The sequence below is a fragment of the Rhodopseudomonas parapalustris genome, from assembly GCF_053772255.1.
This window is the reverse complement of the sequence record NZ_JAMKBZ010000001.1, coordinates 279,798-334,277: the sequence shown is the minus strand read 5'-3', so window position 1 is coordinate 334,277 and position 54,480 is coordinate 279,798. Positions and strand designations below refer to the sequence as shown.

59 protein-coding genes (1 of these 59 cut by a window edge) are annotated in these 54,480 nt (G+C 64.8%); 29 read left to right on the top strand and 30 right to left on the bottom strand.

Annotation, left to right across the window (positions count from 1 at the left end):
- The 4 genes from gnd to pip all read right to left on the bottom strand — a co-directional run.
- Positions 1-554: the 5' portion of a phosphogluconate dehydrogenase (NAD(+)-dependent, decarboxylating) gene (gene gnd / locus M9H71_RS01650; RefSeq protein WP_455403371.1), read on the bottom strand. It extends 487 nt beyond the left edge of the window; only the first 554 of its 1,041 coding nucleotides appear in the window; its start codon is at positions 552-554; its stop codon lies off the left edge, out of view.
- A gap of 186 nt (positions 555-740) precedes the next feature.
- On the bottom strand, positions 741-3,593 hold the full coding sequence (locus M9H71_RS01645; RefSeq protein ID WP_455403370.1) for a bifunctional transaldolase/phosoglucose isomerase: 2,853 nt from the start codon (positions 3,591-3,593) through the stop codon (positions 741-743).
- Between the two features lie 449 nt (positions 3,594-4,042).
- Positions 4,043-4,747 (bottom strand): hypothetical protein, encoded by a 705-nt coding sequence (locus M9H71_RS01640; RefSeq protein WP_455403369.1) that lies wholly within the window; start codon positions 4,745-4,747, stop codon positions 4,043-4,045.
- Positions 4,748-4,757: 10 nt separating this feature from the next.
- Entirely contained in the window at positions 4,758-5,747 is a 990-nt protein-coding gene (pip, locus tag M9H71_RS01635; protein ID WP_455403368.1) for a prolyl aminopeptidase, read from the bottom strand.
- A gap of 122 nt (positions 5,748-5,869) precedes the next feature.
- On the opposite strand from pip, the gene M9H71_RS01630 reads away from it, so the two are divergent.
- The 4 genes from M9H71_RS01630 (at position 5,870) to M9H71_RS01615 (ending at position 8,342) form a co-directional block, all read left to right on the top strand.
- Positions 5,870-6,127 carry a DUF6894 family protein gene (locus tag M9H71_RS01630; RefSeq protein ID WP_455403367.1) on the top strand — a complete coding sequence of 86 codons (258 nt, stop codon included), beginning with the start codon at positions 5,870-5,872 and terminating at the stop codon, positions 6,125-6,127.
- A gap of 71 nt (positions 6,128-6,198) precedes the next feature.
- Positions 6,199-7,596, top strand: coding sequence for an amidase family protein (locus M9H71_RS01625; protein WP_455403366.1), 1,398 nt, complete (start codon positions 6,199-6,201; stop codon positions 7,594-7,596).
- Between the two features lie 18 nt (positions 7,597-7,614).
- The gene (locus M9H71_RS01620) at positions 7,615-8,091 is read left to right on the top strand and encodes a glutathione peroxidase (RefSeq protein WP_455403365.1); all 477 of its coding nucleotides are present in this window, start codon (positions 7,615-7,617) and stop codon (positions 8,089-8,091) included.
- On the top strand, positions 8,088-8,342 hold the full coding sequence (locus M9H71_RS01615; protein WP_164608045.1) for a DUF3297 family protein: 255 nt from the start codon (positions 8,088-8,090) through the stop codon (positions 8,340-8,342). Before M9H71_RS01620 ends, M9H71_RS01615 begins: the two co-directional genes overlap by 4 nt.
- Before the next feature lie 828 nt (positions 8,343-9,170).
- Here the strand turns inward: M9H71_RS01615 and M9H71_RS01610 are convergent.
- Complete coding sequence (locus M9H71_RS01610; RefSeq protein ID WP_455403364.1) at positions 9,171-9,512, bottom strand: GIY-YIG nuclease family protein; 342 nt, start codon at positions 9,510-9,512, stop codon at positions 9,171-9,173.
- A gap of 115 nt (positions 9,513-9,627) precedes the next feature.
- Between M9H71_RS01610 and M9H71_RS01605 the strand changes: the two genes are divergently transcribed.
- The 4 genes from M9H71_RS01605 to M9H71_RS01590 all read left to right on the top strand — a co-directional run bounded on the left by M9H71_RS01605 (position 9,628) and on the right by M9H71_RS01590 (position 12,243).
- Positions 9,628-9,999: a hypothetical protein gene (locus M9H71_RS01605; RefSeq protein WP_455403451.1), complete on the top strand. Its 372-nt coding sequence runs from the start codon at positions 9,628-9,630 to the stop codon at positions 9,997-9,999.
- Between the two features lie 138 nt (positions 10,000-10,137).
- A complete protein-coding gene (locus tag M9H71_RS01600; protein WP_455403363.1) occupies positions 10,138-11,067 on the top strand; it encodes an SMP-30/gluconolactonase/LRE family protein in 930 nt (309 codons plus the stop codon).
- Positions 11,068-11,219: 152 nt separating this feature from the next.
- Positions 11,220-11,816 carry a GNAT family N-acetyltransferase gene (locus M9H71_RS01595; protein WP_230757616.1) on the top strand — a complete coding sequence of 199 codons (597 nt, stop codon included), beginning with the start codon at positions 11,220-11,222 and terminating at the stop codon, positions 11,814-11,816.
- A 142-nt stretch (positions 11,817-11,958) separates the two neighbouring features.
- Entirely contained in the window at positions 11,959-12,243 is a 285-nt protein-coding gene (locus tag M9H71_RS01590) for a hypothetical protein (protein ID WP_455403362.1), read from the top strand.
- 123 nt (positions 12,244-12,366) lie between these two features.
- Here M9H71_RS01590 and M9H71_RS01585 read toward each other — a convergent pair whose 3' ends face one another.
- From M9H71_RS01585 to M9H71_RS01560, 6 genes are all read right to left on the bottom strand, one after another.
- Positions 12,367-13,356 carry a PDR/VanB family oxidoreductase gene (locus M9H71_RS01585; RefSeq protein WP_455403361.1) on the bottom strand — a complete coding sequence of 330 codons (990 nt, stop codon included), beginning with the start codon at positions 13,354-13,356 and terminating at the stop codon, positions 12,367-12,369.
- Positions 13,357-13,390: 34 nt separating this feature from the next.
- Positions 13,391-14,146 carry a GntR family transcriptional regulator gene (locus tag M9H71_RS01580; RefSeq protein ID WP_455403360.1) on the bottom strand — a complete coding sequence of 252 codons (756 nt, stop codon included), beginning with the start codon at positions 14,144-14,146 and terminating at the stop codon, positions 13,391-13,393.
- Positions 14,147-14,149: 3 nt separating this feature from the next.
- Complete coding sequence (locus tag M9H71_RS01575; protein WP_271100546.1) at positions 14,150-15,193, bottom strand: aromatic ring-hydroxylating dioxygenase subunit alpha; 1,044 nt, start codon at positions 15,191-15,193, stop codon at positions 14,150-14,152.
- Positions 15,194-15,687: 494 nt separating this feature from the next.
- On the bottom strand, positions 15,688-16,530 hold the full coding sequence (locus tag M9H71_RS01570) for an AAA family ATPase (protein ID WP_455403359.1): 843 nt from the start codon (positions 16,528-16,530) through the stop codon (positions 15,688-15,690).
- A gap of 117 nt (positions 16,531-16,647) precedes the next feature.
- Positions 16,648-16,902 carry a GlsB/YeaQ/YmgE family stress response membrane protein gene (locus M9H71_RS01565; RefSeq protein ID WP_164605826.1) on the bottom strand — a complete coding sequence of 85 codons (255 nt, stop codon included), beginning with the start codon at positions 16,900-16,902 and terminating at the stop codon, positions 16,648-16,650.
- 166 nt (positions 16,903-17,068) lie between these two features.
- Complete coding sequence (locus tag M9H71_RS01560) at positions 17,069-19,006, bottom strand: diguanylate cyclase domain-containing protein (protein ID WP_455403450.1); 1,938 nt, start codon at positions 19,004-19,006, stop codon at positions 17,069-17,071.
- Between the two features lie 168 nt (positions 19,007-19,174).
- On the opposite strand from M9H71_RS01560, the gene M9H71_RS01555 reads away from it, so the two are divergent.
- The 3 genes from M9H71_RS01555 to sseA all read left to right on the top strand — a co-directional run bounded on the left by M9H71_RS01555 (position 19,175) and on the right by sseA (position 21,903).
- A complete protein-coding gene (locus tag M9H71_RS01555; RefSeq protein ID WP_455403358.1) occupies positions 19,175-20,350 on the top strand; it encodes a vWA domain-containing protein in 1,176 nt (391 codons plus the stop codon).
- 143 nt (positions 20,351-20,493) lie between these two features.
- Positions 20,494-20,910 (top strand): rhodanese-like domain-containing protein, encoded by a 417-nt coding sequence (locus M9H71_RS01550; protein WP_455403357.1) that lies wholly within the window; start codon positions 20,494-20,496, stop codon positions 20,908-20,910.
- Between the two features lie 135 nt (positions 20,911-21,045).
- Positions 21,046-21,903: a 3-mercaptopyruvate sulfurtransferase gene (gene sseA, locus M9H71_RS01545; protein ID WP_455403356.1), complete on the top strand. Its 858-nt coding sequence runs from the start codon at positions 21,046-21,048 to the stop codon at positions 21,901-21,903.
- A gap of 16 nt (positions 21,904-21,919) precedes the next feature.
- Here the strand turns inward: sseA and M9H71_RS01540 are convergent, their stop codons facing one another.
- Positions 21,920-22,948, bottom strand: coding sequence for a hypothetical protein (locus tag M9H71_RS01540; RefSeq protein WP_455403355.1), 1,029 nt, complete (start codon positions 22,946-22,948; stop codon positions 21,920-21,922).
- Between the two features lie 378 nt (positions 22,949-23,326).
- Between M9H71_RS01540 and M9H71_RS01535 the strand changes: the two genes are divergently transcribed.
- Complete coding sequence (locus tag M9H71_RS01535; protein WP_455403354.1) at positions 23,327-24,511, top strand: L,D-transpeptidase; 1,185 nt, start codon at positions 23,327-23,329, stop codon at positions 24,509-24,511.
- 107 nt (positions 24,512-24,618) lie between these two features.
- Here M9H71_RS01535 and M9H71_RS01530 read toward each other — a convergent pair whose 3' ends face one another.
- Positions 24,619-24,822 carry a hypothetical protein gene (locus M9H71_RS01530; RefSeq protein WP_455403353.1) on the bottom strand — a complete coding sequence of 68 codons (204 nt, stop codon included), beginning with the start codon at positions 24,820-24,822 and terminating at the stop codon, positions 24,619-24,621.
- A gap of 236 nt (positions 24,823-25,058) precedes the next feature.
- Between M9H71_RS01530 and ettA the strand changes: the two genes are divergently transcribed.
- Positions 25,059-26,708, top strand: coding sequence for an energy-dependent translational throttle protein EttA (gene ettA, locus M9H71_RS01525; protein WP_455403352.1), 1,650 nt, complete (start codon positions 25,059-25,061; stop codon positions 26,706-26,708).
- A 343-nt stretch (positions 26,709-27,051) separates the two neighbouring features.
- On the opposite strand, the gene M9H71_RS01520 is transcribed toward ettA, so the two are convergent.
- On the bottom strand, positions 27,052-27,312 hold the full coding sequence (locus tag M9H71_RS01520; RefSeq protein ID WP_455403351.1) for a BrnA antitoxin family protein: 261 nt from the start codon (positions 27,310-27,312) through the stop codon (positions 27,052-27,054).
- Positions 27,296-27,598 (bottom strand): BrnT family toxin, encoded by a 303-nt coding sequence (locus M9H71_RS01515; protein ID WP_455403350.1) that lies wholly within the window; start codon positions 27,596-27,598, stop codon positions 27,296-27,298. Before M9H71_RS01515 ends, M9H71_RS01520 begins: the two co-directional genes overlap by 17 nt.
- 99 nt (positions 27,599-27,697) lie before the next feature.
- Here M9H71_RS01515 and tam point away from each other — a divergent pair, with 99 nt between their 5' ends.
- From tam to M9H71_RS01500, 3 genes are all read left to right on the top strand, one after another.
- Complete coding sequence (gene tam / locus M9H71_RS01510) at positions 27,698-28,468, top strand: trans-aconitate 2-methyltransferase (protein WP_455403349.1); 771 nt, start codon at positions 27,698-27,700, stop codon at positions 28,466-28,468.
- A 169-nt stretch (positions 28,469-28,637) separates the two neighbouring features.
- Complete coding sequence (locus M9H71_RS01505) at positions 28,638-29,228, top strand: TIGR00645 family protein (RefSeq protein WP_455403348.1); 591 nt, start codon at positions 28,638-28,640, stop codon at positions 29,226-29,228.
- Positions 29,225-30,469, top strand: a complete 1,245-nt coding sequence (locus M9H71_RS01500; RefSeq protein WP_455403347.1) for a lytic murein transglycosylase — start codon at positions 29,225-29,227, stop codon at positions 30,467-30,469. The genes M9H71_RS01505 and M9H71_RS01500 overlap by 4 nt, the downstream gene beginning before the upstream one ends.
- Before the next feature lie 94 nt (positions 30,470-30,563).
- Here the strand turns inward: M9H71_RS01500 and M9H71_RS01495 are convergent, their stop codons facing one another.
- Positions 30,564-30,848 carry a hypothetical protein gene (locus M9H71_RS01495; protein WP_164605836.1) on the bottom strand — a complete coding sequence of 95 codons (285 nt, stop codon included), beginning with the start codon at positions 30,846-30,848 and terminating at the stop codon, positions 30,564-30,566.
- A 228-nt stretch (positions 30,849-31,076) separates the two neighbouring features.
- A complete protein-coding gene (locus tag M9H71_RS01490) occupies positions 31,077-31,424 on the bottom strand; it encodes a hypothetical protein (RefSeq protein WP_164605837.1) in 348 nt (115 codons plus the stop codon).
- Between the two features lie 363 nt (positions 31,425-31,787).
- On the opposite strand from M9H71_RS01490, the gene M9H71_RS01485 reads away from it, so the two are divergent.
- Positions 31,788-31,988, top strand: a complete 201-nt coding sequence (locus M9H71_RS01485) for a (2Fe-2S)-binding protein (protein WP_230757582.1) — start codon at positions 31,788-31,790, stop codon at positions 31,986-31,988.
- Positions 31,989-32,134: 146 nt separating this feature from the next.
- A complete protein-coding gene (gene bfr / locus M9H71_RS01480) occupies positions 32,135-32,614 on the top strand; it encodes a bacterioferritin (RefSeq protein ID WP_164605839.1) in 480 nt (159 codons plus the stop codon).
- A gap of 54 nt (positions 32,615-32,668) precedes the next feature.
- On the opposite strand, the gene M9H71_RS01475 is transcribed toward bfr, so the two are convergent.
- Positions 32,669-33,211 (bottom strand): hypothetical protein, encoded by a 543-nt coding sequence (locus M9H71_RS01475; RefSeq protein ID WP_164605840.1) that lies wholly within the window; start codon positions 33,209-33,211, stop codon positions 32,669-32,671.
- A gap of 141 nt (positions 33,212-33,352) precedes the next feature.
- Positions 33,353-35,056: a methyl-accepting chemotaxis protein gene (locus M9H71_RS01470; protein ID WP_455403346.1), complete on the bottom strand. Its 1,704-nt coding sequence runs from the start codon at positions 35,054-35,056 to the stop codon at positions 33,353-33,355.
- A gap of 361 nt (positions 35,057-35,417) precedes the next feature.
- Between M9H71_RS01470 and M9H71_RS01465 the strand changes: the two genes are divergently transcribed.
- Positions 35,418-36,992, top strand: a complete 1,575-nt coding sequence (locus M9H71_RS01465; RefSeq protein ID WP_455403345.1) for a DUF1800 domain-containing protein — start codon at positions 35,418-35,420, stop codon at positions 36,990-36,992.
- Positions 36,979-38,184, top strand: coding sequence for a DUF1501 domain-containing protein (locus tag M9H71_RS01460; RefSeq protein ID WP_455403344.1), 1,206 nt, complete (start codon positions 36,979-36,981; stop codon positions 38,182-38,184). Before M9H71_RS01465 ends, M9H71_RS01460 begins: the two co-directional genes overlap by 14 nt.
- 17 nt (positions 38,185-38,201) lie before the next feature.
- Here the strand turns inward: M9H71_RS01460 and M9H71_RS01455 are convergent, their stop codons facing one another.
- The 3 genes from M9H71_RS01455 to M9H71_RS01445 all read right to left on the bottom strand — a co-directional run bounded on the left by M9H71_RS01455 (position 38,202) and on the right by M9H71_RS01445 (position 40,829).
- The gene (locus tag M9H71_RS01455) at positions 38,202-38,831 is read right to left on the bottom strand and encodes an SOUL family heme-binding protein (protein WP_455403343.1); all 630 of its coding nucleotides are present in this window, start codon (positions 38,829-38,831) and stop codon (positions 38,202-38,204) included.
- Between the two features lie 155 nt (positions 38,832-38,986).
- Entirely contained in the window at positions 38,987-39,637 is a 651-nt protein-coding gene (locus M9H71_RS01450) for a collagen-like protein (RefSeq protein WP_455403342.1), read from the bottom strand.
- A 100-nt stretch (positions 39,638-39,737) separates the two neighbouring features.
- Positions 39,738-40,829 (bottom strand): hypothetical protein, encoded by a 1,092-nt coding sequence (locus M9H71_RS01445; RefSeq protein ID WP_455403341.1) that lies wholly within the window; start codon positions 40,827-40,829, stop codon positions 39,738-39,740.
- A gap of 366 nt (positions 40,830-41,195) precedes the next feature.
- On the opposite strand from M9H71_RS01445, the gene M9H71_RS01440 reads away from it, so the two are divergent.
- Complete coding sequence (locus M9H71_RS01440; RefSeq protein ID WP_455403340.1) at positions 41,196-41,795, top strand: hypothetical protein; 600 nt, start codon at positions 41,196-41,198, stop codon at positions 41,793-41,795.
- Positions 41,796-41,936: 141 nt separating this feature from the next.
- Here the strand turns inward: M9H71_RS01440 and M9H71_RS01435 are convergent, their stop codons facing one another.
- Positions 41,937-42,887 (bottom strand): YiiG family protein, encoded by a 951-nt coding sequence (locus tag M9H71_RS01435; RefSeq protein ID WP_455403339.1) that lies wholly within the window; start codon positions 42,885-42,887, stop codon positions 41,937-41,939.
- Positions 42,888-43,077: 190 nt separating this feature from the next.
- Here M9H71_RS01435 and M9H71_RS01430 point away from each other — a divergent pair, with 190 nt between their 5' ends.
- Positions 43,078-43,506, top strand: a complete 429-nt coding sequence (locus M9H71_RS01430; RefSeq protein WP_164605849.1) for a hypothetical protein — start codon at positions 43,078-43,080, stop codon at positions 43,504-43,506.
- Here the strand turns inward: M9H71_RS01430 and M9H71_RS01425 are convergent.
- Positions 43,499-44,053 (bottom strand): hypothetical protein, encoded by a 555-nt coding sequence (locus tag M9H71_RS01425; protein ID WP_455403338.1) that lies wholly within the window; start codon positions 44,051-44,053, stop codon positions 43,499-43,501. The two genes, M9H71_RS01430 and M9H71_RS01425, sit on opposite strands and share 8 nt — an antisense overlap.
- A 284-nt stretch (positions 44,054-44,337) precedes the next feature.
- On the opposite strand from M9H71_RS01425, the gene M9H71_RS01420 reads away from it, so the two are divergent.
- Complete coding sequence (locus M9H71_RS01420) at positions 44,338-45,630, top strand: flavin-dependent oxidoreductase (protein WP_455403337.1); 1,293 nt, start codon at positions 44,338-44,340, stop codon at positions 45,628-45,630.
- Between the two features lie 17 nt (positions 45,631-45,647).
- Here the strand turns inward: M9H71_RS01420 and M9H71_RS01415 are convergent, their stop codons facing one another.
- The 3 genes from M9H71_RS01415 to M9H71_RS01405 form a co-directional block, all read right to left on the bottom strand.
- Positions 45,648-45,836 carry a hypothetical protein gene (locus tag M9H71_RS01415; RefSeq protein ID WP_455403336.1) on the bottom strand — a complete coding sequence of 63 codons (189 nt, stop codon included), beginning with the start codon at positions 45,834-45,836 and terminating at the stop codon, positions 45,648-45,650.
- 157 nt (positions 45,837-45,993) lie between these two features.
- Entirely contained in the window at positions 45,994-46,278 is a 285-nt protein-coding gene (locus M9H71_RS01410; RefSeq protein ID WP_455403335.1) for a hypothetical protein, read from the bottom strand.
- 230 nt (positions 46,279-46,508) lie between these two features.
- Positions 46,509-47,024, bottom strand: a complete 516-nt coding sequence (locus tag M9H71_RS01405; protein WP_455403334.1) for an IS1096 element passenger TnpR family protein — start codon at positions 47,022-47,024, stop codon at positions 46,509-46,511.
- A 249-nt stretch (positions 47,025-47,273) separates the two neighbouring features.
- Between M9H71_RS01405 and M9H71_RS01400 the strand changes: the two genes are divergently transcribed.
- From M9H71_RS01400 to M9H71_RS01375, 6 genes are all read left to right on the top strand, one after another.
- Positions 47,274-47,786 carry a hypothetical protein gene (locus tag M9H71_RS01400; RefSeq protein WP_455403333.1) on the top strand — a complete coding sequence of 171 codons (513 nt, stop codon included), beginning with the start codon at positions 47,274-47,276 and terminating at the stop codon, positions 47,784-47,786.
- A 63-nt stretch (positions 47,787-47,849) separates the two neighbouring features.
- Entirely contained in the window at positions 47,850-48,380 is a 531-nt protein-coding gene (locus M9H71_RS01395) for an REP-associated tyrosine transposase (protein ID WP_455403332.1), read from the top strand.
- 120 nt (positions 48,381-48,500) lie between these two features.
- Positions 48,501-48,734, top strand: a complete 234-nt coding sequence (locus M9H71_RS01390) for a DUF6429 family protein (RefSeq protein WP_455403331.1) — start codon at positions 48,501-48,503, stop codon at positions 48,732-48,734.
- A 249-nt stretch (positions 48,735-48,983) separates the two neighbouring features.
- A complete protein-coding gene (locus M9H71_RS01385) occupies positions 48,984-49,373 on the top strand; it encodes an ester cyclase (protein ID WP_455403330.1) in 390 nt (129 codons plus the stop codon).
- Positions 49,261-49,593: an HTH-like domain-containing protein gene (locus tag M9H71_RS01380; protein WP_455403329.1), complete on the top strand. Its 333-nt coding sequence runs from the start codon at positions 49,261-49,263 to the stop codon at positions 49,591-49,593. The genes M9H71_RS01385 and M9H71_RS01380 overlap by 113 nt, the downstream gene beginning before the upstream one ends.
- 389 nt (positions 49,594-49,982) lie before the next feature.
- On the top strand, positions 49,983-50,612 hold the full coding sequence (locus M9H71_RS01375) for a hypothetical protein (protein ID WP_455403328.1): 630 nt from the start codon (positions 49,983-49,985) through the stop codon (positions 50,610-50,612).
- Between the two features lie 255 nt (positions 50,613-50,867).
- On the opposite strand, the gene thiC is transcribed toward M9H71_RS01375, so the two are convergent.
- The 3 genes from thiC to M9H71_RS01360 all read right to left on the bottom strand — a co-directional run bounded on the left by thiC (position 50,868) and on the right by M9H71_RS01360 (position 54,403).
- Positions 50,868-52,793: a phosphomethylpyrimidine synthase ThiC gene (gene thiC, locus M9H71_RS01370; protein ID WP_455403327.1), complete on the bottom strand. Its 1,926-nt coding sequence runs from the start codon at positions 52,791-52,793 to the stop codon at positions 50,868-50,870.
- A 232-nt stretch (positions 52,794-53,025) separates the two neighbouring features.
- Entirely contained in the window at positions 53,026-53,634 is a 609-nt protein-coding gene (locus M9H71_RS01365) for a thiamine phosphate synthase (protein WP_455403326.1), read from the bottom strand.
- Positions 53,621-54,403 (bottom strand): thiazole synthase, encoded by a 783-nt coding sequence (locus M9H71_RS01360; RefSeq protein WP_455403325.1) that lies wholly within the window; start codon positions 54,401-54,403, stop codon positions 53,621-53,623. Before M9H71_RS01360 ends, M9H71_RS01365 begins: the two co-directional genes overlap by 14 nt.
- Positions 54,404-54,480 lie beyond the last annotated feature (77 nt).

Sequence of the window (54,480 nt, the reverse complement as noted above, 5' to 3'; positions counted from 1 at the left end):
CCGGCGCCGACCGGGCCGGCGTGGAGATAGCCCCGCTCGACGCGGGAGTCGCGATCCTCGCGGCCCGGCGTGCGCGGAATGTCGCCGATGCCGGGCGCCAGCGTGGCGAAGATCGGATCGAGCCTGTCAACGACGGCCTTGTCGCCGCCGATCATCATGCAGTAGCCGCGCTCGAAGCCCCAGATGCCGCCGGAGGTGCCGACGTCGACGTAGTGGATGCTTTGCTCTTTGAGAGTCTTGGCGCGGCGGATATCGTCTTGCCAGAAAGTGTTGCCGCCATCGATCACCACGTCGTCGGCGGAGAGCAGCTTGCCGAGCTGTTCGATGGTTGTCTCAGTGATGTGGCCGGCGGGCAGCATCACCCAGATCGCGCGGGGCGCGTCGAGCTTGCGCACCAGATCGTCGAGCCCGGTGGTGCCGGTCGCGCCTTCGCGCGTCAGCGCTTCGATCGCTTTCGGGTCGCGGTCGTAGACCACGGCATGATGGCCATCCTTCATCAATCGCCGGACGATGTTGCCGCCCATCCGGCCAAGGCCGATCATGCCGATCTGCATGCGCAAGTCTCCACTGTTTGTCCGTGCCCCGCTTGACGTGCGAAGCCACGTTTGTGCGCGGTTACTCCGTCATTGCTAGCCGAAGGCGAAGCAATCCATGGCTCAGTACATAGGATTCTGGATTGCTTCGTCGCTTCGCTCCTCGCAATGACGATCCTGTTCGGCAGAGAGGATTCCCCAGGACTGCTACCCCAGTGCCTGTTTAATCGCGTCGCCGAGCATCTTCAGGCCGGCGGCGAGATCGCCCTTGAGATGAATCCGCAAGGCGCGGCGGCCGCGTTCGGTGAGGACGTCGAAATCGCCGCGCGCCTGCGCCGCTTTGATGATGCCGAAACTGGCGCTCTGGCCGGGCACCGGCAGATCGGACGCGTCGTCGGCGGTGATCTGCAGGAACACGCCGCTGTCCGGCCCGCCTTTGTAGGCCTGACCGGTCGAGTGCAGGAAGCGTGGGCCGAATTCGGCGCAGGTCGCGACCCGGATCCGATCGCGGATCTGCATCCGCATGGCCTGCAGCGCGTCGATATGGGCGGCGTTGCGCTCGATGTAAGCGAGCAGGGCGACGTAGTCGCCGGCGTTCACGCGCGACAGATGCGCCTTGAGCCAAGAGCCGAGCGTGCTGTCGGCGCCTGCCTTGCGTAGCGCTGCGGCGTTGGCGGCGTCGGTGTAGAGATCGACCTCGGCAGTCGACACCGCAGGCGTTTCCTCCGGCAGCGCACCCGACTTCTCGAACGCCGCGGTCAGTTCGCGGGTTTTGATCTTGGCGCTTTCGACGTCGGGCTGATCGAACGGGTTGATGCCGAGCACTGCGCCGGCGACGGCGGTCGCGAGTTCGAAGCGGAAGAACTCCTGGCCGATCGTCCCCGGCGATTGCAGCACGATCCGCACCACTGGATGACCGGCGGCTTGCAGCGCCGCAAGTTTCGACTCGTGCGCCGCATCGGCTTCGGGCTCGGTGCGCAGATCGATGAACAGGCGGTCGTTGCCGTAAGCGGACGGATCGGCCAGCGGCTCACCGTCGATCGGGATCAGGCCCTTGCCTTCCTTGCCGGTCGACTCCGCGATCAGTTGTTCGGCCCAGGCGCCGAAATCGGCGATCGCTTTCGACGACGTGATCGTCACCTTGTCGCGGCCCGCGAGGCCGGCGCAGCCCATCGCCAGCCCGAGCTGGACCGCGGGGTTCTGCTGCGGCGGCACGTTGGGGCCGCAGGAGCGGACCATGCTCAGCGTCGCTTTCAACAGCGCATCAAGATCGAGTCCGGCCGCCGCGGCCGGCACCATGCCGAACGGCGACAGCACCGAATAGCGCCCGCCGATGGTCGGATCGCCGTGGAAGATCTTGGCGAATTTCTGCTCGGTCGCGACCTTCTCCATCGACGAGCCGGGGTCGGTGACGGCGACGAAGTGCCGGCCGGCGTGATCGGCGCCGACCGCTTCGCCGACGCGCGCGTAGAAATACGCCTTCATCACATTCGGCTCGGTGGTGCCGCCGGACTTCGACGATACGATGAACAGCGTCGAGGCCAGCTTGACGCTGGCTTCGAGGGACCGCACCTGCGCCGGATCGGTGGAGTCGAGGACGTGCAGCTTGGGGAAGCCGTCCTGCTTCTGGAAGGTCTCGGCGATCACTTCGGGACCGAGGCTGGAGCCGCCCATGCCCAGCACCACCACATCCGTGAAGCCCTGGCTCTTCACCCACTTGGCGAAGTCCTGGTAGTCGGCGAGCTTGGCCTTTGCGGCCGAGGCCGCACTCAGCCAGCCCAGCCATTTGTCTTCATCGCGGCCGGTCCACAGCGTCTTGTCGCGTCCCCAAAGCTTGCGGATCTTGCCGGCGCTCCGCCACGCCTCGCTGTGCTCCTTGACCTTGTCGGCGAGATCGCCGGGCAGCGCCAGCGTCTGCTTGTCGACCGCACCGGCGAGGACCGTTTCGCGCTTGAAGGCGACGGCCCCGAGCAGCTTGTCGAAGGCGTCGGCGAACAATTGCACGCCTTCGGTCACCAGTTTGTCGGTGATTGCATCGAGCGAAATGCCGGAGCTGTCGAGGCCCTTCAGCACGGCTTGCGCCTCGTCGATGTCCTTCTCCAGACTGTCGCGCGGCTTGCCATGATCGCGGAAGGCGTCGAGCGTCGCTGGCGGCACGGTGTTGACGGTGTCGGGGCCGATCAGCTCCTCGATGTACAGCACGTCGCTGTAGGCCTTGTTCTTGGTGCCGGTCGAAGCCCACAGCAGGCGCTGCGGCTTGGCCCCGCAGGCTTCCAGCTTGGCCCAGCGGTCGCCGCTGAACAGCCGCTTGTAGTCCTGATAAGCGAGCTTGGCGTTGGCGATCGCGACCTTGCCCTTCAGCTCTTCCAGCCGCGCCTTCTCGTCCGGATCGCCGGCGTTGGCGATCTTGTCGTCGAGAGCTGCGTCGACCGCGGTGTCGATGCGGCTGATGAAGAAGCTGGCGACGCTGGCGACATGCGCCGGATCGCCGCCGGAGGCGATCAGCGCCTCGAGGCCGGACAGGTAGGCCTCTGCGACCTGATTATAGACTTTCTGCGAGAACAGCAGCGTGACGTTGACGCTGATCCCCTTGGAGATGAGCTGCTTGATCGCCGGCAGTCCCTCGCGGGTCGCAGGCACCTTGATCATCAGGTTTTCGCGGCTGACTTCGCTCCACAGCCGCTCGGCTTCCGCCAGCGTGCCCTTGGTGTCGAGCGCCAGATAGGGAGACACTTCGAGACTGACGAAGCCGTCGCGGCGCTTCAGCTTGTCGTAAACCGGGCGCAGCACGTCGGCGGCGTGCTGAATGTCTTCGACCGCAACCGTTTCGTACAGCTCTCCGACTGAACGGTCGCCATGTTTGAGCGCTTCGCCGATCGCGCCGTCATATTCGTTGCTGGCGCCGATCGCTTTTTCGAAGATCGAAGGGTTGGACGTGACCCCCTTCACCCCGTCGGTCTCGATCAGTTTCTTCAGATCTCCGTTGGCGATAAAGCCGCGGGCCAGGAAGTCGAGCCAGATTGCCTGGCCGTTTTTTTCGAGCGCTTTGACGGGATTCATGGTGCCTTGTCTGCTTGTTCGGTGCGATGACGGCCTCGAACGCATTTCCGTCCGCGGATCGAGGCTTGTCAACTCGTCCTGACCGACGCCTTGCACGCCGGCCAATTACCGCCCAATGCGAAGATGACGTTTGAACCGGCAAACGGTTCCCTCGTTGAAGACTATCGCAGGGTTGTGATGCCGGCATGTCACGGAGCAGCGGCGTCTCATCCAAAAGTGTCGCGCTGCTTCGCGGCCGAGCGCGGTCCCAGCCGGCGATTGCCGTTCGATCCTCATCCTGGAGGGGTATCAGAGGGCGCTTTCGCGAACGTTGAAGCTGCTGTCGCAGCCGGGCGTCCCAACGCCGCATTCAATCATTCGTGACAGTGTTGAAGGTTTTCGCTGCGAGACTGTCGCGAAGGTTCGCTGGCGGCGGTTGCTGTGTCAGGTTGTCGTAAGACGGATGATGCTCAGCCGCTCAGATCAGCTTTTTCTAAATCAGGCTTGTCGAGATCCGCCTTGGCCAGATCCCACAGCAGCGCGTAAGTCCCCGCGGCGATCAGCTCGGCGCCGGCAGCGGCGATCGCAGCTTCGAACCGGCCGGCGAGGGCCGTTTTCACAGCATCGGCGCCGCTGCCGTCGATCAGCACGAACCAGTCGGACGCGCCCGGGCTAGTGATTCCGGGCGGATCGGTCAGCGGCTTCGACAGCTTAGGATCGCTCTCCAGCAAGTGCATCGAGACGATGCCATCGAGCGGCAGCGGATCAAGCCGGTCGGACAGGCCAGCGCGCAGTGCGTCTTCTCGCCCGGCGGCAGGACGGATTCGGACCAGGCCGAGCACCGCGCCGCGGCCCTGGCCACGGCTCAGCGTGATCCGCGCCACGCCTCGGATCATGTTCTTGAACTTGGCGATGTTGCGCTTCGACCATTCGGTCTGCTGAGCGAGCGCGGTGCGATAGGCGTCGCTGCTCAGCACCTCGAAACGCTCGGTCGAATAAAGTCCGAGATACTTCGGACTTGCGTCGAGCGCGACATAGCGGCGGGCTTCGACGAAGCGTTCGATCGCGACGCGTTCGGCGATGTGCTCGCGGTCGTACCAGCGATTGAAGTCGGCCTCGTCCTCCGGCGCGATGTCCATCGAGGTCAGCAGCATGCCTTGTCCGGCGATCGGCATCGGGTGTCCTTCAAGTCGCCATTCGGGCCGCGACGTCGTTGATCCCGGCGATCACCGCGTCGCGGATGCCGGGGTCGTAGAGCAGGTGGCCGGCAGCGTCGATGGTGCGCAGCTCGGCATCCGGCCACAATGTCGCGAGCCGGTGCGCAGTCGCGGGCGGGCATAGCAGATCGTAGCGGCCCTGCACGATCACGCCGGGAATGCCGGCGAGCTTACGGGCTTCGCCGAGCAACTGATCGGGGCGCATGAAGCAGTCGTGGGCGAAGTAATGCGCCTCGATATAGGGCGTCACGGGGAGCGCGCCCTGACTGGTCGGATGTGTACGATCGAGCCTGCTGCGCCTGGGCGCCACCATCGACAGCACCCCTTCGGTTTCGACCCAGGCGCGCGCCGCAGGGGCGTGGACTGCGGGGTCGGGGTCGAGAATCCGCCGCCAATAGGCGTCGAGCGGCGCCGCGCGTTCAGACTCCGGCAGCACGCCGAGAAAATCCTCATGCAGCGCCGGATAGAACTGCGGCAGATTGATCAGGAAGGCCGTCTCGAGCTCGGCACGGGTGCCGAGAAAGGTGGCGCGGAGCACCAGGCCGCTGACGCGCTCCGGATGCGCCTCGGCATAGGCCAACGCCAGCGTCGATCCCCACGAACCGCCGACCACCAGCCAGCGTTCGAAACCGTACAGGGCGCGGATCGCCTCCATGTCGGCAATCAAATGCGGCAGCGTGTTGGCATCGCGGCCGCCTTTGGGGCGGCTGCGGCCGGCGCCGCGCTGATCGAACAGCACCGCATGGAAGCGTTGCGGATCGAACAGCCGGCGATGATCCGCCTGGCAGCCGCTGCCCGGACCGCCGTGCAGATACACCGCGGGGATGCCGTCGGCACGGCCGTTGCTTTCAACATAGAGCTCGTGGCCGTCGCCGACCGCGAACATTTGCGAGGACAGAGGGGAGCCCGCGGCGGTGCGCTGAGCGGGCGCAGCATCAGTTTCCGGATCGAACGGCATCTCGAACTGTTAGCGCGAAACCGCGAACTTTGCGAGCGCCGCCCAGCGCGCCGCGAAAACGGCAGGGTTGCGGATCATATTGATGATGGCCACCTTGACCGGATGTTCAATCGGGAGATGGAATGCCGAGATATTTCTTCAACACTCGGATCGGTGAGGAACTGATCCCGGATTCTGAGGGCGAGGAACTGCGCGACGCCGACCACGCCTGGGAAGTGGCACGCGCCACGATCCGTGAAATCGTCAAGACCGAGAGCGCGCAGGTCGATCTGCTGCGCGCCAGTCTCGAAGTGACCGATGAGGAGGGCGACGTCTTGCTCGAATTTCCCTTCAGCGAGGCGATGCTCGATCTGCCGGCGTCGCCTCGAAGCCGGCATTGAGCGGCTGCTGAATTGGCGGTGGCGCGCCCGACCCCGTCACGCTATCACTTCTGTCTCGCAACGGAGTGATCATGCAGGACATCTGGCGCCTTTCCGCGACTGAACTGGCCGATCTCGTCCGCAGCCGCCGCGTCTCGGCGCGCGAAGCGGCCGAGGCCGCGCTGCACCGGCTTTCCGTCGTCAATCCCGCGATCAACGCGGTGGTCGATCACAACACCGACGATGCGCTGGCGCAGGCCGATGCGGTCGACGCCGCGCTCGCCAAAGGCGAAACGCCCGGCGTGCTCGCGGGGGTGCCTGTGACCGTGAAGGTCAACGTCGATCAGCAGGGCTTCGCCACCACCAACGGCGTCACGCTGCAGCGCGACTGGATCGCCAAGACCAACAGCCCGGTGGTCGACAATCTGCGCAAGGCCGGCGCGGTGATCATCGGCCGTACCAACACGCCGTCGTTCTCGTATCGCTGGTTCACCGCGAACAAGCTGCACGGCGAGACGCTGAACCCGCGCGATTCCTCGATCACGCCGGGCGGCTCGTCGGGAGGCGCGGCCGCGGCCGTCGCTGCCGGCATCGGCGCGATCGCGCACGGCACCGATATTGCCGGCTCGGTGCGCTACCCGGCCTATGCCTGCGGCGTGCACGGTTTGCGGCCGACGATCGGCCGCGTCGCCGCCTACAACGCGTCGTCGCCGGAGCGACCGATCTGCCCGCAGATCAGCGCCGTCTCTGGCCCGCTGGCGCGGACCATCGCCGACGTGCGGCTCGGGCTGCAGGCGCTGGCGCAGCCGGACGCGCGCGATCCGTGGTGGGTGCCGGCGCCGCTCGACGGCCCGCCGCGTGACAAGCGCGCCGTGCTGTGTATCGCGCCAGACGGCCTCGCGGTGGTGCCGGAAGTGCGCGACGCGCTGAAGGACGCCGCAAAGCGTCTCGAAGCCGCCGGCTGGATCGTCGAGGAGATCGAAAACACCCCGCCGCTGCGCGAGGCCGCCGAGCTGCAGGCGCAGTTCTGGCTCGGCGACGGGTATCAGGCGATGCTGGAGGCCGCCGAACGCGAGGGCGACGAAGGCGCGCTGGCATGTCTGCACGGCAATCGCGACAAGGCGATCGGCGACCTCGCCAGCTACTCGAAGCTGCTCACCCGTCGCGCCACGTTGACGCGCGACTGGCAGACCTTCTTCGAGACCTATGCGGTGCTGCTGATGCCGGTGTGCGGCGAGCTGCCGTTCCCGCAGCGTCTCGATTTGAAGGATGAAGCCTCGTTCAAGCGGGTGTGGGCGGCGCAGATGCCGCAGGTCGGGCTGCCGTTCATGGGCCTGCCGGGGCTGACCGTCTCGACCGGTCTGGTCGGCCGGGTGCCGGTCGGTGTGCAGGTGGTGTCGGGGCGCTATCGCGAGGATCTGTGCCTGCTTGCCGGCGAAGCGATCGAGGCCGGCGGCGTACCGCCGTCGCCGATCGATCCGGTGGCTTGAGACGGAGGCGAGGGGACGATGGCGTCGATCTATGATTTCACCGCCAAATCGCTGGCGGGCAAAGACGTCGCACTGAAGCAGTTCGAAGGTCAGGTGCTGCTGATCGTCAACACCGCGAGCGCCTGTGGGTTCACGCCGCAATACAAGGGCCTCGAAGCGCTGCAGCAGACATATGGCCCGCGCGGCTTTTCCGTGTTGGGCTTTCCGTGCAACCAGTTCGGCGCGCAGGAATCCGGTGACGAGGCGCAGATCGCGCAATTCTGTTCGGTCAATTACGGCGTGACCTTCCCGATGTTCGCCAAGATCGATGTCAATGGCGCGGGCGCCCATCCGCTTTACAAGTTTCTGAAGGACGAAAAGGGCGGCCTGCTCGGCTCGGCGATCAAATGGAATTTCACCAAGTTCCTGGTCGATCGGTCCGGGCGCGTGGTATCGCGGCATGCGCCGACCACGACGCCGGAGGCGCTTTCGAAAGAGATCGAGACCTTGCTATGACCGACACTCAGAACATTGAACTGCCCGATCGTTTGTCGATCGAGCCTTCCAGCCCTTACTACGACGCGGCCCTGCTCGAGCTCGACGTCGGTGTCCGCTTCAAGGGGCAGGACAAGACCAACGTGATCGAATACTGCGTCAGCGAGGGCTGGATCCGTGTTGCCGCGGGCACCGCCAAGGATCGCTTCGGCAATCAGCTCGCGATCAAGGTTCATGGTCCGGTCGAGCCGTATATCCGCCCGCGAAGCTGAGCTTTGCCTGCCGGCGGCGCTCGGCCGACCTGCTCTCACTATCTCGCAGCAATGCCGTCGCTGGTGCGCTCTTGCGCACCGGCGCGCAGTCGCGCGTCTGGTTTGTGGTTGGGGCGTTAACGGTGAGTAGGCGTCGTGCCGGCCTGCGAGAACACCGCTGCGCAGATGTTGCGCCGTCGATCGTCATGGGTGGCGAGATCTAGCACTCGCTCACCGCGAACTCCTGATTCTCGCTGATTCGTCGGTGGTTTGTTCCGCCGGCGTTCCAAACCTTAAGATCGTGCAAGGCGAGTGTCGCATCCAGGGACAGTGCGCGTGGCGGTGCCTGCTCTGTCTTCAAACCAATGCTGCAGAACATCGCGTCGCCGCTTGCTCACCATTGCTGTCCGCGCCCGTTAACGACTTCGATGATGATCTGAGCGTTCGCGCGAACGCACGCGCACAGGTGTTGTGCCGAGCTTGCGTGAGGTCGCCGACATCTAGCGCTCCGACCGATGCGAATGGTGATTCGCAGTGATTCGAACTCGCTTCGTTCCATCCGCGTTCTGAACGTTAAGATCGTACAGGCTCGCTGTCGCATTCAGGGACAGCGCATCCGCGGTTCGGGCTAGAGTAGGGAGGTGGTCGAAATCCCGCCGGGCGTCGCGCTGATCACGATCTCGGTGCTGGTGTTAACGCCTTCAGCGGGATTTGCGGCCGGATGCCACCAGCGCCGGGTAGATGTTGTGCCGCCGACGGGACGTCGCGCGCGAGATCTGGTGCGGAGCCGGTGCGACGAACTGATTCGCGCTGATTCGGGCCCGCTTCGTTCCGGCCGCGTTCCAAAGGTTAAGAGCGGTGCGGCCTCGTGTTACGCGCTGAGACAGCTTTGGCGGTTTTCGGCAGCTTGGCGGCCCGCGCTTGCGCTTCCGCGGCGAGGCGGCGGCGGAAGGCGCGGTCGCGCTTGAGGTGCCACTCGCGGCTCATCGCGTCGCGGCGGCAGGTGAAGCGCTCCGAATGGATCAGCACCCAGGCGCGGCCGCGGGTCGAGCGCGCACCGGTGCCAGCATTGTGCTGGGCGAGCCGGCGGTCGAGATCGAGCGTCCAGCCGACATAGGTGAGATAGCGGCCCGCGTGTGCGCAGCCGAGCACGTAGACGAAGCACTCTTCTTCGGCGGGAGCGTCCTGCATGGCGCGAGCCTCGCACGGCTACGTTGAGTCCGGCAATCCGCCGCGGGGCAAGGCCGTTGACGGCCGCCGCGCCAACGGCTTCGCTCGGCGTCCGATTCAACCGAAGGAGATGATGATGGCCGGCAAACCGATGATCGCGCTGGCGCTGCTGGCGCCGCTGCTGTGGAGCCCGGCTGCGAGCGCGCAGGACGTGCCCGGTATCGAGATCTGCACCGTGGAAAAGACCATGGAGCGGCGCACCAGTTGCCTGCAGAGCAACGTCGACTTCCTGCACAAGAGCATCGACAAGGCGCGGCTCGACCAGCAGCAGAAGCTCGATGCCGCCAGATCGCAGATCGCAGCGCTGAGCGCGGCGGTGGCGGCGCTGCAAAAGCAGCTCGCCGAGCTGCAGGCGGCACAGAAGCCGGCCAAGACCGAGGCTGCACCGGCCAAGGATGCGGCGCAGCCCAAGGATACGACGCCGCCGAAAGCGGACGCCAAGAAGTAGTTCGGCGCGCTTGCCGCTTTGCGGAATTCGCACGCTTGCTTGGCAAGCCGCGACGACATGACTTACAAATCGATCCGAGACAAAACCACGCGGATGCCGCTGGCGCCCGCGCAACAACAAACATCTCGGGAGAAAACCATGTCCAACGTCCGCGTTCTCGCCACCGATCTGGCGTTTCCCGAAGGGCCGGTTGTGATGCCGGACGGCTCGGTGGTGCTGGTCGAGATCCGCGCCCAGCAATTGACGCGGGTGTGGCCGGACGGCCGCAAGGAGGTGGTGGCGAAGATTCCGGGCGGGCCCAACGGCGCCGCGCTCGGCCCCGACGGCAAGATGTACATCTGCAATAATGGCGGTTTCGGCTGGTTTCCCTCGCGCGGCACGATGATGCCAGGCGCGCCAGCGCCGCACGAATATATCGGCGGTTCGATTCAGCGCGTCGATCTGCAGAGCGGAGCGGTCGAGACGCTGTTCGACAAATGCGGCGAGCACCCGCTGAAGGGGCCGAACGATCTCGTCTTCGACAAGCACGGCGGACTGTGGTTCACCGATTTCGGCAAGCGCCGCGCCCGCGACATGGACGTCGGCGCTGCCTACTACATCAAACCCGGCATGACGGAGATCACCGAGCAGGTGTTCGGCACGCTGCCGCTCAACGGCATCGGTCTGTCGCCGGACGAGGCGACGATGTATGCGGCGGAAACGCCGACCGGCCGGCTGTGGGCGTTCGATCTGTCGGCGCCGGGCGAGGTCAAGCCGCGCGATGTGATCTATCGCGGCGAAAAGGGCAAGCCGATCGCCGGGCTCGGCGGCTACCAGATGTTCGACTCGCTCGCCGTCGAAGCCAGCGGCAATGTCTGCGTCGCGACACTGGTGTCGGGCTGCATTTCGGTGATCGCGCCGGACGGCACGCTGGTCGAACAGGTGCCCACCGGCGACCGTGTCACCACCAATATCGCGTTCGGCGGCCCCGACCTGAAAACGGCTTACATCACGCTGTCCGGCAAGGGCGAGCTGATCGCGATGGATTGGGCTCGACCCGGCCTGCCGCTGAATTTTCTCAATAAGTAGTGCTGATCGGAGTCTTCAACTCGTCCGACGTCGCGCGACGGGGAGTCTGGTCCCTCCATCGGCGCATATGGGCATGATCGCCGATGGTCGGGACAAGCTCGGCCGCGGCGTATTATGGTCGGGCTCCCGATACCCATGAGGAAGTAGCGCAGATGCCCTGGCTCGAACCCGTCACCCTGAGCGGACCGCACGCCACGCTGGAGCCGCTCGCGCCGTCGCATCGCGACGGGCTGATCGAGGCGGTGAAGGACGGCGAGCTGTGGAAGCTGTGGTACACGTTCGTGCCCGAGCCCGCCAAGATCGAAGCCGAGATCGCGCGCAGGCTGGCGCTGCAGACGCAGGGCGCGATGCTGCCGTGGACGGTCAAGGACGCCGCCGGCAAGATCGCCGGGATGACCACCTACATGAATGTCGATGCCGGCAACCGCCGGGTCGAGATCGGCTCCACCTGGTACGCGTCCCGCGTGCAGCGAACCGGACTCAACACCCAATGCAAGTTGCTCCTGCTGCAACATGCCTTTGAAACGCTGGATTGCATCGCGGTCGAGTTCCGTACACATTTTTTCAACCATCAGTCGCGGCGCGGCATCGAGCGGCTCGGCGCCAAACAGGACGGCATTCTGCGCAATCACCAGATCGCGCCCAACGGGACGCTGCGCGATACCGTGGTGTACTCGATCATTGCGGCCGAATGGCCGACCGTGAAGGCGCATCTGAACTATCAATTGTTCGACAAGCCCGGCCGCTGAGCCGCCGGACCACGGGTTCCGCTTGATTTCGATCAAGATTCTGCCTGCTAATCGGCTGCTGATCGAAAGAATGACGGCTGCGTCGCGCTTCGTTTGATCTGTGTCATTTTGTACCGCCGCCTCTGCCGCCATTCTTGCAGACATGCCGTTCTATCGATTTCACGTCCGCGATCCGATCAACCGCGTCGATGGCCCGGGCCATGACGGCGCGGCGCTCGCCGACGATATCGATGCAACGCTGTTCGCCGCCGGGGTGATCCAGCGGTTGATCCAGGAACAGCCGTCGGTGCCGCGGAACTGGTCGATCGAGATTATGCAGGACCAGCGCCGGGTCGGTTTGCTGCCATTCGACAAAGGCTGTCAGGTGATCCTGCGGCCGGAATGGGTGTGCGACCAGCCGATCGGCGTGCTCGAAGGCTGGCGTTGAGTCTCGAGCTGGCGGCTCTCGTCATTGCGAGCCGAAGGCGAAGCAATCCAGGGGCTCCTTGCACGGGGCTCCTGGATTGCTTCGTCGGCTTCGCCTCCTCGCAATGACGCGAGAGATGCGCTGCTACGCAGTCCTCGGCAACTGATCCGGCCGGTACAAGGTGTCGATCGTGACCGTGCCGCGGGCGCGGGAGACGCAGGCGCACATCTTGCCGCTGTCGTGCTTTTGGTGGTCGCTGAAGAACACGTCGCGGTGGTCGATCTCGCCTTCCACCGCGGTGACGTCGACCGCGCAGACGCCGCACTCGCCGCGCTCGCAATCGGAAATCACGTCGAAGCCGGCAGCGTTCAGAGCATCCAGCATCGAGCGATCGCGCGGCACCACGATCTCGCTGCCGGTGGCGGCGATGCGGACGCGGAATTCGCTGGTCGGCAGCCGGCCGCTGGAGCCGAAGGTCTCGAAACGCAGATCGCTCGCCGGGCGTCCGGCCTCATGCCAAGCGTGCCGCGCCGCCTCCAGCATCCGCAGCGGGCCACACAGCACCGCCACAGCGCCTTCCGGAAGCGCACGGAAGGTGGCGTCGAGGTCGAGCCGGGCGCCTTCGTCGCCGGCATGGAGCCGCAGCCGGTCGCCAAGCAGGCTGCTCAGTTCGTCGTGGAGCGCGGCATGGCTGCGCGATTTCACCGCGTAGTGCATCGTCAGCTCAGTGCCTCGGCGGGCGAGCGCCGCGGCGATCCCGAGCATCGGGGTCACGCCGATGCCGCCGGCGATCAGCGCGTAGTGCTGACGGCTCCAATCAATCTCGAACAGCGAGGTCGGATGGGTGATGTCGATCCGCTGCCCCGGCTTCAGCGCCCACATCGCCTGCGATCCGCCGCGGCTGTCACCGGCGAGCTGCACCGCGATCCGCAGCCGTCCTTGTTCCGGCGCACCGACCAGCGAGTAGCTGCGCTTGTCGGGCTTGCCATCGATCAGCACCGCGACGTTGATATGGCTGCCGGGTGGGCAGGTGGTGACCGCCGTATCCGGTTCGAGCACGATCTCGCGGATCGACGGCGTCAGCTCGCGGGTCGAAACGACGGTGCTGCTGGTCCACTGTTCGGCGAAGCGCATCGCGGCCTCCTGTCGATGAGGTGGATTGGAGCGATTACTTGTCGGCGGCCTGAGTCACCAGCGTCAGCGCCGGCAACAGGTCGAGATGGGTGCGGCTCCTCAGCGCCAGCCGCAGGTTACGCACCGCAAGCCGGGCGTGTTCGCGCATCACCGCTTCGGCCCGCGCGCCTTCGCGGTTCTCGATCGCGTCGATCACGGCGCGGTGGTGATCCTGTGCGATCAGCAGGATCTGATGCGCCTCCGGCAGTCCCGATTGCGCCATCACGAAGGCGCTCGGCGAGGCGAAGGGAAGGGCGGCGACGCGGTCGATCTGGCGGATCACCGGCGCCGAGCCGCACAGCTCGTTGAGCAGCGCGTGAAACCGCGCGTTCAGCGCCACATAGGCCGAGAAAGCGTCGACCGAAATCGGGTCCTGCCGCACCAGTTCGTCGATATCGCCGAGGCACTGTTTCAGCGGCTCGAGCTGCCGGACACTGGCGCCGCGCTCGGCGGCGAGCCGGGCGGCGAGGCCTTCCATGGTGCCGCGTAGCTCGATCGAGTCGAGGATGTCGCGCTCGGAAAAGGCTTTGACCATGAAACCGCCGGACGGAATCGCCTGCAGCAGTCCTTCGTCCTCCAGCCGCACCAGCGCCATCCGCACCGGGGTGCGCGAAACCCCGGTGATGTCGACCGCCTGCAGCTCTGAGATCCGTTCGCCGGCGCGGAGCTGGCCGGATAGCACCATGTCGCGCAGCGCGAGCTGCGCGCGCACGGTCTGCGACATCGAGCGGTCGGCGGCCTTGTCGTTCATCGCTTACTCCGCCGCCTGCAGCTTCGGCGCGTTCTCCTGCGCGACCATGCGGTCGATCAGCTTGCGCGACCACATCGCGCCGGCGTCGATGTTGAGATTGTAGAACACCCGGTCGGGGTTCTCGAGCATCGCGCGCTGCTGGGCTTCGAGGATGATCTCGTCCTCGCGGAAGATGCCGGAGACGCCTTCGCGGATCTCGGTGGTGAGGCGCTGGTCGCCGAGCCGGTAGTTGCGCACGAACGCCCAGAAGTAGTGACAGGTGGTGTCGGTCTCCGGCGTCATGGTGTTGAGCACGAAGCCGTTGACGCCCTGCGAGCGATCACCGTCCGGCGCGCCGGTGCCGGCCGGGGCCACGCCGACGTCGATCGTCACCGTGCCCGGCGCTTCGAAGCGGATGATCTGCCAGCGATCGACGAGGCCGGGCTTGCGGAGCTGTGCGGCCCAGAACGGCGGCGGCTCGATGCCGTGCATCCAGCGCGTCACCGTGACGGTGCGGTCGCCATGGGTGACGTCGAACGGCGCCTCGGCCACCGCCTCGTTGCCGATCGAGGAGCCGTGCACATAGGTCTCGTGGGTGAGGTCCATCAGATTGTCGACGACGAGGCGCCAGTCGCATTTGGCATGGATGGTCTTGCCGTCGCCGGCCCAGGCCGGATCGTCGTTCCAGTGCATGTCGGGGACGAGCGAAGGATCGGCCAGCACCGGATCGCCCATCCACAGCCAGACGAAGCGATGTCGCTCCACCACCGGATAGGAGCGCACGCAGGCCGACGGATTGATCGTCTCCTGCGACGGCATGTAGGTGCAGCGGCCCTGCGGATTGAACTTCAGCCCATGATATCCGCAGACCACGGTGTCGCCTTCGAGCCGCCCCTTGGACAGCGGCACCAGACGATGCCAGCAGGCGTCCTCCAGCGCTGCGACGCTGCCGTCCGCCTTTCGATACATCACGACATGCTTGCCGCAGATCGTGCGCGGAAACAGCGCGTGCTTGATGTCGGCGTCCCACGCCGCTGCATACCAAGCGTTGAGCGGAAAGGCGGGCATCCTGGCCTCCCTGTGCATTATTGATTGGGTTCAGAATGTATACAGAAAAGGTAGGATAACAAGGCTTATCTCCGGAAAACGACCGGAAAGTTGATTTTATGTATACATTTCCGGGCTGAAGACGGCGGGGGCCATGCCTCTAGGGTGATGCCTGCGCAAACGACTGAGCCCAAAACGAAAATGGCCGGGACAAGCCCGGCCATGACGCAAATTCTGATGGATCGATCGTGAAGCTGCCTGCGGGGAAGCAATGTATCGCGCAGAACGTCTCGGGATTCCGGGTTCGCGCTCCGCGCGCCCCGGAATGACGGAACGAGTAGCACGCTAACTTTTGTCATTCCGGGATGCGCCGCGCAGCGGCGTAGGCCCGGAATCCATACTCCCTGGACTCTCGATAGCCGGGGCGTCGCGGCCTCGTGCCCAACAGCCGGGGCGGTGGTTATGGATTCCGGGGTCGCGCTATGCGCGCCCCGGAATGACGAACGAGAGAGGCTTTACACTTCCCGCCGGCTCAAAAACGCCAGCCGTTCGAACAGGTGGACGTCCTGCTCGTTCTTCAGCAGCGCGCCGTGCAGCGGTGGGATCAGCTTGCGCGGGTCGCGCTCGCGGAGCTGCTCCGGGCTCATCTCCTCGTTGAGCAGCAGCTTCAGCCAGTCGAGCAGTTCGGAGGTCGATGGCTTCTTCTTCAGGCCCGGCACGTCGCGCACTTCGAAGAAGATCTTCAGGGCTTCCTCGACCAGGCGCTGCTTGATGCCGGGGAAATGGACGTCGACGATCGCCTGCATGGTGTCGGCGTCGGGGAACTTGATGTAGTGGAAGAAGCAGCGGCGCAGGAAGGCGTCGGGCAGTTCCTTTTCGTTGTTCGAGGTGATCACCACGATCGGCCGCTTGTCAGCGCGAATCGTCTCGCCGGTCTCGTAGACGTGGAATTCCATACGGTCGAGTTCGAGCAAGAGGTCGTTCGGAAATTCGATGTCGGCTTTGTCGATTTCGTCGATCAGCAGCACCGGGCGCCCCTCGTGGGTGAACGCCTCCCACAGCTTGCCGCGCTTGATGTAGTTCTTGATGTCGGAGACGCGCGGATCGCCGAGCTGGCTGTCGCGCAAGCGGCTGACCGCGTCGTATTCGTACAGGCCCTGTTGCGCCTTCGTGGTCGACTTGATGTGCCAGGTCAGCAGCGGCGCATTGAGCGCCTTGGCCACTTCCTCCGCCAGCACCGTCTTGCCGGTGCCGGGCTCGCCCTTCACCAGGAGCGGCCGTTCGAGCACGATCGCCGCATTGACGGCGATCTTGAGGTCGTCGGTCGCTACATAATCCTTGGTGCCGGTGAACTTCATGCGTTTCAGCCTCGTCTGATCCGGCGCGCGCGCCGTTGTTGTTGTTTGTTGATTGGTGGTGGTTGGAAGGAGAGGGTGCGGCCGCAGGCCGCGACCGCTGATCGAGTTGCGTCGGTATCAGGCTCTGCGGATCATCGCCAGCAGCACCAGCACGATCACCGCGCCGATCGCGGAATTGATGATCGCGCGGAAAATCCCGACGCCGAGATTGACGCCGAGGAACGGCAGCAGCCAGCCCGCCACCACGGCGCCGACGATGCCGATCACCACGTTGCCGATCAGTCCGAATCCGCCGCCGCGAACAATCAGCCCGGCGAGCCAGCCGGCGATCGCGCCGACCAGAAGCCAGACCAGAATTGAATCGATCCCCATTGCGCTCCTCGTCCTTGTTCGTCGTCGCCGGGCTTATGCCCCGGCAACAGGCGCGACTTTAGCGCGCCTCCCGCGGGGCAGGCTATCGTTTTCGCAGGATGCGGCAAGCCGAGGTTTCGTGCGCAGATTGCATCCTGCGATCGGCCGCCGCGAGAGGGACGCGGTGTCAGGACGCCGATGCGGTGGACGCCGGCTCCTGCTCCGGCTGCAGCGGGCCGGCATCGGCGACGAAAGCGGCCGGCGCAGCGGCGATGCAGCAATCGCGGCCGCGACGCTTGGCTTCGTATAACGCGATGTCAGCGTCGCGCAGCAGCAGCGCTGAATCGAACGGCGCAATACCGCAGGCGAAGCCGATGCTGACGGTGAGGCAGCCGTGCGCCGAGGCCGGGTTACGAACCGCGAGCGCACGTACCGCGGCGCGTAGGCTCTCGGCGAAATTCATCGCCGCGGCAGCGTCCGCGTCGGGCAGCACGATGGTGAATTCCTCGCCACCGTAACGCGCGGCAAAGCCGTGCAGGCCGGTCACCAGGTTGCTGAACAGATTGCCGAGTTGCCGCAGCGCGTCGTCGCCGCCCTGATGGCCGAAATGATCGTTGAAGCCCTTGAAGTCGTCGACGTCGATCATCAGCACCGCCAAGGTCGTCGCGGAGCTGATCGCGCGGCCGATGAAGCCGTCGAGCGATCGGCGGTTGGGCAGGCCGGTGAGGCCGTCGGTGCGCGCTAATTCCGCCAGGCGGGCATTAAGCGCCTTGACCTCCTGCTCCATAAGCTTGCGCTGCGTGACGTCGCGCAGCGTGCCGACGACGCAATTGCCTGGGCCGTCGTCGGAGCGGGTGTAGGCGAAGTTCGCTTCGAGCCAGACAAGATCGCCTTCGGCGCGCTGCATCCGAAACTCGGCGCACAATCCGGTCGGTGATTTGCGCAGTCGCGCGGCGACCGCCTGAAGGGCCGGCACGTCATCGACATGCACCATCTCGGTCCATGAGCGGCCGACCAATTGTTCCGGCTTCAGGCCGAGCACGGCCTCGGCCGACATCGACACGAACCGCATGATGCCGCGGGGATCGGTCAGCACGATCACGTCGCCCATATTGGCGTCGATCAGCCGATAGTGCGCGTCGCGCTCGCGCAGCAGGTTCTGCACCTCCTGCCGGCGGCGAAGTTGCGCGGCGAGGCCGGCCGCCAGCAGGACCACACACGCCAGCATCGCTGTTGCCACCGTGGTGTCGGATCGCACCGCCTCGTGCCAGCCGGCCAGGACCGAGTCCTCCGTCCGCGCCACGGTCACCACCAGCGGATAGCGGTTGGTCTGCCGGTACGCGAGATATTTGGTGAGACCATCGAACGGCGAGACGGTGAGGTAGAAGCCGCTCGGGCTCTGGCGAAGCGCACTCCGGAACAGCATCGAATCCGACATGTCGCGTCCGCTTTGCAGCGACGGCCATTGAATCAGCAGCCGGCCATCGCTGTGCAGCAGACCGATGCTGCCGCCCGGGCCGAGATCGATCGTTCTGTAGAACTGGCTGAAATAGTCGCGGGCGATCGTCGCCACTACCACGCCGGTAAAGCGCCTGTCGGGATCCTCGAGCCGGCGGCTGACAGCAAAGATCGTCTCGCCCGAGGTGCGCGACGGGAATGGGCCGGTGATCAACAGCTTCTGGTCAGGATGATCGCGATGGTAACGGAAATAGTCGCGGTCGGCATTGTTGATGCGCGGCACCGGCGTCGTCGAGGCGTGGGTGACGTCGCCGGCGGCATCGACGATTGCGACGTCCGAGAGTTGCGGCAGATTGTCGACGAGCGCGCGGAGCCGCTGATTGAAGGCTTCGCCCGGATCCGGCCGCCACTTCAGGAACGTGACGATGTCGTCGAGCACGACGTCGGCGCCCTGGAAGGTGTGGGTCGCATGCTCGGCAAGCGACTGCGCCAAATTCCGTGTCTCGGTTTCGTTCTGCGCCAGCGCGATCTTCCGGGAATCGTAGCCCTTCCACACCACCAGCCCGAGCACGCAGGCGGTGAGTGCGACCACGAACATGACGACGACCAGCGTCGCGGTGGGAACGCGGCTGATCCAGCTTCGGAACAGGGCAAGGCGAGGGAACATCGACACGGCCAATCTTCGGGCGCCTGTGCTTGCACCCCGGATGCTTTACCGACTGATAATTCCACCACTCGGATTTGACCCTATCGAGGGCTCAATGACGAGTTTTCAACAGACGCGACAGAGGTATTCCGTCTTGACGGGGCCGCAGGGTCGGGCAATCTGTCCGTTATGTTCCTTCAGTTCTTCACGTCGCTGCGCGACGCCCAGGTTCCAGTCACGCTTCGCGAATATCTGACGCTGATGGAGGCGCTCGACGCCGACCTCGCCGATCAGAGCGTGGAGAATTTTTACTACCTATCGCGCGCCGCGCTGGTGAAGGACGAGCGCAATCTCGACAAGTTCGACCGGGTGTTCGGGGCTACCTTCAAGGGCCTGGAAAACCTGCTCGATGCGATGGAGAAGGCGGAGATCCCGGCCGAATGGCTGAAGAAGCTCGCCGAAAAATACCTCAGCGAGGAAGAGAAGAAGCAGATCGAGGCGATGGGCTGGGACAAGCTCATGGAAACGCTGAAGAAGCGCCTCGAGGAGCAGAAGAAGCGCCATCAGGGCGGCAACAAATGGATCGGCACCGCCGGAACCTCGCCGTTCGGCGCCGAGGGCTACAATCCTGAAGGCGTCCGGATCGGCCAGGAAAAAAGCCGGCACCAGCGCGCCGTGAAGGTGTGGGACAAGCGCGAGTTCAAGGATCTCGACGGCAATGTCGAGCTCGGCATCCGCAACATCAAGGTCGCGCTGCGGCGCTTGCGCAAATTCGCCCGCACCGGCGCCCCCGACGAGCTCGATCTCGACACCACGATCCGCGAGACCGCCAATCACGGCTATCTCGACGTCCACATGCGGCCCGAGCGCCGCAATGCAGTGAAGGTGCTGGTGTTCTTCGACATCGGCGGCTCGATGGACAGCCACATCGCTCAGGTCGAGGAGTTGTTCTCGGCGGCCAAGAGCGAATTCAAGCACATGGAATATTTTTACTTCCACAACTGCCTGTACGAAGGTGTGTGGAAGCAGAACAAGCGCCGCTTCACCGATCGCACCCCGACATGGGACGTGCTGCACAAGTTCCCGCACGACTACAAAGTCGTGTTCGTTGGCGATGCGTCGATGTCGCCTTACGAGATCATGGTGCCGGGCGGCTCGGTCGAGCACGTTAACGAAGAGGCAGGTCACGTCTGGCTGGACCGGGTGCTGCGCACCTATCCGCACGCGGTGTGGCTCAATCCGGTGGCGCAGCGGCACTGGGACTACTCGGAGAGTACCACCATCATCCGCCGGCTGTTCTCGGAGCGGATGTACCCGATCACGATCGAGGGCCTGGAAGGCGCGATGCGCGAGCTGGTGCGCTGAGGCCTTGAAGGCGTCATTCCGGGGTGCGAGCGATAGATCGCGAACCCGGAATCCGATCGATCCACAGCGCGAGATTCCGGGTTCGCGCTTTGCGCGCCCCGGAATGACGAACCAACTGATAAGAAACGACACAAGGAAGAACCATGTCCCAGACCATCACCCGCGGCATCAAGACGATGCTCGACGAGGCCAATGCGTCGATCGAGACGCTGACCACGGCGGACGCGATCGCGTTGCACAAGTCCGGTCCCAGTGACGTGGTGATCGTCGACATCCGCGATCCGCGCGAGATCGAGCGCGACGGCAAGATCCCGGGCTCGTTCTCCTGCACCCGCGGCATGCTGGAATTCTGGATCGATCCGCAGAGCCCTTACGCCAAGCCGATCTTCCAGGAAGACAAGAAGTTCGTGTTCTATTGTGGCGGCGGTCTGCGCTCGGCGCTCGCCGCCAAGACCGCGCAGGACATGGGGCTGAAGCCGGTGGCGCATATCGAAGGCGGTTTCGGCGCATGGCGTGACGCCGGCGGCCCGATCGAAGCCTGGGCTCCGAAGAAGAAGTGAGCGCTTCGTTCTTGTCGTCAGACTTCGTTCTTGTCGTCACACATGGGCTTGACCCGCCTGTCCATCTGCTTCGTTAGATGATGGATCACCGGGCCCGACCGGTGATGACGCTTGGACCGGAGGTATAGACATCCCATGACAGCTCACACTGATCCCCTGGTCTCCACCGAATGGCTCGTCGCGCGGCTAGGCGATCCCAAGGTGAAGATCATCGACGCGAGCTTCAAGATGCCGGGCGTGCTGCCGCTGCCGGCGGAGGATTATCTGGCCGCGCACATTCCCGGCGCGGTGTTCTTCGACGTCGATGCGGTGTCTGATCATACCAGCCCGCTGCCGCACATGTATCCGAGCGCCGAACAATTCGCGCGCAACGTCGAGGCGCTCGGCATTTCGTCGGGTGACACCGTGGTCGCCTATGATGCTGGCGGCTGGGTCGCCGCGCCGCGGGCGTGGTGGATGTTTCTGTCGTTCGGCCATGCCGACATCCGCATTCTGGAAGGCGGGCTCAAGAAGTGGATGGCTGAGGGTAGGCCTACAGAGGCGGGTAAGCCGACGATCGTGCCGGGCCGGTTCAGCGCTAAACTCGATTCCTCGTTCGTCCGCAGTCGCGACCAGCTCGTTGCCAATCTCGACAGCGTCGCCGAACAGGTGATCGATGCCCGGGGCGCGCCGCGGTTCGAGGGCAGCGTAGCCGAGCCGCGTCCCGGCCTGCGCGCCGGACACATCCCGGGCAGCCGCAATCTGCCCTACAACGAGCTGTTCGACGCTGCGACCGGCGCGATGAAGCCGCTCGATCAGTTGCGTCAGGCGTTTGTCGCGGCGGGGCTCGATCTGGACCGCCCGGTCGTCACGACCTGCGGCTCCGGCGTGTCCGCCGCGGTGCTGACGCTGGCGCTGTATCGGCTCGGGGTGCGCGGCTCGGCGCTGTACGACGGTTCGTGGTCGGAATGGGGGCTGCAGGACGGCCCGCCGATCGCTACCGGCGCGGCGTAACCTCGAACAACTTCGCTTACAGACCGAAGCCGGAACTCGGTTGCTGCTGCGGCTGTTCGGTGCGCGGCGCGCGGCGACGCGCCTCCTGGCGCCGCTTCTTCAGCGGGCGCCGGGCGGTCGGCTTGGGCCGCGCTACCGGCAGCGGCGTCGCATCGAGCGGCGGCAGCGGCTGTTCGCCGAGCGATCCGGTCAGATCGGCACCCGCGTCGTCCGGTGCCACGGCGGTGGGGGAGGTCGGTGCCGCCGGTTGTTCGGTGGCGGCGGTCTTGGGCCGTTCGCGCGGGTCGCGGCGCGGTGTCGGGATCGGCCCGGTCAGCGGCGCGACCTCCGGCAGCAATTCGGCTGTGGGATCGGCAACGGGAGCCGCCACCGGCGGTGTGGCGGGGGCAGCGGCGGTCGCCGTCGGGTCGATCGCGGCGGCCTGCAGCGGCGCCGGCGCGACCGGCTTGTCATTCGCGTCCGCCTTCTGGTTGTCGTCCTGCTTCGGCACGTCGGGAGCGATCGGCGTCGTCACGGTCTGCGCGGCTGAAGCCGGCGCTGCCGGAGCCGCAGCCGTCGCGGCAGCGCCGGGCACCGTGGTCGGCTGTTGCGGCGGCAGCGAAGTTGACTGCGGTGCAGGTTCTGGCGTGGACGACGGCTGTTCGGTCTGTGTCTGCGGAGCCGGTGCGGGCGCCGGTGTATCCGCGGCCGGCGGCTGCAGGGCTGCGGTCTGGGCTGGATCGATCAGGGTGGGGGCTGGCTTCTGAGTTCCGTCGTCCTCACGCGCAGCCGGACGATCGGCGACAGCAGGAGCGTTCGGTTCGTGGTCCGCGACCACGGGCGGCTGTGATGACGGTGCCGGCGGATCGACCCGGAGCAGGCTCAGGCTCGGTGGCGGTGCGTCGGGCGCCCGCGCCAGCAACGTGATCGACGGTGGCCGGACCGTGTGGACGTTGACGAATTGCTCGTGCGCCGCGCGGAGCAAAGCGGCGGCGCCAAGGCCGAACACCAGCAACGAAACCGCAAGCGTAATCGCCGCGAACAGGAACCGGAAACCGGGAAGCATCTCGGATTCATTCCGTCATCACGCTCGAACGCGACGACACTTTTCGACCAACACCAACGCGGCGACCACTGCGACATCCCATTCGCGGCCAGCGCAAAACGCGCCGCGAATCAGAGCCAACTCAGAATAGCGCAAAACGAGTCGCATCACGCGACGTTGAAGCGGCGGGAGCATTGGAGAGCTGAGTCGAGGGCGATCGGGGCCGCGAGCGTGGTACATTTGCCGCAGTCGTCCGATTTCCGGCGCCAGCGAGCCCGTGCGATGCCGAGAATGTCGATTTTCGCCTGATTTTTCCGGCACTGTCTTGAATGCGCCGTGATCCTCCGGCATCCCGGCGCCGTTAACGGTCCGGTTGCCGTTCCGATTTACAAACGGGTTATGATGAACAAGCGCTTACTGACGTTGCTGGCGTCCGCTGCCGTGGTCGCCGCGGGAACCTCCGCTGCGCTCGCGCAGAGCTATCCCTCGACTCCCGGCGCCTATGTCGGGCAGGCCGGCGAGAACCGTCCCGGGCTGCCGAACTTCGACAGCATCGACGATGAGGACGCGCCTGTCGCCCGCAATTCCGGCTCGCTGCCGCCTCCTGGCCCGGTGATGTCGCCGGATGATCCGCGCTATGGCCGCCCGATCGGGGCGCCGACTTATTCCAACGCTGCGCCGCAGGGGCCGGTGATGTCGCCGGACGACCCTCGCTATGGCCGCCCGATGGGCGCTCCGGCATATTCGAACGCGGCTCCCGCCGCCGCATCGCAAGGCCCGGTGATGTCGCCGGACGATCCGCGTTACGGCCAGCCGATGAGCCAGCCCTCGGTGATCTATTCCGACCGCGGTGACGGCATGCGTCCGCCGGCAGGCGTCGGCGGAGCCCAGGCTGGTGCCGCCGGATCGCCGCAGCTCGGCGCCGACGGCAAGCCGCTGCAGGTCTCTGCGCTGCCGCCGGAAGACCAGCCCGAAGCCGACCAGAGCGTGCAACTGCCACCGAACCTGCGCCGGCAGGAAGTCGACTTCAAGACCAAGGAGCCGCCGGGCACGATCGTGGTCGACACCGCGAACACCCATTTGTACTACGTGCTCGGCAACGGCCGTGCGGTTCGCTACGGCGTCCGCGTCGGGCGCGACGGCTTCACCTGGACCGGCGTACAGAAGATCACCCGCAAGGCGGAGTGGCCGGATTGGCATCCGCCGACCGAGATGATCGAGCGGCAGCCTTACCTGCCGCGCTTTATGGCCGGCGGTCCGGGCAACCCGCTCGGTGCCCGCGCGATGTATCTCGGTTCGACCGTGTACCGTATCCACGGCACCAACCAGCCGTCGACGATCGGCAAGTTCGTGTCGTCGGGCTGCATCGGCATGCTGAACGAGGACGTCGAGGACCTGTTCGCTCGCGTCAAGGTCGGCACCCGCGTCGTGGTGATGCCCGGCTCGCCGCCGAAGCCGACCGCCACCGCTCAGGCGGCCGCGACCACCGCGACTGGGCAGGCGATGCCGCAGCAACTTGCTCCGTTGCCGGGCGCGCAACCGACCTCGGTGCAACCGCTCCCGGCCCCGGTCACCATCCGCTGACCTGATCGGTCGCTGATACGAAGCTCTGGAACGAATACGACGCCCGCCGGTGCCAGCCATCGGCGGGCGTTTTGTTGGCCGGTCGAAGGATCGTCGGGGCTATGCGATCAGCCGCGCGGCGGCGGCATGTGACCGTGTTTGGCGCGCCAAGCCGGGCCGGGGCCGCGCATGTAGTACAGCTCGGGCCGATACGGCGAGAACGCCTGGACGAAGAACTGGCGCCAGAACAGCCGGATTTCAGCCAGCAGGCTGTCGTCGCGCGTGCCCTGCGGCTCGTGTGCTGCTTCGCTGGTGGTGGTGAGGCTCGCCATCGTTCTGCCCCGTGATCGGCGCCGCTCCGGCGCGACGGCGCATCCTCGCCGCCGTCGATGACGAGTGTTGGAGGGGGCCGTTAAAATTGTCTTTGAATTGTCCGGATCTCGCAAACGCGCGAGAACAGGCTTAATTGCCACTTAACGCCGCGGTGCCTCGGGTTGCCCTTTGCGGGCCGCACCGTTACATCAGCGACAACCGATTTTCCCCGCACGCACCGCGTTCAAGGACCACGATGGCTCGCCAGTTCGTCTATTTCATGCAGGGTCTGACCAAGGCCTATCCGACCCGCAAGGTGCTGGATAACGTCCATCTGTCATTCTACCCGGACGCCAAGATCGGCGTGCTTGGCGTCAACGGCGCCGGTAAATCGACCCTGCTGAAGATCATGGCGGGGATCGACAAGGAATATACCGGCGAAGCCTGGGTCGCTGAAGGCGCCCGCGTCGGCTATCTCGAACAGGAGCCGCAGCTCGATCCGGCGCTGAACGTGCGCGAGAACGTCATGCTCGGCGTCGCCAAGCAGAAGGCGATTCTCGATCGCTACAACGAGCTGGCGATGAACTACTCCGAGGAGACCGCCGACGAGATGACGGCGCTGCAGGACCAGATCGAGTCCGCAGGCCTGTGGGATCTCGACAGCAAGGTTGACCAGGCGATGGACGCGCTGCGCTGCCCGCCGGACGACGCCGACGTCTCCAAGCTGTCGGGCGGCGAACGCCGCCGCGTCGCGCTGTGCAAGCTGCTGCTCGACCAGCCCGATCTGCTGCTGCTCGACGAGCCGACCAACCATCTCGACGCCGAGTCGGTGTCGTGGCTGGAAAGCCACCTGCGCAACTATCCGGGCGCTATCCTGATCGTCACCCACGATCGCTACTTCCTCGACAACGTCACGAGCTGGATTCTCGAGCTCGACCGCGGCCGCGGCATTCCCTACGAGGGCAACTACTCGTCCTGGCTGGTGCAGAAGCAGAAACGGCTGCTGCAGGAAGGCCGCGAGGATGCTGCCCACCAGAAGACGCTCGAGCGCGAGCAAGAGTGGATCGCCTCGTCGCCCAAGGCCCGCCAGGCCAAATCCAAGGCGCGCTATCAGCGCTACGAGGAGCTGCTCGCCAAGGCGAGCGAGAAGCAGACCCAGACCGCGCAGATCATCATCCCGGTCGCCGAACGGCTCGGCAACAATGTCGTCGACTTCGACGGCCTGACCAAGGGCTTCGGCGACAAGCTGCTGATCGACAATCTCACGTTCAAGCTGCCGCCGGGCGGCATCGTCGGCGTGATCGGCCCGAACGGCGCCGGCAAGACCACGCTGTTCCGGATGATCACCGGGCAGGAGAAGCCCGACCAAGGCACCATCACCGTCGGCGAGACCGTGCATCTCGGCTATGTCGATCAGTCGCGCGACAGCCTCGATGCCAAGAAGACGGTGTGGGAGGAGATTTCCGGCGGCAACGAGCTGATCCTGCTCGGCAAGAAGGAAGTCAATTCCCGCGGCTACTGCTCGGCGTTCAACTTCAAGGGCGGCGATCAGCAGAAGAAGGTTGGCTCGCTGTCGGGCGGTGAACGCAACCGCGTCCACCTTGCCAAGATGCTGAAGTCGGGCGCCAACGTGCTGCTGCTCGACGAACCGACCAACGACCTCGACGTCGACACCCTGCGCGCGCTCGAAGAGGCGCTGGAGGATTTCGCCGGCTGCGCCGTGATCATCAGCCACGACCGCTGGTTCCTCGACCGTATCGCCACCCACATCCTGGCGTTCGAAGACGACAGCCACGTCGAATGGTTCGAAGGCAACTTCCAGGACTACGAGAAGGACAAGATGCGCCGGCTCGGCCAGGACGCCATCATCCCGCACCGCGCCAAGTACAAGAAGCTGACGCGCTGAGGCGCGTCAGCTCAGATTGATTACAAACCCCTCGATTTTGGCTGCGGCCATAATCGAGGGGGGTGATTCCGGTAGGCTCTACGTTTGAATCTGCGACGTTCCGTGAATCTGAGACGTTTCTTTCGGCCTCAGAGGTTTGTCAGCAGTCTGAGGATGTTCGCGCTCTTCGTTGACCGATCGCGTTAAGCCTGCCGCGGAAGGTGACGAGAGTTGCTCCGAAGCGGCTCGCTGTCGCCAGATGGATCGCATCGGGAGCAGAGGCTGAGCATCCTCTCAGTCTGGCCGCCTTGGGTCTTGGTATTTCCCGCCGGAGGTTGCAGCTAATCTTCAAGTGAATATCTGGCTACCTCACCTTTTCGCTCAGCCACATTTTGATCAGCGACTGATACGGCACGTCGCGCTTGTTGGCGGCGACTTTGATCTGCTCCAGCATGGCGACGGGGAGGCGCAGCGAGATCGAAACGGTAGAGGGCTTGAGGTTTGGAAAGCGGACGGGAACTGCCTTCGACAAGTCGAAATAGTCCGCAGTGTCGTGCGTCTCCCAAAATTGACGCTCTTCAGCTTCGCTTGCGAATTTCGGAACCTGCTTAAGCTTCTTGGCCATATCTGGCGCGCTCCTTTGCGCTCATCGGTCGGGCAGATATCACACGCAACAGAGTGCTGTCCTGGCGTAGCGTGAAGCTGATCTGGATGAGCCGTCCGGCGTCGGTCCGCCCGTAAGCATGATACCTCGGCTCTGACACGCTGTGCGTCCAGTCGGTGAAGAGCAGCAGCGGCGTGTTGGCGAAGACCTGCTCTGCCTCGCCGCAGCTTACGGCGTGCTTCTGCGTGCTCTTGGTCGAGTTGCCATCGTCCCAATCAAAGCCGACGACGCGGCTCAGGTCGATCATCTGTATATGTCACAAATATACGATCGCTGGAGGATATTGCAAAATCCTTCCCGATCAATAGCTTTCCCCTCGCAGACTCGGGGGCGCAAGGGACGCTGAATGGCCGACTGGAATGCCGAGCAATATCTGAAATTCGAAGACGAGCGGACCCGGCCGGCGCGCGATCTGCTGGCGCAGGTGCCGATAACGGCACCGCGCAAGGTCGCCGACATCGGCTGCGGGCCGGGCAATTCGACCGCGCTGCTGGTGGAGCGCTGGCCGGATGCTGCGGTGATCGGCGTCGACACCTCCGCCGACATGCTGCGTCAGGCGAGGGAGCGGCTGCCGCAGCACAAGTTCATCGAGGCCAATGTGGCGCATTGGGCGCCGCCGGCCGGCACCGACGTGTTGTTCGCCAACGCGGTGTTCCAGTGGGTGCCCGATCACCTCAAGCACCTCAAGCGGCTGGTTACCGGACTCGAACCCGGTGGCGTGCTTGCCGTGCAGATGCCCGACAATCTCGACGAGCCGTCGCACATCCTGATGCGCGAGGTCGCGTTGCAGGAGACTTGGCGCCACCAATTGTCGAAAGCCGCCGAGCTGCGCGACACGCTGCCGAAGCCGGGCGTGTATTACGACGCGTTGCGGCCGTTGTGCAGCCGGTTGGAGATCTGGCACACCATCTACAACCATGTGCTCGACGGCCCCGAAGCGATCGTCGAATGGGTCAAGGGCACCGGGCTGCGGCCGTTCATCGACCCGCTCGAGCTGCCGGAGCGCAAGACCTATCTGGCGGCATATACCGCGCGGATCGCTGCGGCCTATCCGGCGCAGGCCGACGGCAAGGTCCTGCTGCGGTTTCCGCGGATCTTCCTCGTCGCCGTCAAATAGCCGGTTTGGCCAGAGATCCCGTGCGGCGGGGGCGGCGGCATGTCCGTCGACACGCGTCGCGGTTTCGGCCGCCAACTGCGGTTAAACGCCGCTCCCCGGAGTCTCGACAGAATCGAAGGAAGTTCCCAAGTGACTGTTCGCCCCCTCACGCTGTTCGGAGCTTTCTTTCATGTCGATGACACCCGAGACGCCGCTGCTGCCGAAAGGCTCGCCGCTGCGCCCGATCCCCATGCTGATCTTCGGCTCGCGCTGGCTGCAACTGCCGCTGTATGTCGGACTGATCGTCGCCCAGGGCATCTACGTCGTGCTGTTTCTGAAGGAGCTGTGGCATCTGTTCCAGCATTCGTTCGATTTCAGCGAACAGCAGATCATGCTGGCGGTGCTCGGACTGATCGACGTGGTGATGATTTCCAATCTGCTGGTGATGGTGATCGTCGGCGGCTACGAGACCTTCGTGTCGCGGCTCAATCTGCGCGGCCATCCGGACGAGCCGGAATGGCTCAGCCACGTCAATGCCAGCGTACTGAAGATCAAGCTGGCGATGGCGATCATCGGCATCTCGTCGATCCATCTGCTACGCACGTTCATCGAGGCGGGCAGCATTGGCGCGCCGGGCCGGGTGGGCGGCTACACCGAGACCGGGGTGATGTGGCAGACCATCATCCACACCGTGTTTATCCTGTCGGCGATCGGTATCGCCTATGTCGATCGGATCTCGAACCTGGCGATCGAGGAAGCCAAAGCGCACGCGGAGCATTGATCCATCGGGCGCTTGCAGCGGTCCTGCTGGGCGCGACGGTGGCGATCGCGGTGCTGTCCGGCGCGACCGCCGCGCGCGCCGCGGACGCCGGCTTCACCCGCTTCATTGCGTCGCTGTGGCCGGAGGCGCAACAGGCCGGCGTCTCGCGCAACACCTTCGATGCAGTCACCGCCGGGCTCGAGCCTGACTACAAGCTGCCCGACCTGATCCTGCCAGGCCGGCCGAAGACCGGCGCGCCGCGGCAGGCCGAATTCGTCCAGGTTCCGGCCGACTACGTGAAAGAGTCGCGGATCGAAAGCCTCGCCGCGCACGGCCGCAAACTGCTCGACAAGTACCGGTCGACCCTGAATGGAATCGAGCGGCGTTTCGGCGTTCCGGGACCGGTAGTGCTGGCGATCTGGGGACGCGAAACCGATTACGGCCGATATCGGCTGCCCTACGATGCGGTGCGGGTACTGGCGACTCAGGCCTATGTCGGACGCCGCAAGGAGCAGTACCGGGTCGAATTGGTCGAGGCGATGAAGATCATCAATGACGGCGTGGTGACGCGGCAGGGCATGCGCTCGTCCTGGGCCGGCGCCACCGGTCTGACCCAGTTCCTGCCGTCCGAATACTACAAGCACGGTGTCGATTTCGACGGCGACGGCAAGGTCGACATCTGGCATTCGGTGCCGGATGCGCTGGCCTCCGCGGCGCAGCAGCTCGTCAACAAGGGCTGGCAGGGCGGCGTGCGCTGGGCCTACGAGGTCAAGGCACCGGAGCGTGCCGATTGCACCCAAGGTGTGCCGGAGGTGACCAAGCCGATCGGCCAGTGGCTGCGCGAGGGGTTTACGCTGGCGCGGTCGGCCAAGCTGAGCGCCGAGGAGCTGCGACAGCCCGCTTCGCTGTTGCAGCCGGAGGGAAGCTACGGCCCGGCGTTCCTGACCACGAAGAACTACTTCGTGATCAAGGAATACAATTTCTCCGATCTGTATGTGCTGTTCGTCGGCCATCTCGCCGACCGGATGACCGATCCGCGTCCGTTCGCGACGCCATGGTCGGCCTCGACGCAGCTTCGCACCAAGGACGTCGAAGCGATGCAGCGCGGGCTGGCGAGGCTCGGCTTGTATCAGGACAAGGTCGATGGCAAGGCGGGGATGCTGACCCGCGCCGCGCTCGGCGCTTATCAGAAGCGCGACGGTCTGAGAGTCGATTGCTGGCCGAGCGAAGTCGTGTTGCGATCGATCGAAGCGGCGCGCTGAGGGGCGAACAAAAACCGGGCTCAAACAAAAACCCGGCCGATCGCTCGGCCGGGTTTGGCATTCTGGTCGGCGCATGTTGTGCGCCGCGGCCGGATCAATCGCACACGCGAACGCGGCGCGAACGCCACACGCCGGCGTAGTCGTCCCAGAACCGCTCGCGTGCCCAGTGGCACGGCGGCTCTTCGACATAGACCGGGGCGGGCTCGGCGTAGGCGGGGCGGCTGTTGGCCAGCGCGCCACCGAGGAGCGCGCCGCCGATTAGGCCACCCGCGATGCCGGCGGCAATCCGACCGCCATCGGCCTTGGCAGGCGGGGCGATGCTGACCAGCGAACCGGCAACGGTCGCGGCCGCAAGCAGGACGGTAACAGTCTTCTTCATCTGAGAGGCTCTCCTGAGATCGCGCCGCGCCTGGCGCATTATGAACGAACCGGTACTCCCCGACCGCACAGCACCAAAAAAGCACAATGCCGTCAATTGTCGCAAATCGGCTGGCGGATCAGTGGCTCCGAAAAACGGTGTTTTTCGGGCCATTACCGCCGGCTCGCGACGTCAAGCGGGCCTTTAGGCTGCCGACTTTGTCGGAATCGGACAGCGAAAGGTTCAAGCTCAGTCGCAGACACGGATTCGACGGAGTCGCCAGCCGTAGCCGTCCCAGAATCGCTGCCGCTGCCAGTAGCAACCGCCGTAATATCCAGGCGACACCACATAGGCCGGGGCAGGGCGGTAGCCGTAGACGTAGCGCGGGCCGTAACCATAGCCGTATCCGCCGCCATAGTAATAGCCGGGGCTGCCGTAATAGGGCGATGCAAGCGCACCGCCGATGAGCGCGCCGCCGATCAGACCGGCCGCGATTCCCGCGCCGAAACCGTCATGCGCCTGTGCCGGCGCGGTTGATCCAACCGCCGCAACCGCCAGCGTTGCGGCTGTAGCCAACGCCATCATCGACTTTCTCATGGCATCACCTTTCGATCGATCGCCGGACCAGATGGGGCGCGGGCGCGCCCCTGCCATGGTCCATACCGCATGGTTTCATCAATCGATTGAACGAACCATGAATACCGTCGCCGCAGTGCTGCCATCGTCCGGCCGGCCGTCGGTCATGGGTCACGGCGCTGGACCCTTGGCTTCAGCGAGAGCGTTGCCGGAGAGGGCGATGCACGCGGCGAAATTCGTGCGGATCGCAGCCGGAGAGGGCCGCGCTTGACGAACATCAAGCCGCCTCTTGCAGATTGGAATAGGTTGAAGTTGCACGTTTTCCTTTTGCTTCGGCGATTGCAACTCACTATTCGAAAGCTGCGACCTGCTGGATTGAGACCGATGATTGTTTGTTCTTGCAACGTCCTCAGCGACCACGATGTCCGTGCCACCATGCACAGCGAAGGCGGCCCCGCGCGCAACCCGGGCGAGGTGCATCGCTGCCTCGGCTGCAGCCGCAAGTGCGGCCGCTGCATGCACACCATCAAGAACATCATGAACGAGGCGCTGTGCGGCGCTGATCATCGGCATACCAACGCCTGATCGTTCGGTCTTTGATCATTCGATTCCTTCGCCGTGGATCGAGACGTCACCGGGATTGCATTTCACCCGCAGTGTGATCTAGAATTATTCTAATTCTAAAGCGGCCGCGCCGGCGGTTCGCCGATTGCAGGAGTGACGGAACCACCATGAAGGGCGACGCCAAGGTCATCGAATATCTCAACCGCGGTCTTCGCAGCGAGCTGACCGCAATCAACCAGTATTGGCTGCACTATCGGCTGCTCGACAATTGGGGCTTGAAGGACCTCGCCAAGATCTGGCGCAAGGAGTCCATCGAGGAGATGGTCCACGCCGACAAGTTCACCGATCGGATCCTGTTTCTGGACGGCTTCCCGAACATGCAGGTGCTCGATCCGCTGCGGATCGGCCAGAACATGAAGGAAGTTCTTGAGTCCGATCTACAGGCCGAGCTCGACGCTCGCGCGCTGTATCAGGAAGCGGCAACCTACTGCCACAGCGTCAAGGACTACGTGTCGCGCGACCTGTTCGAAGAGCTGATGAAGGACGAGGAAGGCCACATCGACTTCCTCGAGACTCAGCTCGATCTGGTCGGCCGCATCGGCATTGAGCTGTATCAGCAGCATCACATCGGCGAGGTCGATCACTGATCGCTCGCCCGGTCGTCTTTTGACCGGCAGGGCCGCCCGCGGGCGGCCCTTTCGTTACGTCGTGCGGCGCGGCTCTTGCGCCGGCGACAGCGGGCAGTCGCGATAGGCTTCTTCGATTGCCTGGTCCGAACCGTCGACCCTAAAGACGGACGTACTGGTTCCCGCATTCAGCGACCTGATCCGCACCACGAGCTGGTTCGCGCCCCGCAAATCGGTGACGAATTGCTGGAGTGCCGCTGGATCTTCGATCACGATCACCCGGTAGCCCAACAACACTCGCGACTCGACCGCGTCGCGACCGGGCTTGTCGTTGACGCGATAGCCCAAACTGGTGTTGCGGTCGCTGCCGATCCGGAAGTTGAAATTGATCTTGGCGATCGGCCGGTTCTCGAAGCAGGTGAGCTGCAGGCTCGCCACCGAGAAGCGCAGCGGATCGGTACTGTTCGACGCCTGAGCCGCGATCGTCACCGCGCCCGCCACCGGCTGTCCGGTGATCAGATCTGGACGCTGATCGATCAGCCAACTGCCGGACCGCACCGTGCCGTTGCTGACGCATCCGGCCAACGCCACGGCAATCACACCCAACGCTACACGCACCACAACCCCCCCCCCCGGCCGCAGGATTAATCTGCAACCTGTGCGTGCTCAACGCAAGATTTCGTTCGGCGTGTAGAAAGCAACGGCCCGGCTTCGGGGGAAGCCGGGCCGTTGCGCCTCTTGATCGAGAGGTGAGGCGGATTACGCCGCACGCACCGAGCTGAGGAAACGGGCCACCTCGGTCTTGAGCTGAGCGCTGTCGGTGGAGAGCGACTGCGCCGCTGCCAGCACCTGCGACGACGACATCCCGGTCTCCGCCGCGCCGCGCTCGACGTCGGCGATGTTGGCGCTGACCTGCATGGTACCCTGCGCCGCCTGCTGAACGTTGCGCGAGATCTCCTGGGTGGCCGAGCCCTGCTGCTCGACCGCCGAGGCGATGGCGGACGAGATCTCCGACATCTGGCCGATGGTGGTGCCGATCTCCTTGATGGCCGAAACCGATTCCTCGGTCGCCGCCTGCATGCCGGAAATCTGCTGGCTGATTTCGTCGGTCGCCTTGGCGGTCTGCTCGGCAAGCGCCTTAACCTCGGCCGCGACCACGGCGAAGCCACGGCCGGCCTCGCCGGCGCGCGCCGCCTCGATCGTGGCGTTGAGCGCCAGAAGGTTGGTCTGGCCGGCGATGGTGTTGATCAGGTCGACGACGTCGCCGATCCGCTGCGCCGCGGTGGCGAGCTGATTGATGCGGTCGTTGGTCTTGTTGGCCTGCTGCACCGCAGAACTTGCGATCCGCGACGAGTCCTGCACCTGGCGGCTGATCTCGTGGATCGAGGACGCCATCTCTTCGGTGGCCGACGCCACCGACTGGACGTTGCTGGTCGCGACTTCGGACGCTCCGGCGACTGCCGCAGTGAGCTTCTCGGCATCCTCTGCGGTGTGCGCCAGCTTGCTGGCGGAGGCTTCGAGTTCGCTGGAAGCGCTCGACACCGCTTCGACGATGCGGCCGACTGCCCCCTCGAAGGCGTCGGCGAGCTTCTGCATCTCCTGCTTGCGCTGCCGTGCCGCGACTTCGTCCTGATGCGCCTTCTGCTCGGCCTCTTCGCGGGCGCGATGATCGGCGTTCTCGCGGATCACCACCACGGTCTTGGCGATGTCGCCGATCTCGTCGCCGCGCGCCGCGCCGGGGATTTCGACGTCGAGCTGGCCGCCCGCCATCTTGCCGAGGGCACCGTTCAGCCGCATCAGCGGCCGGGAGATACCAAAGAAGGTGAATACCATCGAGATCACCAGCGAGATCATCACCACCATCCCGAGGGCGAAGTTGATCCGGTTGGCGCTGAACAATTCGTCGGCGGCCTGCTTCTTGGTGATCTTCGCCGCCTGCTCGGCGCGGTCGACCGCCTCGCGCATCAGGCCGAGCGCCTGCGTCGCCGTCGTTTGCGCCTGGACGATCAGTTGATCGCGCTTGGCCTTCTCGGTCTCGCCGGCGGCTCCGCTCTGCATCGCTCTGATCGCCTCGCCGGCCTGGACCATTGCGCCGTCGTACTGCGAAGCCAGCGTTCCGATCGATCGCAGCCGTTCCTTGTCCGCACCGTCGGAGATCTGGGCCACCGCGATTCCGATTTGGCGATCGACAGTCTCACGAGCGTTGCGCAGCGCGGCGATCGCGCCGTCGAGCTGTGCCGGCGTGGAGGCGAGTCGAAGCTCGGCCGCGGCGAGCTGCATCTGGCGAAGCGAGACGTTGGCTTCGAGGCCGTGATCGGCGACCATCTGCTGGGCATCGGCGCGCGCATTGACCGCGTTGATCGATCGTTCTGTCGTCAACTGATTGGCCGCCATCCCCAGCGACAGGGCGATACTGGTCAAGCTCGCGAGTCCGAGCTTCATTCCAATACTATTGAATCTCATGTCGAGAACCTTCGCGTTGATGCGGTCGGCCGAAGCACCGGCGAGACCGCGGCGAAATCGTGAATTGCGCGTCCGCGCATCGCGGCAGGACTACGCCGACCTCGTGAAACCACGGTTAACAGTCCACGTGCGAAAAGCTCTTGTGTGGCAAATAGTTACCTACAATCAGCGAGATACGTCAGGTAGCCCGCCCTGAAGTGCCTTACGTAGTATTCCGGATGACGCCGAATTTGTATCCGGTTGCCTGCAATGCTCGCTGTTATCGCGCCACGCTCTCGCCATCGTGCATTCAGTGTTGGTTCAGCCACCGAGGCCGCATGATACCGCTCGACCTGGGTCACTAGGCAGTGGGACGATGCGGATGACCACCATCAAGCTGGGGAACGGGGTCGGGCTGGCCGCCGTGGCGATTGCAGCCGCCGCGGTGTTCGGCGGAGGCTCGGCGCAGGCCGCGGAGATTTCGCCGCAGGATCTGGCACTGATCGATCGGCTGACCTGGGGCGTCAACGGCTCCACCGTCGTGCAATTCCAGAAACTCGGTGCTGCGCGTTGGATCGATCAGCAGCTTCATCCGAGGACGGACGGTGTGCTGCCGCAGCCGGCCGCCGTACAGATCGAGGCGATGTCCGACGCGAGCGGACTGACGCCGGCGGCGATCACCGCGTTTCAGGAGCAGGCCAAGGAGGCCAACCAGCTCACCGATCCGGAGGCGCGCAAGACCGCGAAACAGGCCTATCAGCAAGCGTTGAACGACCGAGCCAAGCAGGCCGCGAGCCGATCGATCCTGCGCGCGCTGTACGCGCCCGATCAGCTCCGCGAGCGGATGACGTGGTTCTGGCTGAACCATTTCAACGTCCACCAGAGCAAGGCCGAGCTTCGCCTGCTGGTCGGCGATTATGAAGATCGCGCGATCCGCGCGCACGCTCTCGGCAAATTCGGCGATCTTCTGCGCGCGACGCTGCGGCACCCGGCGATGCTGCGCTATCTCGACAATGCCGGCAACGCCAACGGCCATCTCAACGAGAACTACGCCCGCGAGATCATGGAGCTGCACACCATGGGTGTCGGCAGCGGCTATACCCAGGCCGACGTCGAGGCGCTGGCGAAAATCCTCACGGGCGTCGGCATCGACTATCGGCCTGAAGACCCCAAGCTGAAACCGGCGCTCGCCGAGCAGCTCGTGCGCGACGGCGCGTTCGAGTTCAATCCGGCGCGCCACGACTATTCCGACAAGGTCTTTCTCGGCCAGACTATTCGCGGCAGCGGCCTTGCCGAGGTCGATCAGGCGCTCGACCTGATCGCGCACAATCCGGCGACCGCCCAGCACATCTCGCGCAAGATCGCGACTTACTTCGTGTCCGACGAACCGCCGCAATCTCTGATCGACAGGATGGCGAAGGCGTTCACTGCGTCCGACGGCGACATCGCGCAGGTACTTGCCGCGATGATCGGGGCGCCGGATTTCGCCGCCTCGCTGAAGACCGCGCCGCGTTTCAAGGATCCGGTCGGCTACGTCTATTCGGCGGTGCGGCTCGCTTACGACGACAAGGTCGTGCTCAATACCCTGCCGATCCAGCGCTGGCTCGGCCGGCTCGGCGAGGGGTTGTATGAGCGCCAGACGCCGGACGGCTATCCGCTGGTCGCGAGCGCCTGGAACGGCCCGGGCCAGATGATGCTGCGGTTCGAGATCGCTCGGCAGATCGGATCCGGCTCGGCCGGGCTGTTCAAGCCGGATCAGCCGGACGCCAAGGATCGGCCGGCGTTCCCGCTGCTGCAGAACGCGCTGTATTTCGAGGGACTGCGGCAGACGCTGAGCTCCACCACGCGCGGCGTGCTCGACCAGGCGATCTCGCCGCAGGATTGGAACACGCTGTATCTGTCCTCGCCCGAATTCATGGTTCGTCAACGCGCGGAGGCACCGCATGAACCGTCGTGATCTGCTGAAGGCCGTCGCCGCATTCGCACCCGCTGCGCTGACCACCACGATCGCCGGCCGGGTGTGGGCCGCGCCCGCGACCGACGCCAAGCTGCTCGTCGTATTTCTGCGCGGCGCTTACGACGCCGCCAACGTGGTGGTGCCGGTGTCGAGCAGCTTCTACTACGAGTCCCGGCCGAATTTGGCGATCGCGCGGCCTGATGCCGGCAACCCCAACGCTGCGGTGGCGCTCGATGCCGATTGGGGGCTGCATCCGTCGCTGCGCGACACCATCGCGCCGCTCTGGACGAAGCGCGAGATCGCGTTCGTTCCGTTCGCCGGCACCAGCGATGACACCACCCGTAGTCACTTCGAAACCCAGGACACGATCGAGCTCGGGCAGTCGACCGCCGGCCGGCGTGATTATCGCTCCGGCTTCATGAGCCGGCTCGCCGCCGAACTCACGCGGGTGAAGCCGATTGCCTTTACCGAACAGTTGCCGCTGATCTTTCGCGGACAAGCCGAGATTCCGAACATCGCGCTCGGCAATGTCGGCAAGCCCGGCGTCGACGACCGCCAGGCCGAGTTGATCAAGCAGATGTACGCCAAGACCAAGCTGGCCTCGGCAGTGACCGAAGGCTTTCGCGTGCGCGACGAAGTGGTGAAGTCGATCGCCGACGAGATGACCGCTGCCAATCGCGGTGCGGTGTCGCCGCGCGGCTTCGAGTTGTCGGCGCGCCGGATCGGCCGGCTGATGCGCGAACAGTTCAACCTCGGTTTCGTCGATGTCGGCGGCTGGGACACCCACGTCAATCAGGGCGCGGCGACCGGCTATCTCGCCGACCGGCTCGGCGAGCTGGGCCGGGCGCTGGCCGGCTTCCGCGAGGAGATCGGACCCGTAGCCTGGCGCGACAGCGTGGTGGTGGTGATCTCCGAGTTCGGCCGGACGTTTCGCGAGAACGGCGATCACGGCACCGATCACGGTCATGGCAGCGTGTATTGGGTGCTCGGCGGCGGGCTCAACGGCGGCCGCATCGCCGGCGAACAGATCAAGGTCGCGCAGCCGGCGCTGTTTCAGAACCGCGACTATCCGGTGCTGACCGATTATCGCGCGCTGTTCGCCGGCCTGGTGCAGCGGATGTACGGGCTCGATGCGGCGGCGCTGCAGCGGATCTTCGCCGGGGTGCATCCAGCCGATCTCGGCCTCGTCTGATCAACGGTCTTGTGTGATCAGCGCTTGGCGACTTCCACCGCCGCTTCGTTGCGGCGGACCAAGGGCAGGGTGAACGGCGCATCGTAGAACAGACCGTAGGGCGAGCCGACCGGCTGCCATGCGGTGTTCGCGAGCGCGGCGATCAGTTGCTGTTCGCGCTCGCGCAAATCGCGCCCGGTGCCGGAGAAACGCAGCGTCGCGATCGTCTGTTCCGGCACGGTGACGATCTGCACCCGATCGTCGTCCGGCTTCGGCGCGGTTTCGGCCGTGTACGTCGCCGGCAGGAAGAACCGCATCCGCGTCATTCGTCCCTCTGTCGCGGTTTCGACCGGCGCGGTCATCGCGATCTTCGCTGGCCGCGCGACATCGACCGGCACGGTCATGGCGACCCGCTCGGACGCGCCCGAAGCGCCACGATTAGCACCGGCGATGTAGTTGAACAGCAAGGTGAACGCTTGGCTGTCTGCATGGCCGTTGCGTTCGAGATCGACTTCTGCGGCGACACGCGGCGCGTAGCGGCGGATTTCGATCGCTTCGGCCGGTCGGTCGAGCACCGTATAGGCGGGCTCTTCGTACAGCCGCAGACCGACGATCCCCAGAACGGATTCGACGGCCAGAACCGTGTAGTACCAGATCGTCGAGGCCATGCGGCCGTCTCCGCCGTGCGATGCGCTGTTCGACGTCAGCTAATCATTGCACGGCGATCGGCAAGGGCGGGTCGGCAAGAGCGGATTGGCAGGAGCGGATCGGCTTCGTATCATGACGCGGCAGGTGGCATTGAGACACCGGCCGCGCCGCGCGATCAGTCCTTGTGCTTGCGCTTCTTCTTTTTCTTGCCGCCGTCGCTGTTAGCGTCGTCGTCAGCGATCTCGGCCTTGATCTCTGCATTGGCGGCCTCGATCGCGGCAGCGACTTCGCGTTCGGCGGCTTCGCGGGCCGCCTGTTCGAGCGCTTCGGCGGCGATCCGCTCTTCAAGCTCGCGCGCCTCGCGGGCCCGCTGCGCCTTGTAGTCTTCGTAGGCGTCGAAGATTAGATGCAGCCAGGGCATCACCTGCTCGATCGAGGGCAGCGCACCGGGCGGGCCGGGCTCGCCCCGCGGACCCTGTTCGCCGCGCGGCCCTTGCTCACCACGAAGACCTTGTTCGCCGCGAGCGCCTTGCTCGCCGCGCGGTCCTTGCGGGCCGATCGGACCAAGCTTGCCGTCGGGGCCGGGTTTGCCATCCGGTCCGGGTTTGCCGGCTGGTCCAGCCTTGCCGGCAACGCCGGGCTTGCCTTGCGGACCCGCCTTGCCTTGCGGACCGGCCTTGCCGACCGGACCGGGCTTGCCGCGCGGGCCTTCGGGGCCTGGGCGTCCCGGATGTCCCTGCGGTCCCGGTCGGCCCGGTTCGCCGGGACGTCCACGCGGACCTTGCGGTCCCGGAAGTCCGCGACGGGTGGTTTCAGCTTCAGCCACGCAACGCCCCCAAACGATTCCTGATGGCGTGACTTTACCAGAGCTTGCGTGACGGCTTCAATTCCGCGCGCTGCGCGGGTTGCAGGCAGCCACTGCGGCTCTATTCGGCGGCGTCGCTGCGTGCAACCTGCTCGCTCTGCGCCGGCTTGGTGGTTTGCGGCGGTGCAGGTTGCGGCGATGAGGTTGCCGGCGAGGCGGCAGGGCGCGTGGGCTGCTGCGGCGGCGTGCCGGCGGCGGCGGAGAACACCAGGCCGTCGTCCTTGCGGCAGATGCCGTAGGTGCCGGCGCTGTTCGACGTCAGCGTGATCACCGGGTCGTTGCACTTGTCGCAGACCAGCGTGCCGGCGCCGTTGAGATGGCCGGGCAGGCGGTCCTGCTTGCTGAGCAGCGTGCATTGCTGGCCGAGCGGATCGATCGACACCTTGGCGCCGCAGGAGAAGCAGTAGCGCGTCTCCGAATGCTGCTTGCCCTGGTCGATGTTCGCCGGGATCTTGCTGGCGCAGACCGGGCAGTTGACCGAGACCGCGCGGGTGAATTGCGAGGCGCCCGGCATCCGCAAGAAGATGTTGCCGCTGGTCGAGCGGTGGGCGTGAAAGCGCTGGCCGCAATGCGGGCAGGTCGGTTTGGCGCTGTCGCCGGGCAGGCTGCCGACCTGGAATTCGACCTGCTTCTTGCAGGCCGGACAGTTCTCGGTCTCGGTCACCAGCTTGCGCTCGGGCGTGCGGCCGTCGGTGATCCGCGCTTCGATCTGCAAGGTGTCGCGCGCGGTCAGCATCTCGATCACGTCGAACGGCAGTTGCCGGCCGGTGATCTCGCCGATCTCGTGGGTGACGCCGATCAGATTGTCGATGCACTGCTCGATCTGCGCCAAGTACACGGCGGTGGGAATCGACTCGTCGCGACCGCCCTTCACCGATTTGTGGATCTGGCTGATCGAGGTCTCGAGCTGGCGCGCCAGCACGTTGAGGTTGGCGGCCATGCGGGCTTCGGCGGCGCGCTGGCGCAGCGTCCACACCACCGCGAGCGTGGCGAGGCTGGCGCCGCAAATCGCCGACACCTGACCCCAGAACCAGATCCAGCCCGACTGCGTGCCGAGCGCAAAACCGAGCACGATCATGAACAGACCAGTGCAGGCGGCGATGGTCTCGACCGGATGGGCCGAAAACACTCTCATAAAGGCTTTGCGCAGCACCGCTGAATCCTCGGAAATAATCCTGGTCAACCTACCGCCAATTGCGCCGCGCTGAAAGCGGGCCCCCGTAAAATGGCAGGGTTTTACCCATCGAACAGCCCTCGACGATGGTCGCGTTTCGAGGCTGCGTTTGAGTTGCATCAAGGACGATGCGGTCGCGCGGCGTGGTCCCGCCGCAGCGGCAACGGCCGATCGCCAGTCGAGTCCGGCAACGCTGTCGGGGTTGGTCGTTCCGGCCAAGCGGCCCGGTGAGAGCTCGAGCGGGCCGCGTCCATCATCGACTAGTATTCTCGCGTGGGTTGCGTAGTAGAATTTCTCAACTATGGTCCGTTGCCGTGCATTTGCAACCGCACATGGAGAATGACCATGCGTAAAGCTCTGGTATTCGGCGTTCTCGCAATTCTGCTGGCGGCGGCGTCGCCGGCCCGTGCACAGCTATCCCTCCCGTATCCGGCTCTCACGATCTTCTTCAGAACAGCCGATCTCGAGCCGCTGTCTCAAAGCCAATTCGTGCTGAATCTTGCGGCGCAAAGTTCAGCCAAGCAGCCGCAGGCCAACGTCAACCTGTTCGACGATTTCTATCTGATCAACGGCCAGTGGAGCGGTTCGCCCAACAACCTGATCGTCCGCTTCAACGGCAATCTGCAAAACCTCGGACAGCGCGTGATCCCGACATGGGTCGGCGTCGCCCAGTTTTCCAACCATGCTATTACCTACGACCTCCAGGCCGGCTTCCAGCAGGTCAAAGCGAAGTACGGCATTCCGAACGCGCAAGCGGCCAGCGTCGTGGTGTATCGCACGCTGAACACCGGATTGCTGGTCTACGATTATCGGATTCCGATCGCAGGCGGGCGTTGCCAGGAATATCTGTTCACGCCGGAAAACGGCGGGTTCCAACTCGGAATGCAGGGCGGCTGCTACATGTCGCTCGCCGGTGTTGGCCGAAGCCGCGCCGGACATCGCTGAGTTGGCCGACGACGGATGCGGCAGGGTCGCATCCGTCGCACCAATGCGGATCGCTTGCGGCGCGGGGCTTCACCGATCGTGTTCGACCCGCGCCGTATCGTTGTGAAGACGTGATCGGCTGACCGAGCTCAGGCCGGCCTCTCAGAAGCTTGCCCCACGATTGTAGGCATCGACCAGCTGATTGTAGTCGCGCAGCAGGCGCGGCGGCGAGCCTTCCACCATCCATCCCGAGCCGGCGTTGCTCAGCATCATCTTCTCGCCGCTCGAATACGGCGTCTTGTCGCGCTGGCGGCGCATCAGTTGCTTGGCGGTGACGAGAAACGACTTGGCGTTCGACATGAACATCGAGCCGATCTTGGCATTTCGCTCGCCCTCGGTGAACGCCTCGTTCGCCGCGACGGTCTTGCCATAGGTGTCGATGGCTGCTGTCAGCGCCGCCAGATCTGGCTTGTCGGCCTCGGCCGCGCGGATCACACGCTTGGCGTCGATCATGGTGGCTTCGATCTGGTAGCGCGCCTTGCGGCCTTCGCTGCGTTCGATCGCCGCCAGTTTTTCGGCGGACTGACGGTCCTTGATGACCTCGACGCCGCCGCGCAACTTGCGGTCGGCGTCCGCGAACGCATCCCAGGCGGCGACCAGACGGGGATGCAGGGCTTTGCCCTTTGCCATCTTTTCGTCCTTGTAGTTCTCCTGCGTGTAATAGTCGTCGGTTTCCTTCAGCAGCGGCTCGAGCTTGCCGACCGCGTCCGCATAGGCCGAAGCGGCGGCTTCGAGCTCGGGTTCGTGCGGCTCGATCGCGTTGGCCTTCTCGACGGCGGCACGGCAGTTCTTGGTGTCGTAGATCGTGTAGGTGCCGTAGACGATCCGTTCCTTGCCGGTCGGGCCTGTCTTGGCGGCCCAGGAGAAGTAGCGCGAGCGGGAATCGAACGCGCGCGCCGACAGCCGATTGAGGCAGCCGATATAGGCATTGAGCTTTTCGGTGAGCGCGTCGGACGCGTTCGGGGTTTCGGCGGCGAGCGCGGGTGCCACGACGACAAGACACATCAGACTGCCGACGAGCAGTCGGACAGCGGATCGGCGGGTGGCATCCATTCGATTCTCCTTTTTATTGTATCGGTGCAGCGTCGCGGTTCGTTGTCGCCGCGAGCGATGCGCCGGTTCAGCACGAGCTGCAGTTCCGGTGTCGCCGCTGGTGGTTTCAACATCGTGGCGCCGAATCGCGATGGCAGTGCTAGACCGGAATGACAAAGCCCGTAAGGGGCGGGCGATAAAGGAGAGCGGGATGCGTGGATTGCTGGGGACCGTGGTTGCCGTGCTGATCGGCGTCTTTGCACTGGGCGCGTCGGCCCAGGCGGATGAGGGACGGATCACGCTGACGATCTACAAAGGCGGCTGGGTGATCGGCGGTTCCGGCGGCTCGGGCACGTTGAACTTCCACGGCCGGCGCTATCCGCTGTCGATCGGCGGCCTGTCCTACGGTCTGGTATTCGGCGGCTCGAAGGCGCAGCTCGCCGGCCGGGTCAGCAACATCCGCTCGCCGCGCGATGTCGCCGGCGTCTACGGCGCGGTCGGCGCGGGGGCTGCGATCGGCGTCGGCGCACGCGCCATCGTGCTGCGCAACGAGAAGGGCGCGGTGCTCGAACTGTCCGGCTCGCAGGTCGGCCTGATTGCCGACCTCGATCTGTCGGGCCTGGCGATCGGGTTCAAATAGTCCGGCCACGGCGCGCGCCCGAACGACTGCGCCGCGACGGAAGCTTGCGGCGCCCGGCGCGCGGGCCGCAATGCCCGCACGGAACCGGCGCGCCGAACAGCTCGGCGAGCCGCGCGTCCTGCAGCGCGATCGCGTCATACAACGCGAACACCTCCGCAGCGCGCGGCGTGCCGATGATGTCGTCGCGCCGCAATGCGCGCGCTGCGAGCCGGTCGAGGCCGTCCGCGAGGCTGGCGTCCTGCACCATCACGGCCGGGCCGGTCGCGGCGATGAAATGATGCAGGCGCATCACGAAGCGGTCGGACGCGCTGGTGCCGTCGCCCCAGCGCCCGCAGATCAGGTCGAACTCCGCGCCGTGTTCGCCGACGTGGCCGACCGTCCACCACACCTGATAGGCCGCAACCGCGGCATCCGACGTCGAGATGGTGCCCGAGACACGGCGGCTGATCTGGCCGCAGCAATCACAGCGGCCGGTGACCTGATCGGCTTCCGGTGTGACGCGCAGCGTGGCCGGGACGGTGGCCGTGTCGAGCTCCAGACTACTCACGGCAATCGAGCCTCTCCTGAGCGAACGGCGCGGCGATCTGCTGCGCCGAAGCTGCGCTGAACGACCGAGAACGACACCGCATCGACGCCTCCCGCTGCAACCACTCCGATCGTTTCGCAATTCCTGATTGCAGAATGTTCCCGATATGTTCGTGCCCGTCAAGCGCCATTTCGGGAACGAAAGCCGAATACCGGCGGCGCCGCGCCTGTCGGCCGCCCTTGCTTGCCTCGCCGGCTGTAGCTGGTTACAGCAAGCCGCAATCACGAGCAGGGCAGGACGCGTTCATGAGCGACAGGGTGATCATCGCCGGCGGCGGCATTGGCGGGCTTGCAGCGGCGTTGACGCTGCATCAGATCGGCGTGCCCTGCGTCGTCTATGAGGCGGCGCGCGAGATGCGGCCGCTCGGCGTCGGCATCAATCTGCAGCCCAACGCGGTGCGCGAACTGCTCGACCTCGGCATCACCGAAGCCGACCTCGATCGCGTCGGCCTGCCGGCGAAGGAATGGGCGCTGGTCGGGCTCAACGGCAACGACATCTATGCGGAGCCGCGGGGCAAGGCCGCTGGCTATCGCTGGCCGCAATATGCGGTGCATCGCGGCCGCTTCCACATGCTGCTGAACGACAAGGTGATCGAACGGCTCGGCGCCGATGCGGTGCAGCTCGGTCGCCGCGTGACTTCCTATCGCAAGACCGCAGACGGCGTCACCGCGACGCTGGAGCATGCCGATGGCGGCAGCTCGGAGGTGAGCGGTGCGCTGCTGATCGGCGCCGACGGCATTCACTCCGCGGTGCGGGCGCAGATGCATCCGAACCAGCCGCCGATTCATTGGGGCGGCGCGGTGATGTGGCGCGGCACCACCTGGGGCAAGCCGACACGTAGCGGCGCCTCGTTCATCGGCCTTGGGACCCATCGCCACCGCGTGGTGATCTATCCGATCTCGCATCCGGATCCCGCGACCGGGCTGTCGATGCTGAACTGGATCGCCGAAGTCACGCTCGACAATGCCGACGGCTGGAAGCAGCAGGGCTGGTTCAGGCAGGTGCCGACGTCCGAGTTCGCGCATCATTTCGACGGCTGGGTGTGGGACTGGCTCGACGTGCCGGCGATGATCCGCGAAGCCGACTCCGCTTACGAGAATCCGATGATCGACCGCGATCCGGTCGCGACTTGGCGAGACGGCCCGGTGGTGCTGATCGGCGACGCGGCGCATGCGATGTATCCGACCGGTTCGAACGGCGGCACCCAGGCGATCGTCGACGCGCGCGAACTCGGCGCCGCGATGGTCGCGCATGGCGCCACCGAAGCGGCGCTGGCGGCGTTCGACGCCAAGCTGTGCGGGCCGATCTCGCAGCTGATCCTGCGCAATCGCGGCGCCGGTCCGTTCGGTCTGCTCAACCTGGTCGACGAACGCTGCGGCGGCACGTTCGACAACATTGACGACGTGATCCCGCCGGCCGAGCGCGCCGCCTTCATGGCCGGCTACAAGGCCGCCGCCGGTTTCGCGATCGATCACCTCAACGCCGCGCCGCCCACGATTCAGCCCGGCGCGCGGGTGAAGGAGCCGGCGGCGGCGTGAGCTGCGGCGCGACGGGCTCAGCCTTCGCGCGCGCGATCGTCCGGTGTGTGATCATCATTCGCCGCTGCTGGTGATGAGGTCATTGCGGCCGGCTGCGCCATCTTGCGCCGGACGCGGCTGTTGATCCGAAACAGCGTGTGCACCTTGCCATTGGCGGTGGCGCAGCCGCCGCGCATGTTCGGAAGTATCAGGGTCGCTTCGCTCATCGCATCTCTCCATCGGTTTGATGCGATACTAATCACTCCACCAATTGTTTGTTTCGCGTCAGCATCTTGTTATCGTTAACCAAGCGTTAACGCGCGCTCGGTGCCGGTCGGCCGCGCCGAGGCGAGCAGTGCCCGTGCGCCACCTGCGGCGCAGGGCTCAGCCTCCCCAATTGATGACGCAGCCGTGCGTCTCCGGCGAACAGCGGCTGATCGAGGCGACGTGGAAGTACTCCGGCCCCTGCGTGCCGGTCACCGTGACCTTGGTGGCGAGATAGGGCCGCAGTTTCGGCTCGTCGTTGAACGGGCGGGCGTCGATCGCGATGCGCTGCTCGCTGTCGTCGAACTGTTGCAGATAGTAGATCGGCGTTTCGCTCTTCGAGCCGATCGCGGCGAGCTTGGCGAACAGAAAACCATGCAAGGTCTGTACGTCGGATGCGGACATGACCAACGTTCCTCCAGGTTGTTAGTTCGTCGCCGAGCTTAGGCGCCCGCTCGCGCGCAGCATTGATCGGGCACAATCTGAAGCTGAGTGCGCGCCGAAATCGCGCCTGCGGTGGGTGTCGGGCGTGATCAGTTGTGCACTGTTTGATACACATGCTGGTACGATGACACGTCGTCACGATCTCGCGGCGCCGCAGCGTCCGATTTGCGCTCCATCCGGGCGACGGATGGCTACTTCTTCAACCAGATCTTTTCGCCGGTCAGCAGATTGACCATGTACGTCGGTCCGTCCTCCTCGTCTTCATCGTCGGGGTCCGGATACTGCACAGGCGCTTCGCCCTGTCTCGCCACGACCCGCGGATACCTGACCTTGGCGACCTTGGTGCTGGTTTCGATCAGTTTGACGCGGAACAGCCATTCGTCGCCGTAGTCGAACAGGAACGTCATGGTGTGCCCGAGCGTCGGAAACGCGTCGGCGACCTTGGTCTTCTTGACCGAGAGCGCACGCTTTTCGTCGGCCTCGCCCATATCGACGAACAATTCGTACATCGGATGCTTGTTCAGCAATTGCCGGTCGGTGAGGCCGGTGTAGAATCCGAACGCGTGATCGAAATCGAAATCGAACGCGGAGACGATCGCCCTGGCGAGGACGTAAAGCGATGACGCCGCGCCGATCTCGATGTCGCGGTACACCTTGGTGTTGCCCGGCGGCGTGACATGCAGGATCAGGGTGTCGTCCGTTTTCATCGCGGTCCCCACGAGCAGCAAGTCGGATCGAATCGAACATACCGCATCGGGGCGGTTGTGGCAGCAGGGGTGAGCGCTGCGAACGCCGTGGGCTGGAGATGCCGTTGTGGCGATGCGGCCTGCGTCCGATCCGGCTCGCTTGGCTCATCCACGCGAGGCCCTGCGACCTTCGGCGATCGTGCGCTCAGATCAATGCCGCGCTTGGTGGCGTTGCTAGGCTGCCGCCACCATTTTGCATTGGAGGTTGTCATGATCGCGCGTCGTCGTCTTGCTGGTTTGGCTGTCGTCGTGCCCGCGCTCGCCGCGGCGGCGCTGGCGCCGCCGTCGCCGGCGCGCGCCGGGGACGGGCTGGAGCCGTATGCGCCGCTGCTGGTCGAGTTGCCGGGCTGGAAAGCCGGCAAGCTCGGCGGCCTGGCGATGCAGGACGGCGGCAGCCGCATCGTGGTGGTGCAGCGCGGCTATGAGCGCGGCGAGATCCATGTCAGCGTCCAGCTGCTCGCCGGCGCGCCGGCCCAAAGCCGGCTGGCGGCCGGCGGCACCGGGATGCGCACCGAAGCCAGCCACGGCCCGGCCAGCACCACCACCGTCGACGGCTTCAAGGTGACGCGGACGTTTCAGGCCAGCGACAAGTCCGGCACCATCCTGATCGCCCTCGGCCCTTCCGCCGCGCTGTCGCTGTCGTTCAAGGGCCTCGGCGAAGACGAAGCGCTGGCGACGGCGAAGGCCTTCGACTGGAAGGCGATGCAGGCGGCGGTGAAGTAGCGGAGAGGCGACCGTAGGGCGGATTAGCGAAGCGTAATCCGCCATCTGCGCACGAGGTGCCCGATGCCGAACTACCGTCGTGCCTTCGTTCCGGGCGGATGTTGGTTCTTCACCGTCACTCTGCTCGAACGCCGCAACACGCTGCTGGTCGATCACATCGCGATTCTGCGTGACGCGGTCGCGCGCACGCGGGAGCGCTTTCCGTTCGAGATCGACGCCGTCGTGGTGCTTCCGGACCATCTTCACGCGGTGTGGACTCTGCCGCCCGGCGATGCTGATTTTTCGACCCGCTGGCGACTGATCAAGACGCGTTTCGCAAAGGCATTGCCCAAAGCGGAGCGGCTGAGCGCGGTCCGCGCGAGGCGGAGCGAACGCGGCATCTGGCAGCGCCGGTTCTGGGAGCACTTGATCCGCGACGAGGCGGACTACGTCCGGCACGTCGAGTACTGCATGATCAACCCGGTGAAGCATGGGCTGGTTAGCCGTGTGCAGGATTGGCCGACTTCGTCGTTCCATCGCGACGTCCGACGCGGGGTGTTTCCGCTCGATTGGGCGGGTGATGCCAGTGTCGAAGGTGAGTTCGGCGAAGCCTAGCGTCGCTTGACCGTAGGGCAGGTCAGCCGAAGGCGTAACCTACCGGTGGCAGCGGTGTTCTCATTGAGGGAGTGGCAGATTACGCTTCGCTCATCCGCCCAACCGGCCAGGAGATCGAGGATGGAATTCGACACCGACAAGATCGACGACGCAACGCTGGCGCTGCTGTATCTGACGCTGCATGACCGCACCCGCGCCTGGAAAGGCCACGACTGGGACACGCTCGACCGGCTGCACGACAAGGGTCTGATCGGAAACCCGGCCGGCAAGGTGCAGTCGGTCGTATTCACCGACGAAGGCCTCGCGCGCGCCAAGGAGCTATTCGAGGCGATGTTTGCGAGGAAGAAAACGTAACGCCGACGTGTGACCGTAGGGCGGGTTAGCCGAAGGCGTAACCCGCCGAGCCAACGTGGCGGTGCCTTGGCGCAATGGCGGATTACGCTTCGCTAATCCGCCCTACGGGCTGCGTTATCGCAGTGGATCGTGAGATGCAGGGCAAATCGTTGTCGAGGCGGAACTGCTTCAGCATTGCGGGATCATCATACGGATGGCGTCGCGCGATTGAGCGAAGCGTCATCCGCCATGTTCAAATAGGATGATCCGATGACCCCCGCCGAACTCTCCGAGATCTACCGCGGCTACATCGCCTGCCTTAACCGGCAGGATTGGCCGAAGCTGGACCAGTTCGTCGGCGAGGATGTGTCCTACAACGGCGAGCGGGTCGGGCTTACCGGCTATCGCGATATGTTGCAGCGGGAGTGTCGCGCGATCCCTGACCTCCACTTCGACATCCAATGGCTGGTATCCGAACCGCCGCGGGTCGCGAGCCGGCTGTGGTTCGACTGCACCCCATCGGGCGAGCTGTTCGGCCTTGCCGTCAATGGCAGACGAGTCCGCTTCGCCGAAAACGTGTTCTACGCGTTCTCCGACCGCCGCATCGTGGAAGTCTGGTCGATCATCGACAAAGCCGCCGTCGCAGCGCAGCTCGCGTGAGCCAATCGCGGCTGTAGGGCGGGTTAGCCGAAGGCGTAACCCGCCGAGCGAATGTACCGCTTGCTTCGGCGTAATGGCGGATTACGCTTCGCTAATCCGCCCTACGGGCTGCAAGGACATTGCCGTATTGGCCGGCATTCCGCATTCCTATGCAACGGAGATCAGAAAGGGAATGAAACTTGCGCCGTATGTCTCCATGAGAAGTACTGGTCGAGTTTGACAAACTTGTTAGCGAGAAGCCCGCGTAAGCGTGGCGATACGCGGGCTTGAACGAGCGCAGGAGTCCCGGGTATCGCTGCGCTCACCCGGGCTACGCTTGCTAATCCGCCCTACGGGCTGGTGCGTAGCGCGCCAAATGGATGCGGGATCCGATGACCGATAGCAGTGATTCATGCTTGCATCCGGCTATTGTTGGATTGGGCGTTGCCAGTCCGTTTTACGGGTTACCGGCTAATTCGCTCCACGGATTACGGATTTCGACCGCAGCGTGAATATCGGAGGCGCGGATCATAATGCGTCGCTCATCCAATGAGTCCGCAAGCTGTATTGCATGTTTCGTCAGAAGTCAGAAGACTAACAGCGTAAAATGCCTGCTGGGAGGGTAGCTGGATGGACTATTTCCCGATAATGCGCGAGCTTGGCCGCTTATTGGAAAGAATGCTCTCGATTCAAAGTGGATTTCAAAGAAAGACATGTGAGGTTCGAGTCGACAAGATAATGCAAGAAATGGAAGCTGTTCATAATTACTTTATATCAAATCTCGATTTTGTGGTTGCGTTGATTGAGGATACTGACTTTCTCGCAAGCAAGAGATCGAATGATCCCAGCGTTCAGATAATGCAAATTCTGGAAACAATTAGGAGTCTCGAGAAAAGCCGTTACGAAAGCCGGATTAAGCGGCATGAATTATTCGAGAAGGTAAAAATGGGTGCGCTGGAATCGATCTCGGAAAGGTCTCTTGCAATCGTCGCTCTAAGTGAAACGCAAGACAAGTGTCTTAGAGCGTTCTACTCTAGCATAGAAAATTACTTTGTGTTGGGGGGGCGGTATAGCCACAAGTTGGCCGAGTTCCTGCAGGAGATAAGGCTTCAAATTCTAGACATGCGTAGGAATTCAACCGTTGTGCAATTATCAACAACGCGAAGCCTCGTCCTTGATGAAATCGAAAGAATGCAGGCGAATTGGAGGCTAATAGCTGAGAGTTATTCGAGGGTGAAGAACGAATTCCCGTCTCAGTAAGGGGTGGGCAGAGAGTGTAATCGGCCGACAATGCCGTCGGCTGTGTCGACTGGTGAATGGACTGGGTGAGTGGTGGTCTGTGTCGATTTCGAGTTTGGATTGGTGGATGTCGCAAGCGCTCACCTCATTTTCCGTTCGCGCTCTACCAAATGGCGCTAAACAAAACAGCCGAGCTTGTCGCCCGGCCGCTTCGCTTCAGATGGATGCCCGGGTCGAGCCCGGGCATGACGTTTGTGGTGTGGTGAGCTCGCTGCCTTACGACAGCGCCTTGTTGCTCTCTTTCACCTTGTCGGCGTCGAGATACACGCTGCTTCCCATCTCTTTGAACTTGGCGCTCATCTGGGCCATGCCGTCTTCGATGGTGCCGCTGATGGTCATGCCGGCGTGGCCGACCGGGTAGAGGGCGGCTTTCTCGTTGTCGCCGAGGCCGGCGGCGTAGTCGCGGACGTCCTGGGTGATCTTCATCGAGCAGAATTTCGGGCCGCACATCGAGCAGAAATGCGCGACCTTGTGGGCGTCCTTCGGCAGGGTCTCGTCGTGGAAGGCTTGCGCCGTATCCGGATCGAGGCCGAGGTTGAACTGGTCCTGCCAGCGGAATTCGAAGCGAGCGCGGCTCAGCGCGTCATCGCGGAGCTGCGCGGCGGGGTGGCCCTTGGCGAGGTCGGAGGCGTGGGCGGCGATTTTGTAGGTGATCACGCCGGTCTTGACGTCGTTGCGGTCGGGCAGGCCGAGATGCTCCTTCGGCGTCACGTAGCACAGCATCGCGCAACCGAACCAGCCGATCATCGCGGCGCCGATGCCCGAGGTGATGTGATCATAGCCCGGCGCGATGTCGGTGGTCAGCGGGCCCAAGGTGTAGAACGGCGCCTCGCCGCATTCCTTCAGCTGCTTGTCCATGTTGATCTTGATCTTGTGCATCGGCACGTGGCCGGGGCCTTCGATCATCACCTGGCAGCCCTTGGCCCAGGCGATTTTCGTCAGTTCGCCGAGCGTCTCCAGTTCGGCGAACTGGGCGCGGTCGTTGGCGTCGGCGATCGAGCCCGGCCGCAGACCATCACCCAATGAGAACGACACGTCGTATTTGCGCATCAGGTCGCAGATCTCGTCGAAATGCGTGTAGAGGAAGCTCTCCTTGTGATGCGCCAGGCACCACTTCGCCATGATCGAGCCGCCGCGCGACACGATGCCGGTGACGCGGCTGGCCGTGAGGTGGATGTATTGCAGCCGCACGCCGGCGTGGATGGTGAAGTAATCGACGCCCTGTTCGGCCTGCTCGATCAGCGTGTCCTTGTACAGCTCCCAGGTGAGCTTGACCGGATCACCTTCGCACTTCTCCAGTGCCTGATAGATCGGCACAGTTCCAATCGGGACGGGCGAGTTGCGCAGAATCCATTCGCGGGTGGTGTGGATGTTGCGCCCCGTGGAGAGGTCCATCACGGTGTCGGCGCCCCAGCGGATCGCCCACACCATCTTGTCGACTTCCTCCTCGACCGACGAGGTCACCGCCGAGTTGCCGATATTGGCGTTGATCTTGGTGAGGAAGTTGCGGCCGATGATCATCGGCTCGAGTTCGCCGTGGTTGATGTTGGCCGGGATGATCGCGCGGCCACGGGCGATCTCGTCGCGGACGAATTCCGGCGTGATGAACGCCGGCACCGCGGCGCCGAACGATTCACCGTCGGCCAGCGCCGCCTCGGCGCGTTCGAGCTGCTGCTTGCGGCCCAAATTCTCGCGCTCGGCGACGTAGATCATCTCCTTGGTGATGATGCCGCGGCGGGCGAACTCGTATTGCGTGATCGGTGCATCGCCGACGCCACGCAGCGGCTGGTGATGCGCGGTGAAGGCCTTGGCAGCGTGCGCAGCACCGACATTGCCGTTGTCTTCCGGCTTGATGTCGCGGCCTTCGTACTGCTCGATGCCGCCGCGCTGCTTGACCCATTCGGTGCGCGGGCGCGGCAGGCCCTTGTTGACGTCGATCACGACGGTCGGATCGGTGTAGGGGCCCGAGGTGTCGTACACCGGCAGGTTCGGCTCGCCTGCGCCTTCGCTCAGGATGATCTCGCGCAGCGGCACGCGCAGATCCGGCGCGCTGGCGGGCGTGGCGTAAATCTTCTTGGAGGAGGGCAGGGCGCCGGTGGTGACGGCTGCGCGGGTGGTTTCGGGATTGGAACGGATATTCATGCCATCCTCCTGTTATCGGTTGTTATTCGGGCCGCTTGGTTCGGTCGTGTTGTCGGTCGGAGTGGCGAGGGCACGGTGCGTGTCGCCCTCACCCCGACCCTCTCCCGCACGCGGGAGAGGGGGAATTAGCGCTTCGGTCGCGGCGGAGCCTCACGCACGGCCTGCTCCCTCTCCCGCTTGCGGGAGAGGGCTGGGGTGAGGGCGCCGCGGGTCGCGGCCATCGCGTCGTTCATCACGCCTTCTCTGCGACGAAATCGAGCCAGGCGCGGACGCGGGCGTCTGGGTCTTCGTTCTGGGTCACGTCGCTGACCACCGCGATCGAGTCGGCGCCGGCAGCGAAGATCTCTTCGGCCTGCTCCAGCTTGATGCCGCCGATCGCGACCAGCGGGATGTTGCCGACGCGCTTCTTCCATTCGGTGATCTTCGGAATGCCCTGGGGGGCAAACCGCATCGATTTCAGCGTGGTCGGGAAGATCGGGCCGAGCGCGATGTAGTCAGGCTCGGCGGCGAGCGCGGTTTCGAGTTCGGCGTCGTCGTGGGTCGAGAGGCCGAGCGTCAGCCCGGCGCTGCGGATCTCGGCGAGGTCCGCTTCGGCGAGATCTTCCTGGCCGAGATGCAGATGCTGGGCGCCGGCGACGATCGCGGCGCGCCAGTAGTCGTTGATGATCAGCTTGACGCTGGTGTCCTTCACCGCCGCGAGCGCGTCGGTGACGAGCTGCAGCGCGGCGCCGTCGTCGAGGTCCTTGGCGCGGAGCTGCACGGTGCCGACGCCGAGCGCGGCGAGGCGTTTGACCCACGCGATGCTGTCGACGACGGGATAGAAACGGTCAGGATACGGCATGCCAGAACGGTGTCCCGATCACAGGGGTGGAGGGCGAAGCGAAATCGCGGGCGCCCATCAGCCCCGCTTCGTAACCAGTGCGGCCGGCTTCGACCGCGAGCTTGAAGCCGCGCGCCATCGCCACCGGGTCTTCGGCCTTGGCGATCGCGGTGTTGAGCAGCACGGCATCGTAGCCGAGCTCCATCGCTTCGGCGGCGTGGCTCGGCGCGCCGAGGCCGGCATCGACCACCAGCGTGATATCGGGTAGGCGGTCGCGCAGCAGCTTCAGCGCGTCGCGATTGGTGATGCCGCGCGCGCTGCCGATCGGCGCCGCCCACGGCATGATCACCCGGCAGCCGGCATCGACCAGCCGCATCGCCACCGACAGATCCTCGGTGCAATAGGGAAACACCTCGAAGCCATCCTTGATCAGGATTTGCGCGGCTTCGACCAGGCCGACCACGTCCGGCTGCAGCGTGTCGTTATCGGCGATGACTTCGAGCTTGATCCAGCTCGTGCCGAACAATTCGCGCGCCAGCTTGGCGGTGGTCACCGCGTCGCGCACGCCGCGGCAGCCGGCGGTGTTCGGCAGCACGGTGACGCCGAGTTCGCGGATCAGCGACCAGAACTGATCGCCGGCCTTGCCGCCCGCCGTCTCGCGCCGCAGCGACACCGTGACGATCTCGGCACCCGACTCGCGGATCGAGTCCTGCATGATCGTCGGCGACGGATACAGCGCGCTGCCGATCAGCAGCCGGGAGCCGAATTCGCGGTCGTAGAATTTCACCATGCGTGATGCTCCGCACTGTTAGTAGCGCGCGGCGCTCGCTTACTCCCTCCCCCCTTGCGGGGGAGGGGCGGGGTGGG

Bases quoted from the DNA above. Each gene is read 5' to 3' on its own strand.
- M9H71_RS01590 (WP_455403362.1), top strand. From the start codon at position 11,959: ATGCCGTTCTATCGATTTCACGTCCGCGATCCGATCAACCGCGTCGAT.
- M9H71_RS01365 (WP_455403326.1), bottom strand. From the start codon at position 53,634: ATGCCGTATCCTGACCGTTTCTATCCCGTCGTCGACAGCATCGCGTGG.
- M9H71_RS01430 (WP_164605849.1), top strand. From the start codon at position 43,078: ATGCGTGGATTGCTGGGGACCGTGGTTGCCGTGCTGATCGGCGTCTTT.
- M9H71_RS01435 (WP_455403339.1), bottom strand. From the start codon at position 42,887: ATGGATGCCACCCGCCGATCCGCTGTCCGACTGCTCGTCGGCAGTCTG.
- M9H71_RS01505 (WP_455403348.1), top strand. From the start codon at position 28,638: ATGTCGATGACACCCGAGACGCCGCTGCTGCCGAAAGGCTCGCCGCTG.
- pip (WP_455403368.1), bottom strand. From the start codon at position 5,747: ATGCCGTTCGATCCGGAAACTGATGCTGCGCCCGCTCAGCGCACCGCC.
- M9H71_RS01580 (WP_455403360.1), bottom strand. From the start codon at position 14,146: ATGAACGACAAGGCCGCCGACCGCTCGATGTCGCAGACCGTGCGCGCG.
- M9H71_RS01400 (WP_455403333.1), top strand. From the start codon at position 47,274: ATGATCGCGCGTCGTCGTCTTGCTGGTTTGGCTGTCGTCGTGCCCGCG.
- sseA (WP_455403356.1), top strand. From the start codon at position 21,046: ATGACAGCTCACACTGATCCCCTGGTCTCCACCGAATGGCTCGTCGCG.
- M9H71_RS01575 (WP_271100546.1), bottom strand. From the start codon at position 15,193: ATGCCCGCCTTTCCGCTCAACGCTTGGTATGCAGCGGCGTGGGACGCC.
- M9H71_RS01395 (WP_455403332.1), top strand. From the start codon at position 47,850: ATGCCGAACTACCGTCGTGCCTTCGTTCCGGGCGGATGTTGGTTCTTC.
- tam (WP_455403349.1), top strand. From the start codon at position 27,698: ATGGCCGACTGGAATGCCGAGCAATATCTGAAATTCGAAGACGAGCGG.
- M9H71_RS01390 (WP_455403331.1), top strand. From the start codon at position 48,501: ATGGAATTCGACACCGACAAGATCGACGACGCAACGCTGGCGCTGCTG.
- M9H71_RS01530 (WP_455403353.1), bottom strand. From the start codon at position 24,822: ATGGCGAGCCTCACCACCACCAGCGAAGCAGCACACGAGCCGCAGGGC.
- M9H71_RS01360 (WP_455403325.1), bottom strand. From the start codon at position 54,403: ATGGTGAAATTCTACGACCGCGAATTCGGCTCCCGGCTGCTGATCGGC.
- M9H71_RS01405 (WP_455403334.1), bottom strand. From the start codon at position 47,024: ATGAAAACGGACGACACCCTGATCCTGCATGTCACGCCGCCGGGCAAC.
- M9H71_RS01600 (WP_455403363.1), top strand. From the start codon at position 10,138: ATGTCCAACGTCCGCGTTCTCGCCACCGATCTGGCGTTTCCCGAAGGG.
- M9H71_RS01630 (WP_455403367.1), top strand. From the start codon at position 5,870: ATGCCGAGATATTTCTTCAACACTCGGATCGGTGAGGAACTGATCCCG.
- ettA (WP_455403352.1), top strand. From the start codon at position 25,059: ATGGCTCGCCAGTTCGTCTATTTCATGCAGGGTCTGACCAAGGCCTAT.
- thiC (WP_455403327.1), bottom strand. From the start codon at position 52,793: ATGAATATCCGTTCCAATCCCGAAACCACCCGCGCAGCCGTCACCACC.
- M9H71_RS01640 (WP_455403369.1), bottom strand. From the start codon at position 4,747: ATGCCGATCGCCGGACAAGGCATGCTGCTGACCTCGATGGACATCGCG.
- M9H71_RS01460 (WP_455403344.1), top strand. From the start codon at position 36,979: ATGAACCGTCGTGATCTGCTGAAGGCCGTCGCCGCATTCGCACCCGCT.
- M9H71_RS01375 (WP_455403328.1), top strand. From the start codon at position 49,983: ATGGACTATTTCCCGATAATGCGCGAGCTTGGCCGCTTATTGGAAAGA.
- M9H71_RS01535 (WP_455403354.1), top strand. From the start codon at position 23,327: ATGATGAACAAGCGCTTACTGACGTTGCTGGCGTCCGCTGCCGTGGTC.
- M9H71_RS01420 (WP_455403337.1), top strand. From the start codon at position 44,338: ATGAGCGACAGGGTGATCATCGCCGGCGGCGGCATTGGCGGGCTTGCA.
- M9H71_RS01570 (WP_455403359.1), bottom strand. From the start codon at position 16,530: ATGAAGTTCACCGGCACCAAGGATTATGTAGCGACCGACGACCTCAAG.
- bfr (WP_164605839.1), top strand. From the start codon at position 32,135: ATGAAGGGCGACGCCAAGGTCATCGAATATCTCAACCGCGGTCTTCGC.
- M9H71_RS01625 (WP_455403366.1), top strand. From the start codon at position 6,199: ATGCAGGACATCTGGCGCCTTTCCGCGACTGAACTGGCCGATCTCGTC.
- M9H71_RS01565 (WP_164605826.1), bottom strand. From the start codon at position 16,902: ATGGGGATCGATTCAATTCTGGTCTGGCTTCTGGTCGGCGCGATCGCC.
- M9H71_RS01595 (WP_230757616.1), top strand. From the start codon at position 11,220: ATGCCCTGGCTCGAACCCGTCACCCTGAGCGGACCGCACGCCACGCTG.
- M9H71_RS01490 (WP_164605837.1), bottom strand. From the start codon at position 31,424: ATGAGAAAGTCGATGATGGCGTTGGCTACAGCCGCAACGCTGGCGGTT.
- M9H71_RS01615 (WP_164608045.1), top strand. From the start codon at position 8,088: ATGACCGACACTCAGAACATTGAACTGCCCGATCGTTTGTCGATCGAG.
- M9H71_RS01610 (WP_455403364.1), bottom strand. From the start codon at position 9,512: ATGCAGGACGCTCCCGCCGAAGAAGAGTGCTTCGTCTACGTGCTCGGC.
- M9H71_RS01470 (WP_455403346.1), bottom strand. From the start codon at position 35,056: ATGAGATTCAATAGTATTGGAATGAAGCTCGGACTCGCGAGCTTGACC.
- M9H71_RS01520 (WP_455403351.1), bottom strand. From the start codon at position 27,312: ATGGCCAAGAAGCTTAAGCAGGTTCCGAAATTCGCAAGCGAAGCTGAA.
- M9H71_RS01560 (WP_455403450.1), bottom strand. From the start codon at position 19,006: ATGTTCCCTCGCCTTGCCCTGTTCCGAAGCTGGATCAGCCGCGTTCCC.
- M9H71_RS01620 (WP_455403365.1), top strand. From the start codon at position 7,615: ATGGCGTCGATCTATGATTTCACCGCCAAATCGCTGGCGGGCAAAGAC.
- M9H71_RS01380 (WP_455403329.1), top strand. From the start codon at position 49,261: ATGGCAGACGAGTCCGCTTCGCCGAAAACGTGTTCTACGCGTTCTCCG.
- M9H71_RS01605 (WP_455403451.1), top strand. From the start codon at position 9,628: ATGGCCGGCAAACCGATGATCGCGCTGGCGCTGCTGGCGCCGCTGCTG.
- M9H71_RS01515 (WP_455403350.1), bottom strand. From the start codon at position 27,598: ATGATCGACCTGAGCCGCGTCGTCGGCTTTGATTGGGACGATGGCAAC.
- M9H71_RS01585 (WP_455403361.1), bottom strand. From the start codon at position 13,356: ATGCGCTTCGCCGAACAGTGGACCAGCAGCACCGTCGTTTCGACCCGC.
- M9H71_RS01440 (WP_455403340.1), top strand. From the start codon at position 41,196: ATGCGTAAAGCTCTGGTATTCGGCGTTCTCGCAATTCTGCTGGCGGCG.
- M9H71_RS01455 (WP_455403343.1), bottom strand. From the start codon at position 38,831: ATGGCCTCGACGATCTGGTACTACACGGTTCTGGCCGTCGAATCCGTT.
- M9H71_RS01495 (WP_164605836.1), bottom strand. From the start codon at position 30,848: ATGAAGAAGACTGTTACCGTCCTGCTTGCGGCCGCGACCGTTGCCGGT.
- M9H71_RS01485 (WP_230757582.1), top strand. From the start codon at position 31,788: ATGATTGTTTGTTCTTGCAACGTCCTCAGCGACCACGATGTCCGTGCC.
- M9H71_RS01550 (WP_455403357.1), top strand. From the start codon at position 20,494: ATGTCCCAGACCATCACCCGCGGCATCAAGACGATGCTCGACGAGGCC.
- M9H71_RS01540 (WP_455403355.1), bottom strand. From the start codon at position 22,948: ATGCTTCCCGGTTTCCGGTTCCTGTTCGCGGCGATTACGCTTGCGGTT.
- M9H71_RS01385 (WP_455403330.1), top strand. From the start codon at position 48,984: ATGACCCCCGCCGAACTCTCCGAGATCTACCGCGGCTACATCGCCTGC.
- M9H71_RS01645 (WP_455403370.1), bottom strand. From the start codon at position 3,593: ATGAATCCCGTCAAAGCGCTCGAAAAAAACGGCCAGGCAATCTGGCTC.
- M9H71_RS01415 (WP_455403336.1), bottom strand. From the start codon at position 45,836: ATGAGCGAAGCGACCCTGATACTTCCGAACATGCGCGGCGGCTGCGCC.
- M9H71_RS01555 (WP_455403358.1), top strand. From the start codon at position 19,175: ATGTTCCTTCAGTTCTTCACGTCGCTGCGCGACGCCCAGGTTCCAGTC.
- M9H71_RS01465 (WP_455403345.1), top strand. From the start codon at position 35,418: ATGACCACCATCAAGCTGGGGAACGGGGTCGGGCTGGCCGCCGTGGCG.
- M9H71_RS01410 (WP_455403335.1), bottom strand. From the start codon at position 46,278: ATGTCCGCATCCGACGTACAGACCTTGCATGGTTTTCTGTTCGCCAAG.